The sequence below is a fragment of the Streptomyces sp. NPDC050856 genome (assembly GCF_040653855.1).
Lineage (GTDB): Bacteria > Actinomycetota > Actinomycetes > Streptomycetales > Streptomycetaceae > Streptomyces.
Map to the genome: position 1 here is coordinate 1 of NZ_JBFAGV010000028.1, position 56,184 is coordinate 56,184.

At 74.7% G+C, this 56,184-nt stretch carries 51 protein-coding genes, 2 pseudogenes and 1 riboswitch; of the genes and pseudogenes, 23 read left to right on the forward strand and 30 right to left on the reverse strand.

Translation table 11 applies throughout. The features are described 5' to 3' along the window. Positions 1–109: 109 nt before the first annotated feature. A complete protein-coding gene (locus AB0H53_RS22655) occupies positions 110–1,330 on the reverse strand; it encodes a cytochrome P450 (protein WP_362116160.1) in 1,221 nt (406 codons plus the stop codon). A gap of 244 nt (positions 1,331–1,574) precedes the next feature. Between AB0H53_RS22655 and AB0H53_RS22660 the strand changes: the two genes are divergently transcribed. Beyond that, positions 1,575–2,381: a hypothetical protein gene (locus tag AB0H53_RS22660; RefSeq protein ID WP_362116163.1), complete on the forward strand. Its 807-nt coding sequence runs from the start codon at positions 1,575–1,577 to the stop codon at positions 2,379–2,381. A gap of 106 nt (positions 2,382–2,487) precedes the next feature. Here AB0H53_RS22660 and AB0H53_RS22665 read toward each other — a convergent pair whose 3' ends face one another. The 5 genes from AB0H53_RS22665 to AB0H53_RS22685 form a co-directional block, all read right to left on the reverse strand. Next, positions 2,488–2,934: a hypothetical protein gene (locus AB0H53_RS22665; protein WP_362116386.1), complete on the reverse strand. Its 447-nt coding sequence runs from the start codon at positions 2,932–2,934 to the stop codon at positions 2,488–2,490. Positions 2,935–3,053: 119 nt separating this feature from the next. Beyond that, entirely contained in the window at positions 3,054–4,502 is a 1,449-nt protein-coding gene (locus AB0H53_RS22670) for a penicillin-binding transpeptidase domain-containing protein (protein ID WP_362116166.1), read from the reverse strand. Positions 4,503–4,567: 65 nt separating this feature from the next. Then, positions 4,568–5,257, reverse strand: a complete 690-nt coding sequence (locus AB0H53_RS22675; RefSeq protein WP_362116169.1) for a response regulator transcription factor — start codon at positions 5,255–5,257, stop codon at positions 4,568–4,570. After that, complete coding sequence (locus AB0H53_RS22680; RefSeq protein ID WP_362116172.1) at positions 5,254–6,504, reverse strand: histidine kinase; 1,251 nt, start codon at positions 6,502–6,504, stop codon at positions 5,254–5,256. The genes AB0H53_RS22675 and AB0H53_RS22680 overlap by 4 nt, the downstream gene beginning before the upstream one ends. Further along, positions 6,501–7,487 carry a hypothetical protein gene (locus AB0H53_RS22685; RefSeq protein ID WP_362116175.1) on the reverse strand — a complete coding sequence of 329 codons (987 nt, stop codon included), beginning with the start codon at positions 7,485–7,487 and terminating at the stop codon, positions 6,501–6,503. The genes AB0H53_RS22680 and AB0H53_RS22685 overlap by 4 nt, the downstream gene beginning before the upstream one ends. A 200-nt stretch (positions 7,488–7,687) precedes the next feature. Between AB0H53_RS22685 and AB0H53_RS22690 the strand changes: the two genes are divergently transcribed. The 3 genes from AB0H53_RS22690 (at position 7,688) to AB0H53_RS22700 (ending at position 11,593) form a co-directional block, all read left to right on the forward strand. Continuing rightward, positions 7,688–9,217, forward strand: a complete 1,530-nt coding sequence (locus AB0H53_RS22690; protein WP_362116389.1) for an aldehyde dehydrogenase (NADP(+)) — start codon at positions 7,688–7,690, stop codon at positions 9,215–9,217. Between the two features lie 257 nt (positions 9,218–9,474). Further along, a complete protein-coding gene (locus AB0H53_RS22695) occupies positions 9,475–10,389 on the forward strand; it encodes a serine hydrolase (protein ID WP_362116178.1) in 915 nt (304 codons plus the stop codon). 139 nt (positions 10,390–10,528) lie between these two features. Continuing rightward, positions 10,529–11,593 carry an aminotransferase class V-fold PLP-dependent enzyme gene (locus tag AB0H53_RS22700; RefSeq protein ID WP_362116181.1) on the forward strand — a complete coding sequence of 355 codons (1,065 nt, stop codon included), beginning with the start codon at positions 10,529–10,531 and terminating at the stop codon, positions 11,591–11,593. Between the two features lie 185 nt (positions 11,594–11,778). Here the strand turns inward: AB0H53_RS22700 and AB0H53_RS22705 are convergent. From AB0H53_RS22705 to ectA, 4 genes and pseudogenes are all read right to left on the reverse strand, one after another. Further along, a pseudogene (locus AB0H53_RS22705) lies at positions 11,779–12,104 on the reverse strand (ectoine hydroxylase); the annotation flags it as partial. 3 nt (positions 12,105–12,107) lie between these two features. Next, entirely contained in the window at positions 12,108–12,506 is a 399-nt protein-coding gene (locus tag AB0H53_RS22710; RefSeq protein ID WP_362116184.1) for an ectoine synthase, read from the reverse strand. 29 nt (positions 12,507–12,535) lie between these two features. After that, positions 12,536–13,804, reverse strand: a complete 1,269-nt coding sequence (ectB, locus tag AB0H53_RS22715; RefSeq protein WP_362116187.1) for a diaminobutyrate--2-oxoglutarate transaminase — start codon at positions 13,802–13,804, stop codon at positions 12,536–12,538. Between the two features lie 49 nt (positions 13,805–13,853). Next, a complete protein-coding gene (ectA, locus tag AB0H53_RS22720; protein ID WP_362116190.1) occupies positions 13,854–14,402 on the reverse strand; it encodes a diaminobutyrate acetyltransferase in 549 nt (182 codons plus the stop codon). A gap of 651 nt (positions 14,403–15,053) precedes the next feature. Here ectA and AB0H53_RS22725 point away from each other — a divergent pair. Next, a complete protein-coding gene (locus AB0H53_RS22725; RefSeq protein WP_362116193.1) occupies positions 15,054–15,986 on the forward strand; it encodes a LysR family transcriptional regulator in 933 nt (310 codons plus the stop codon). A gap of 403 nt (positions 15,987–16,389) precedes the next feature. Here the strand turns inward: AB0H53_RS22725 and AB0H53_RS22730 are convergent, their stop codons facing one another. Then, entirely contained in the window at positions 16,390–17,490 is a 1,101-nt protein-coding gene (locus tag AB0H53_RS22730) for an aminotransferase class V-fold PLP-dependent enzyme (protein WP_362116196.1), read from the reverse strand. Between the two features lie 79 nt (positions 17,491–17,569). Here AB0H53_RS22730 and AB0H53_RS22735 point away from each other — a divergent pair, with 79 nt between their 5' ends. Continuing rightward, on the forward strand, positions 17,570–18,661 hold the full coding sequence (locus AB0H53_RS22735) for an amidohydrolase family protein (protein WP_362116199.1): 1,092 nt from the start codon (positions 17,570–17,572) through the stop codon (positions 18,659–18,661). Here the strand turns inward: AB0H53_RS22735 and AB0H53_RS22740 are convergent. Further along, positions 18,651–19,217 (reverse strand): GNAT family N-acetyltransferase, encoded by a 567-nt coding sequence (locus AB0H53_RS22740; RefSeq protein WP_362116202.1) that lies wholly within the window; start codon positions 19,215–19,217, stop codon positions 18,651–18,653. The genes AB0H53_RS22735 and AB0H53_RS22740 overlap by 11 nt on opposite strands. Continuing rightward, positions 19,204–21,258 (reverse strand): penicillin acylase family protein, encoded by a 2,055-nt coding sequence (locus AB0H53_RS22745; protein WP_362116205.1) that lies wholly within the window; start codon positions 21,256–21,258, stop codon positions 19,204–19,206. The genes AB0H53_RS22740 and AB0H53_RS22745 overlap by 14 nt, the downstream gene beginning before the upstream one ends. Before the next feature lie 268 nt (positions 21,259–21,526). On the opposite strand from AB0H53_RS22745, the gene AB0H53_RS22750 reads away from it, so the two are divergent. Next, positions 21,527–22,423, forward strand: a complete 897-nt coding sequence (locus AB0H53_RS22750; RefSeq protein WP_362116208.1) for an SCO1860 family LAETG-anchored protein — start codon at positions 21,527–21,529, stop codon at positions 22,421–22,423. A 65-nt stretch (positions 22,424–22,488) separates the two neighbouring features. Further along, positions 22,489–22,758: a DUF1876 domain-containing protein gene (locus AB0H53_RS22755; RefSeq protein ID WP_362116211.1), complete on the forward strand. Its 270-nt coding sequence runs from the start codon at positions 22,489–22,491 to the stop codon at positions 22,756–22,758. A gap of 218 nt (positions 22,759–22,976) precedes the next feature. Here the strand turns inward: AB0H53_RS22755 and cobC are convergent. The 8 genes and pseudogenes from cobC to AB0H53_RS22795 form a co-directional block, all read right to left on the reverse strand. Then, positions 22,977–24,567: pseudogene (gene cobC / locus AB0H53_RS22760) on the reverse strand (Rv2231c family pyridoxal phosphate-dependent protein CobC). After that, positions 24,564–25,904 carry a cobyrinate a,c-diamide synthase gene (locus AB0H53_RS22765; protein WP_362116214.1) on the reverse strand — a complete coding sequence of 447 codons (1,341 nt, stop codon included), beginning with the start codon at positions 25,902–25,904 and terminating at the stop codon, positions 24,564–24,566. The pseudogene cobC and the gene AB0H53_RS22765 overlap by 4 nt, the downstream one beginning before the upstream one ends. Further along, on the reverse strand, positions 25,898–26,497 hold the full coding sequence (cobO, locus tag AB0H53_RS22770; protein ID WP_362116217.1) for a cob(I)yrinic acid a,c-diamide adenosyltransferase: 600 nt from the start codon (positions 26,495–26,497) through the stop codon (positions 25,898–25,900). Before cobO ends, AB0H53_RS22765 begins: the two co-directional genes overlap by 7 nt. Next, positions 26,497–28,602, reverse strand: a complete 2,106-nt coding sequence (locus AB0H53_RS22775; RefSeq protein ID WP_362116220.1) for a putative cobaltochelatase — start codon at positions 28,600–28,602, stop codon at positions 26,497–26,499. Before AB0H53_RS22775 ends, cobO begins: the two co-directional genes overlap by 1 nt. An 86-nt stretch (positions 28,603–28,688) precedes the next feature. Then, entirely contained in the window at positions 28,689–30,194 is a 1,506-nt protein-coding gene (locus AB0H53_RS22780; RefSeq protein WP_362116223.1) for a cobyric acid synthase, read from the reverse strand. Further along, positions 30,191–31,150 (reverse strand): cobalamin biosynthesis protein, encoded by a 960-nt coding sequence (locus AB0H53_RS22785; RefSeq protein WP_362116226.1) that lies wholly within the window; start codon positions 31,148–31,150, stop codon positions 30,191–30,193. Before AB0H53_RS22785 ends, AB0H53_RS22780 begins: the two co-directional genes overlap by 4 nt. Before the next feature lie 148 nt (positions 31,151–31,298). Continuing rightward, positions 31,299–31,375: riboswitch (cobalamin riboswitch) on the reverse strand. A gap of 187 nt (positions 31,376–31,562) precedes the next feature. Next, on the reverse strand, positions 31,563–31,784 hold the full coding sequence (locus tag AB0H53_RS22790; protein WP_362116229.1) for a hypothetical protein: 222 nt from the start codon (positions 31,782–31,784) through the stop codon (positions 31,563–31,565). Positions 31,785–31,805: 21 nt separating this feature from the next. After that, positions 31,806–33,071 carry an inorganic phosphate transporter gene (locus AB0H53_RS22795; RefSeq protein WP_362116232.1) on the reverse strand — a complete coding sequence of 422 codons (1,266 nt, stop codon included), beginning with the start codon at positions 33,069–33,071 and terminating at the stop codon, positions 31,806–31,808. 412 nt (positions 33,072–33,483) lie between these two features. Here AB0H53_RS22795 and AB0H53_RS22800 point away from each other — a divergent pair, with 412 nt between their 5' ends. The 3 genes from AB0H53_RS22800 to AB0H53_RS22810 all read left to right on the forward strand — a co-directional run bounded on the left by AB0H53_RS22800 (position 33,484) and on the right by AB0H53_RS22810 (position 36,841). Next, positions 33,484–34,134: a class II aldolase/adducin family protein gene (locus AB0H53_RS22800; RefSeq protein ID WP_362116235.1), complete on the forward strand. Its 651-nt coding sequence runs from the start codon at positions 33,484–33,486 to the stop codon at positions 34,132–34,134. 76 nt (positions 34,135–34,210) lie between these two features. Further along, the gene (locus AB0H53_RS22805; RefSeq protein ID WP_362116238.1) at positions 34,211–35,338 is read left to right on the forward strand and encodes a prolyl oligopeptidase family serine peptidase; all 1,128 of its coding nucleotides are present in this window, start codon (positions 34,211–34,213) and stop codon (positions 35,336–35,338) included. 177 nt (positions 35,339–35,515) lie between these two features. Continuing rightward, positions 35,516–36,841 (forward strand): hypothetical protein, encoded by a 1,326-nt coding sequence (locus tag AB0H53_RS22810; protein ID WP_362116241.1) that lies wholly within the window; start codon positions 35,516–35,518, stop codon positions 36,839–36,841. Positions 36,842–36,946: 105 nt separating this feature from the next. Here AB0H53_RS22810 and AB0H53_RS22815 read toward each other — a convergent pair whose 3' ends face one another. Continuing rightward, a complete protein-coding gene (locus AB0H53_RS22815) occupies positions 36,947–37,348 on the reverse strand; it encodes a VOC family protein (RefSeq protein WP_362116244.1) in 402 nt (133 codons plus the stop codon). Between the two features lie 262 nt (positions 37,349–37,610). Between AB0H53_RS22815 and AB0H53_RS22820 the strand changes: the two genes are divergently transcribed. From AB0H53_RS22820 to AB0H53_RS22830, 3 genes are all read left to right on the forward strand, one after another. Further along, the gene (locus tag AB0H53_RS22820) at positions 37,611–39,209 is read left to right on the forward strand and encodes an ABC-F family ATP-binding cassette domain-containing protein (RefSeq protein WP_362116247.1); all 1,599 of its coding nucleotides are present in this window, start codon (positions 37,611–37,613) and stop codon (positions 39,207–39,209) included. A gap of 286 nt (positions 39,210–39,495) precedes the next feature. After that, a complete protein-coding gene (locus AB0H53_RS22825; protein ID WP_362116250.1) occupies positions 39,496–39,717 on the forward strand; it encodes a helix-turn-helix domain-containing protein in 222 nt (73 codons plus the stop codon). 142 nt (positions 39,718–39,859) lie between these two features. After that, complete coding sequence (locus tag AB0H53_RS22830; RefSeq protein WP_362116253.1) at positions 39,860–40,660, forward strand: enoyl-CoA hydratase/isomerase family protein; 801 nt, start codon at positions 39,860–39,862, stop codon at positions 40,658–40,660. Here the strand turns inward: AB0H53_RS22830 and AB0H53_RS22835 are convergent. Then, entirely contained in the window at positions 40,657–41,415 is a 759-nt protein-coding gene (locus AB0H53_RS22835; RefSeq protein WP_362116256.1) for a hypothetical protein, read from the reverse strand. The two genes, AB0H53_RS22830 and AB0H53_RS22835, sit on opposite strands and share 4 nt — an antisense overlap. Positions 41,416–41,508: 93 nt before the next feature. Between AB0H53_RS22835 and AB0H53_RS22840 the strand changes: the two genes are divergently transcribed. The 5 genes from AB0H53_RS22840 to amaP are packed head-to-tail and all read left to right on the forward strand — an operon-like array spanning position 41,509 to position 43,763. Continuing rightward, positions 41,509–42,003, forward strand: coding sequence for an Asp23/Gls24 family envelope stress response protein (locus tag AB0H53_RS22840; protein ID WP_362116259.1), 495 nt, complete (start codon positions 41,509–41,511; stop codon positions 42,001–42,003). Positions 42,004–42,025: 22 nt separating this feature from the next. After that, positions 42,026–42,217 (forward strand): hypothetical protein, encoded by a 192-nt coding sequence (locus AB0H53_RS22845; RefSeq protein WP_362116262.1) that lies wholly within the window; start codon positions 42,026–42,028, stop codon positions 42,215–42,217. A gap of 5 nt (positions 42,218–42,222) precedes the next feature. After that, the gene (locus AB0H53_RS22850) at positions 42,223–42,597 is read left to right on the forward strand and encodes a hypothetical protein (protein ID WP_362116265.1); all 375 of its coding nucleotides are present in this window, start codon (positions 42,223–42,225) and stop codon (positions 42,595–42,597) included. Continuing rightward, on the forward strand, positions 42,594–43,178 hold the full coding sequence (locus tag AB0H53_RS22855; RefSeq protein WP_362116268.1) for a DUF6286 domain-containing protein: 585 nt from the start codon (positions 42,594–42,596) through the stop codon (positions 43,176–43,178). The genes AB0H53_RS22850 and AB0H53_RS22855 overlap by 4 nt, the downstream gene beginning before the upstream one ends. Positions 43,179–43,184: 6 nt before the next feature. Beyond that, a complete protein-coding gene (amaP, locus tag AB0H53_RS22860; protein WP_362116271.1) occupies positions 43,185–43,763 on the forward strand; it encodes an alkaline shock response membrane anchor protein AmaP in 579 nt (192 codons plus the stop codon). A 65-nt stretch (positions 43,764–43,828) separates the two neighbouring features. On the opposite strand, the gene AB0H53_RS22865 is transcribed toward amaP, so the two are convergent. The 5 genes from AB0H53_RS22865 to AB0H53_RS22885 all read right to left on the reverse strand — a co-directional run bounded on the left by AB0H53_RS22865 (position 43,829) and on the right by AB0H53_RS22885 (position 48,683). Beyond that, the gene (locus AB0H53_RS22865; RefSeq protein WP_362116274.1) at positions 43,829–44,584 is read right to left on the reverse strand and encodes an SDR family oxidoreductase; all 756 of its coding nucleotides are present in this window, start codon (positions 44,582–44,584) and stop codon (positions 43,829–43,831) included. A gap of 4 nt (positions 44,585–44,588) precedes the next feature. Then, on the reverse strand, positions 44,589–46,373 hold the full coding sequence (locus AB0H53_RS22870) for a glycoside hydrolase family 15 protein (RefSeq protein ID WP_362116277.1): 1,785 nt from the start codon (positions 46,371–46,373) through the stop codon (positions 44,589–44,591). A gap of 30 nt (positions 46,374–46,403) precedes the next feature. Continuing rightward, positions 46,404–47,201, reverse strand: a complete 798-nt coding sequence (locus AB0H53_RS22875; RefSeq protein ID WP_362116280.1) for an SURF1 family protein — start codon at positions 47,199–47,201, stop codon at positions 46,404–46,406. Positions 47,202–47,362: 161 nt separating this feature from the next. Continuing rightward, positions 47,363–47,599, reverse strand: a complete 237-nt coding sequence (locus AB0H53_RS22880) for a hypothetical protein (RefSeq protein ID WP_362116283.1) — start codon at positions 47,597–47,599, stop codon at positions 47,363–47,365. A gap of 64 nt (positions 47,600–47,663) precedes the next feature. After that, the gene (locus tag AB0H53_RS22885; RefSeq protein ID WP_362116286.1) at positions 47,664–48,683 is read right to left on the reverse strand and encodes a DEDDh family exonuclease; all 1,020 of its coding nucleotides are present in this window, start codon (positions 48,681–48,683) and stop codon (positions 47,664–47,666) included. Positions 48,684–49,213: 530 nt separating this feature from the next. Between AB0H53_RS22885 and AB0H53_RS22890 the strand changes: the two genes are divergently transcribed. Continuing rightward, positions 49,214–50,125 carry a sterol desaturase family protein gene (locus AB0H53_RS22890; protein ID WP_362116289.1) on the forward strand — a complete coding sequence of 304 codons (912 nt, stop codon included), beginning with the start codon at positions 49,214–49,216 and terminating at the stop codon, positions 50,123–50,125. Next, positions 50,122–50,817, forward strand: a complete 696-nt coding sequence (locus AB0H53_RS22895) for a lysoplasmalogenase (protein WP_362116292.1) — start codon at positions 50,122–50,124, stop codon at positions 50,815–50,817. The genes AB0H53_RS22890 and AB0H53_RS22895 overlap by 4 nt, the downstream gene beginning before the upstream one ends. Here AB0H53_RS22895 and AB0H53_RS22900 read toward each other — a convergent pair. Both AB0H53_RS22900 and AB0H53_RS22905 read right to left on the reverse strand, forming a co-directional pair. After that, entirely contained in the window at positions 50,807–52,228 is a 1,422-nt protein-coding gene (locus AB0H53_RS22900) for a CoA transferase (RefSeq protein WP_362116294.1), read from the reverse strand. The genes AB0H53_RS22895 and AB0H53_RS22900 overlap by 11 nt on opposite strands. A gap of 136 nt (positions 52,229–52,364) precedes the next feature. Then, complete coding sequence (locus tag AB0H53_RS22905) at positions 52,365–53,900, reverse strand: S8 family serine peptidase (protein ID WP_362116296.1); 1,536 nt, start codon at positions 53,898–53,900, stop codon at positions 52,365–52,367. A gap of 238 nt (positions 53,901–54,138) precedes the next feature. Between AB0H53_RS22905 and AB0H53_RS22910 the strand changes: the two genes are divergently transcribed. Beyond that, positions 54,139–54,534 carry a DUF485 domain-containing protein gene (locus AB0H53_RS22910; RefSeq protein ID WP_362116298.1) on the forward strand — a complete coding sequence of 132 codons (396 nt, stop codon included), beginning with the start codon at positions 54,139–54,141 and terminating at the stop codon, positions 54,532–54,534. Beyond that, complete coding sequence (locus AB0H53_RS22915; protein ID WP_362116300.1) at positions 54,531–56,168, forward strand: cation acetate symporter; 1,638 nt, start codon at positions 54,531–54,533, stop codon at positions 56,166–56,168. Before AB0H53_RS22910 ends, AB0H53_RS22915 begins: the two co-directional genes overlap by 4 nt. Positions 56,169–56,184 lie beyond the last annotated feature (16 nt).

A 56,184-nucleotide genomic window follows, 5' to 3' on the forward strand; every position in this document is an offset into this window, starting at 1 on the left:
GGGCCTGTGGGGCTGCCCCTGGGGGGGGGTGCGCCCCCCCCCCCGCCGGGGCCCCTGTTGGCCGGCCCCCCCCGGGGGGGGGCCCCCCCCCCCCCCCGCGCCTCACCCCTCACCAGGCGACCGGCAGGCTCTGCGGACCCCGGATGAGCCCCTTGCGCTGCCACACCATCTCCTCCTCCGGCACCGCGAGGCGCAGCTCGGGGAAGCGGCCCAGGAGGCTGGCGAGCATCACCTCCGACTCCATCCGGGCCAGGGAGGCGCCGATGCAGTGGTGCACCCCGTGGCCGAAGGCCATGTGCGCGATGCCCGTGCGGTCGAAGTCGACGGTGTCCGGGTTGTCGAACATCCGCGGGTCCCAGTTGGCCGTGAGGTACGAGGCGTACACCACCTCGCCGGCCCGGATCAGCACCCCGCCCACCTCGACGTCCTCCACCGCGACGCGCGGCAGCCCGACGCCGTTGCGGTGCGGGATGAAGCGCAGCAGCTCGTCGACCGCCTGCGGGAGCAGGTCGGGTTCGGCCCGCAGCCGGGCCAGGTGACCGGGGCGGGTGAGCAGCGCGTAGACCATGTTCGCGCTGTTGTTGCGGACCGCGTGGGCGCCGCTCACCTGGATGGCGGTGGTGACCGAGACCGCCTCCTCCTGGTTCATCTCGCCCCGGCTCATCGCGTCGGCGAGCACGGTCGCCAGGTCCTCGCGGGGCTCGCGCCGGCGCCGCTCCAGCAGGTCGATGATGTACGCCGTCAGCTGCGCCTTGATCTCCCGGCTGCGCTCCGGGCCGGGACCGGCCGACAGGACCATGTCGGGCCACGCGGCCAGCTTGGGCCGGTCCTCCTCGGGTACGCCGATCAGGTCGCTCACCACCGCCAGCGGGAACGGCCCGTGGAACAGGGCCATGAGGTCCGCCGGGGGCCCGTGCCGCTCCACCTCGTCGAGCAGCCGGTCCGCGGTCGCCTGGGCCATGGGCCGCAGCCGCTTCATGTTCTGGGCGGTGAAGACCTTGGCGACGATCTTGCGCAGGCGGGTGTGGTGCGGTGGGTCGGTGTAGTTGAGGCCCGCGTGCGAGGCGACGGTGTGACCGGTCATCCTGGTCGCCGTCGTCTCCCGGTGGACCAGCGCGCTGCGGCTGAAGCGGACGTCCGACGTCACCATTCTGACGTGGTCGTACCGGGTCACCAGCCAGGCGTCCCCGTCCCCGTGGGGCAGCCGGATGCGCGCCACCGGCTCGTCCCGCAGCAGCTCGGCGAGGAGCGGGTCGAACTCCAGGCCGCGCAGGTCCTCGAGCGCCCAGAAGCGCGCGGACGGCGTCTGGGCCGTCGATGTGTCCGTCATCCCATTGGCCTCTTCTCTCATGGTGGACAGCCACGGCCATGTGTTCCCTGCGCCCCCGGCCCGTGACGCCACCCCTCGCCAAAGCGCCCCAAACGGGCGAAACAGTGAAAAATCCCCCCACCCGGCCGGTTGAAAAGCATACTTAGCGGGTCGGGCGGGTGACGATGTGTCAGAAGCCAGTGGGGGCGTCCGCCCATCGGGCAAGCAAGAGCATCGTCGGTAGGAGCTCTCACAGGAGACCCAGATGCGCGCAACTTCCCGTATGACCCGTGCCGCCGCGCACGGTCTGTTCGCCACGTCGATCATCGCCACCTCGCTGACGGCCGTCGCCGGTCACGCCGTGGCCCTGGAGCGAAGCGCGATGCCCAGCCACCAGTGCACGGTCAACGGCGTCGCCGTCGCCCCCGGTGAGCACGTGCGCGGCACCAGCCGCAACGACACGATCGAGTGCGAGAACGACATCGAGAACGTCACCGTCTGGGGCGGCGGAGGCAACGACAACATCCGTGTGAAGGGCCTCATCGTCGACTCCCAGGTGCTCGGTGGTGACGGCAAGGACACCATCCAGACCAGCCACCTGTTCCCGCGCCGGGGGTCGGCCTCCGTCCGGGGCAACGCCGGGGACGACGTCCTCATCGTCGCCACCGTGCGCGGCACGAGCGACAACGGCGCCACCGTGTACGGCGACATGGGCGACGACCGGATCACCGTCGGCAGCATCCACGGCACCCCGGGGGAGCACGCCAGGGGCGGCGGTCAGGTGTTCGGCAACGACGGGGTGGACCGTATCCGTACCGGGACCGTCGACTTCGGCGGCCGGGTGCTCGGCGGCTCGGAGAACGACCTCATCGAGGCCAAGGCCGTCGGGCCGGAGGCCGGTGGCGAGATCCAGGGCGGTCCGGGCCGCGACGTCCTCAGGGGCACGGACAACACCGTGCTGTCGGCCGGACCCGGCTGGGGCGTGGTCGACGGCGGCCTGGACATCGACGAGTGCAAGGTGGTGCACGCCTCGCCCGAGCGCGCCCGGAGCACCATCGCCAGCTGCGAATGAGCCGGTCCCCGGCTCGCGGGCGCCCGGACCGGGCCCCGGCGGCCGGGAGCCGGTTTCCGGCGGGCGGCCGTGCGGTCGCCCACCGGGCCGTGTGCGGCGGGACGCGTCAGGCCGACGCGTCCCGCCGCGCCGTTTCCGGCCGCCCGGAGCCGGGCCGTGCCGGGTGCGCCGCGGCCCGGTGGGGCCGGCTCCGCTCCCACCACAGCGCCGCCCCCGTCGCCACCGCGCCCAGGCCCTCCCACACGCCCACGCCGAGGAAGCCGGCCGGGGCACGGCCGGTGAGGACGGCACCGGTGAACACCGCGCAGGTCAGCAGGCGGAAGGGGACGGTCCAGCGGAAGAAGGCCCGCCAGTCCGCCAGGGCCGCCAACAGGTAGTAGACACCCATGTTGACCGCCGCCATGGAGGAGGCGGTCAGGAACACCGGAGTGTGGTCGCCCGCCACCCGGCGGGCGTCCGGTACGGGCTCCAGACCCATGACCACGAGCAGGGCCTCCGGCGAGACCAGGCCCACCACGCCGAGCGCGGTGGCGAGTACGCCGAACACCGCCATGGTCCAGCCGGAGAGGGAACGGGGGCGGATCGGCCGCACGGCAGTCCTCCGCGTAGCAGGGGCAGGGGCAGGGAACGATCCTGCATACCGTGCCGCCCCTCCCGCCCGGCCACCGGGTCCTACGTCAGCGCAGCGGCCATCATCTTCCGGGCGACCGGCGCCGCCAGGCCGTTGCCGCTCACCTCGGCGCGCGCCGCCTCCGAGTCCTCCACGAACACGGCCACGGCCACCTCCTCGCCGGTCGAGGTGTCCTTGGCGTAGGACGTGAACCAGGCGTACGGCTTTTCGCTGTTGCCCACGCCCCGCTGCGCCGTACCGGTCTTGCCGCCCACCTCGGCGCCGTCGACCCTGGCGTTGGTGCCGGTGCCCTTCTCCACCACCGTGACCATCGCGCTGCGCAGCTGCTCGGCGGTGGACGAGGACACCACCCGGCGGGAACCCGGCTCCTCGTACGTCTCCAGCGGGTCGCCGTCGGCGTCCACGACCTGGGCGACCATATGGGGGGACACCATGACCCCGTCATGGGCGATGGCGGCCGACACCATGGCCATCTGCAGCGGTGTGGCGGTCACATCGAACTGCCCGATGCCCGACAGGCCGGTCTGCGCCTTGTCCATCTTCGTCGGGTAGACGCTCGCGTAGGCCCGTACCGGCACGTCCAGCCGGTCGTCGTTGAAGCCGAACTTCTCCGCCATCGCCCTGACCTTGTCCTGGCCCAGGTCGACGGCCAGCTTCCCGAAGACGTTGTTGCAGGAGTACCGCAGCGCGGTGCGCAGAGAGGCGTTCTCGCAGGGAGCCGCGGCGTTCTCGTTCCTCAGGGGGGTGACCGTGCCGGGCAGGGTGTACGGATCGGGGCTGCGGGTCTGCTCGTCGACCGAGCCGTACAGCCCGTTCTCCAGGGCAGCCGCCGCGACGACCAGCTTGAACGTCGAGCCGGGGGCCACCGGCTGCCGGATCGCCCGGTTCGTCAGGGGCTTGTCCTCGTCGGCGCTGAGCTTCCGCCACGCCGCGCCGTCACCCGTCCCGGCGATCACCGAGGGATCGTAGGAGGGGGTGCTGACCATCCCCAGGATCCGGCCGCTGCCCGGGTCGATCGCGACGGCCGCCCCCTTCTTGCCGCCCAGTGCCCCGAACCCGGCCTTCTGCACCGCCGGGTCGATCGTCGTCAGGACGTCACCCGGCTCGGTCCGCTTGCCGGTGAGGGCGTCCGCCGGGTTCCTCAGCCGGGGGTCGGTGCCGTCGAGCACCCCGGAGTGGACACCCTCCAGCTGGGTGGCCCCGTAAGCCTGGGAACGGAAGCCGGTCACCGCCGCGTACAGCTCCCCCTGGGGGTACGTGCGCTTGTACCGCAGGTCGCCCCCGGTCGTCGGCTTCGACCCGGTGACCGGCGAACCGGCCACGACGATGTCACCGAGCGGGCCGGCGTACCGCTCCATGACGTTCCGCCGGTTGTGCTTGTCGTCCGCGAGGGCCCGGGCCTCGTACACCTGCAGCCAAGTGGCCCGCACCAGCAGCGCGAGCACCAGCAGGAAGGTGAAGACCGCCGCTCTTCTGATCGTCGTGTTCATCCCGTACCCAGGACGAGCGGGACACCCGGAGCCGTTCCCGGTGCGACCGGTTTCTCAGGGAACGTTCATCCCGGCGGCGGCGCCCACCGGGACGGGTCCGGGGTGATGAAGCCGGACTCGTACGCCGCGATCACCGCCTGGGTGCGGTCCCGGGCGCCCGTCTTCGCCAGCACCGCCGCCACATGGGTCTTGGCCGTCGCCGCGCCGACCCGCAGCCGTGCGGCGATCTCCGCGTTCGTCAGGCCGGTCGCCATCAGCCGCAGCACCTCGGCCTCCCGCTCGGTCAGCCGCGCCACCCACGGCGCCCGCGCCCCGGGCCCCGGGGGCCCGTACGCCGCGGCCAGGCCGCGCAGGGCCGCCGGGAACAACAGCGAGTCGCTGCGCGCGACCAGCCGTACCGCGTCCACCAGGTCCTCCGCCGCCGCGCGCTTCAGCAGGAAGCCGGCGGCGCCCGCGCGCAGCGCGTCGTACACATGGCTGTCGTTCTCGAAGGTCGTCACCACCACGATCCGCGGCGGCCGCTCCACCGACGCGAGGACCCGCTCGGTGGCGCGGATGCCGTCGATCCCGGGCATCCGCACATCCATGAGCACCACGTCGGGTCGCAGCTCGCGCACCACGGACACCGCCTCCGCGCCGTCCGACGCCTCACCGACCACCTCCAGGTCCGGCTCGGCGTCCAGGATCACCCGCAGCGCGGTGCGCACCATCCGCTCGTCGTCGGCGACCACCAGCCGCACCGGCGCGCTCCTCATCGGGCACCGCCCGCCAGCGGCAGACGGGCGGTCAGCCGCCAGACCCCGTCCACCGGGCCGGCCTCGGCCGTGCCGCCCAGCAGCCGGGCCCGTTCGGCGACGCCGCGCAGGCCGCGGCCACCACCGGGCCGGGCCACCGGCGGCCCGGCGGGCAGCGGGTTCTCCATGGTGATCTCCCATTCGCCCCCGTGCCGGGCGATGCGCACCGACAGCGGCGATTCCCCGGCGTGCCGGGCGGCGTTGGTCAGCCCTTCCTGGACGATCCGGTACGCCTCCCGCGACACCGGTCGCGGTATGCCGGCGAGTCCGCCGTCCGGCACGCTCAGCGACACCGCCAGGCCGGTGCCGGACAGCAGGCCGTCCAGCGCCTCCAGCCCCGGGCCCGGCAGTTCCGCGCCGTCCTCGCCAGCGCGCAACAGGCCCAGCACCGAGTCGAGTTCACCCACCGAGCGGCGGGTGGCCTCCTCGATCGCCGCCAGCGCCTCCCGGACGAACTCCACGTCGCTGTCCAGCACCCTGCGGGCCGCGCCCGCCTGGAGCGTCACGGCGCTCAGCGCGTGACCGACCGAGTCGTGCAGCTCCCGGGCCAGGCGGTTGCGGACGGCCAGGTCGGCGGCCCGCCGCTCGGCCGCGGCCAGCCGGTCCGCCGGTGTCGGCCCGAGCAGCACCGGCGCCCGCCGGGCCAGCAGCGCCCCCGCCCCGGCCGCCGCCGCGGCGAGGGCGAGCAGGCACAGCAGGCCGGCCGGCGGCCCGGCGTACGCCACCCACGGCCGGTCCAGCGGCGGGTACGCGCGGAGCAGCGCCTCGCGCACCGCCGCCGAGAACGGCAGCACCATCAGCGCGAGCGCGAACGGCGGCAGGGCGAGGCTCGCCCCGCTGACCAGCCCGCCCAGCCCCACGTGCAGGGTGAACCAGCCGGCGGTCCGCACCCTGGCCGCCCGCGACCGGGCCGGGCCGTCGGCGAGCCGCCGCGCCGGCACCCCGCACAGCGTCCGGGCGGCCGCCACCGACATCGGCCGGGCCGCCGGGAACAGCGCGCTGACGGCGGCGAGCGGCAGGGCGGCCCCGTACGCCCCGAACGTCACGGCCGGCGAGGCGGCGAACACGCTCCCGCGCGCGCCCGCCAGCGGCCCGACGAACAGGCCGGCCAGCAGCCAGTACGGCATCAGCAGCGCGCCGCCCAGGACCAGGTGCACCCACCGCAACCGGGCCCGGCGGCCCAGCAGCGTGCCGAGGACCGTCCTCACGCCCGGCTCACGCCGGTTCCGGCCGGGCTGGTCCCGCCCGCGCCGCTTCCCCGCCCCTCGTACGCCGGTTCCGCCGCGCGCCGCCGCAGAAAGGCAGCCACGCAGCACGCCAGCAGCGCCCCCGCGATCATCTCGCCAGCGTAGGCCAGGGTCATCGGCTCCGTCGCCCCCTGGGCGACGCCGTCCCGGGGCAGCAGGGACGTGAGAGTCAGCCAGCCACCCCAGCAGGCCACCGCGCCCGACCCGACCCAGGCGAGGGCCAGCGGCAGCCGCACCGGCGCCGTCCGGTCCCGGCGCAGCACCAGTGTCAGCACCCCCGCCACGGCGGCGGCGGCGAAGAGCACCTGCACCGACTCCAGGACGGGGAAGCCGCCGGTGCGCCGCCCGCTCGCCGGATCTGCGGCGAGCCGGCCGGCCAGCCGCGCCAAGTGCGCCGCCACGGGCCCCGCCAGCAGCACCGACGCGGTCACCGCGACGATCCGCGTCCCCCCACCCACCCGGGCTCCGCCCGCCCACAGGTGACCCCAGCGGTCCCTGGCGTACAGCACGAACAGCGCCCCCAGGGCCAGCCCCTGGACGAGGAAACCGCTGTAGACCACCCCGAAGACCCACCCGTCCAGGAAGGGCTCACCTCGTCCCCCACCGAGGAACCCGGCCGCCAGCTGGGCCGGGAAACCGGCCACGACGGGGGCCAGCAGGCCGGTCGCCACCCACATCGGGAAGGCGAGCGGCCACGCCCCGAACCGCAGGCCCCAGCGCTGCGTCAGCAGCAGGGCCAGCACCACGACACAGGCGTCCATCAGCAGGGTCAGACCATTGGCGGCGGCGATCACGCCCCGGTGCTCCAGCAGCACGCTGCCGTCCGGGATGCCGATCCGGCTGCCGGCCAGCCAGGCGGTCTTGAGCGAGAGGTAGGGGACGCAGGCGACGAGCACAAGGGCGCGCAGCGCGCCGCGCGTGGCGCCCAGCGGTGTCGGGTTCATGCCCCCACGCTGCCGCCCGTGCCGGCCGGGCGCCTCCCTCCGGCTGACGAACCGCCTCCGCCGCTCGGCGGAGACCCGTCCCCCGGTGGTCTTGTGACCCGGCCCCGGCCGTCCATAGAGTTCCCGGCGTGCCCGTCGCCGGGAACGCCGCGCCCACCGAGCGGCCGGGACGGCGCCGGCGGACCGGGGAGGACATCGTGGTGGCAGCGGGGCGGGTCTGGAGCGTCGACCCCCGGACCGGGGAGCGGCGCGAGCCGGTGGCGAGCGAGGCCACGGCCGAGGACGTGGACAGCGCGGTGCGGGCCGCGCACGCCGCCCGCGGCGCGCTGGCCGACCGCGCGGTCCGCGCCGCCTTCCTGCGCACCGCGGCCGAGTTCCTGGACGGCGCCGGGGACCGGCTCGTCGGGACGGCGGACGCCGAGACCGCCCTCGGCGCGGGCCGTCTCACCGGTGAACTGGCCCGCACCTGCCACCAGTTGCGGTCCTTCGCCGACACCGTCGACGAGGGCGCCTTCCTCGACGTGATCATCGACCACCCCGACGACACGGCCACCCCGCCCGTCCCGGACCTGCGCCGCTACAAGATCCCGCTCGGCGTCGTCGCCGTCTACGCCGCCTCCAACTTCCCCCTCGCCTTCTCGGTGCCCGGCGGCGACACCGCCAGCGCGCTCGCCGCCGGCTGCCCGGTCGTCGTCAAGGCCCATCCCGACCACCCCGCCACCTCCGAACTGGCCGCCGGGGTGCTGCGCCGGGCCGCCGCCGCGCACGGCCTGCCCGAAGCGGTGGTGGGCCTGGTGCACGGCTTCTCGGCGGGTGTGGAGCTGGTCCGCCACCCGCTGGTGGCCGCGGCCGGGTTCACCGGCTCGGTGCGGGGCGGCCGGGCGCTCTTCGACGCGGCTGCCGCCCGCCCGGTCCCCATCCCCTTCCACGGCGAACTCGGCTCCCTCAACCCGGTCCTGGTCACCGAGGCGGCCGCGGTGGAACGCGCCGGGCGGATCGGCGCCGGACTCGCCGGCTCCATGACGCTGGGCGTCGGCCAGTTCTGCGTCAAGCCGGGCCTGGTGCTCGTGCCCGCCGGGGCGGCCGGTGACGAGCTCGTCGCCGCGCTCGCCGGGGCACTGGAGGCCACCGGTCCCGGGCACCTCCTGGACCACCGGATGCGGGACGCCTTCCTCGCGGGCACCGCCGAGCGCGCGGCGCTGCCGGACGTCGACGCCCCGGTCGCCCCGGGCCCGGCGGGCGAACACGCCGTGCGGGCCGGCTTCCTGACCGTCCCGGCCACCCGGCTGATCGCCGGAGGCGGGTACGAACCGCTCCTGGAGGAGTGCTTCGGCCCGGTCACCGTGGTGGCCCGCTACGAGGGGCCGGACGAGGCCACCGCCGTACTGCGCCGGCTGCCCGGGAACCTGACGGCCACCGTCCACCTGTCCTCCGGCGAGGCGCGGGGGGCGGGCGACGGGGCGGCGGTCCTCGCCGAGCTGACCGCCCTGGCGGGGCGGGTACTGGTCGACGGCTGGCCCACCGGAGTCGCCGTCGCGCCCGCCCAGCACCACGGCGGCCCCTACCCGGCCACCACCTCCACCTCCACCTCGGTCGGCACCACCGCCGTCGAGCGCTGGCTGCGCCCGGTCGCCTACCAGTCGGTGCCCGAGGCCCTGCTCCCGCCGGAGCTGCGCGACGGCAACCCGCTGGGCCTGCCGCGCCGGGTGGACGGGCGCCCGGAACACTGACCCGGCCGGTCACGGTCCCGGGCCGGTCACGGACCCGGGCCGGCCACGGGTCCGGCGGGCCGGTTCCGTCCGCCCCGCAACCGCCGGACGGCTTCCGGGCGTCGTCGTCGGCGTGATCGGAGTGCCGCCGATTTCCGACGCGAGTCGTACATCCATGCGGCCCTCTCATGAGTCTCGTATCGGGGTGCTCTTCCATGGCACCCCGATCCAACGCATCGCGAACTCGGAGCGTTTTCTTGATATCCACCCACACAGGCGTGCGCAGAGCGGCCACGGTCGTACTCACCAGCGGACTCCTGCTCACCGCGTCGCCCCTCGCCGCCCCCGCACAGGCGGCCGTGCCGATCCCGTCCATCAGCGCCAAGGGCGGCTTCATGGTGGACCAGGCGACGGGCAAGGCGATCTACGGCAAGGCGAACGACACCCGCCGCCAGATGGCCAGCACCACGAAGATCACCACCGCCATCGTGGTCCTCACCACCCCGGGTGTCGACCTCAACCGCAAGGTCACCATCAAGCAGGAGTACCGCGACTACGTCGTCCGCAACGGCGGCAGCACCGCCGACCTGCGCACCGGCGACAAGCTGACCGTCCGCCAGCTGCTGTCCGGCCTGATGCTGCCCTCCGGCTGCGACGCGGCCTACGCCCTCGCCGACACCTTCGGCACCGGCACCACGACCGCCGCCCGTACCGCGTCGTTCATCGGCAAGATGAACGCCAAGGCCACCCAGCTCGGGCTGAAGAACACGAAGTACGACTCGTTCGACGGCATCTCGGCGGCGGGGAACAACTACACCTCCCCGGCCGACCTGGCGAAGATGGCCCGGCACGCCTTCAGCAGCGCCGTCTTCCGCGACGTCGTCAAGGTGACGTCGTACCAGGCCGCCGCCACCACCAGCACGGGCGCCACCCGCACGTACACCTGGTACAACACCAACAAGCTGCTCGGCTCCTACAGCGGCGCCAACGGCATCAAGACCGGCACCGGTACGACCGCCGGTCCGTGCCTCGTCTTCGCGGCCACCCGTGGCACCACGACGTACGTCGGTGTCGTGCTGAACGCGCCCGACCGCTTCAACGACGCGGCCAAGCTGCTCGACTTCGGCTTCGGATCGACCACGGCTCGCACCATGGAGCTGCGCTCGCTGCCCACCGGCGCCCAGCGCGACTGACGCACCACCGGCCCCGCGCCACAGGAGGGCCCGTCCGGCACCGCCGGACGGGCCTTCCGGTTTCCTGGCGGGAATGCCGGAAGGTGCCGCGCGACCATGCCCGATTGACGCGTGCTCGGGCGCGGCGGAGGGTGGGGCCATGGAGACTTCCCTCGCCGGGGCCGAGTTCGCGCCTGCGCAGACGTACCTGAACACCGCCACCTGTGGGCTGCTGCCGCGCCGGGCCGTCACCGCCGTCAAGGAGCTGGCCGAGTGGAACGCCCAGGGCCGTCCCGGCGGGGTCGGGAGCCTGGAGGTGGTGGCCGCCGCACGCGCCCGGTACGCGCGGATCGCCGGGGTGGGACCGGACCGGGTGGCCGTCGGCGGGTCGGTCGCGGTCCATGCCGGGCTGATCGCGGGCTCGCTGCCGGCCGGTGCCGAAGTGCTGCTCGCCGAGGGCGACTTCAGCTCGCTGCTCACACCCTTCGCGGCCCGCGGCCACCTCACGACGCGGTACGCCCCGCTGGAGGAGCTGGCCGGGGCGGTGCGGCCCGGCACCGCGCTGGTCGCCGTCTCCGCCGTGCAGTCCGCGGACGGCCGGGTCGCCGACCTGGCGGCGGTACGGGAGGCGGCGGCCGGGCACGGCGCCCGGCTCCTGGTGGACACCACCCAGGCGGTGGGCTGGCTGCCGCTGGACGCGGGGGGGTACGACTACACGGTGGCGGGCGGCTACAAGTACCTGTGCTCGCCGCGCGGGACGTCCTTCCTCACGGTCACCGAGGAGGCCCAGGAGTCACTGCCGCCGCTGCACGCGGGCTGGATCGCGGCCGAGGACCTGAACGGCGCCCCCTACGGGGCCGTGCGCTCCTTCGCCGCCGCCGCGCGCCGCTACGACGAGCCGCCCGCCTTCCTCGCCTACCACGGTGCCGAGCGCTCGCTGGCGGTGATCGAGGAGGTCGGCGTCGAGGCGATCCACGCCCACGACACGGCGCTCGCCGCCCGCTTCCGGGCCGGGGTGGCCGCCCTGGGCCACGAGCCGGTGCCGGGCGACTCGGCCGTGGTCGCGGTGCCGGGGCTCGGCGGGCGGGAGGGGGAGTTGCTGGAGGCGGGCGTCGTCACCGCCGCCCGGGCGGGCAATCTCCGGGTCGCCTTCCACCTCTACAACTCGGTGGCCGACGTGGACCGGGCGCTGGACGTGCTCTCCTCGGGCCCCGCCGGCCGCTGAGACCGGCCGGCCGGAACGCCGAGGCGGCCCGCCACCTCCCGGCACAGGTCCGCCTCGACCTGGCCCAGCAGCCGGGCCGGCGCGGTCCGGGACCCCGTGGACGCGGTGGGGTGAAGTCCCGCGCCCCGATGAACTCCGGCCGCCGCGCCGGCGCCGCGAACGGCTCCACCGCCGCGTTCTCCGTTCGCGAAGACCTCGCTGATCCGGTGGACCTCGAACACCGACCGTACGGCCTGGGACTTCGGCTCGATGATCGGGCGCTCGTCGGCCCGGACCGCCGGGTCGGCGATCAGCCGCTCCAGCTCGGCGCGGTGGACGGCCACCTCGTCGTCGGCGAGGAGGTCCCCGTCGGTGAGGACGCCGTCCCGCTCGTACGACTCCAGGGCGGGGGACACCGGTCCCCGGACGACCGGGTCCGGCGGGGCGTCAGCACTTCCGACGCGCCGCGCGTCGGGTACAGGTCCCGGTGGGCCGGGGCCGCGGCCGGGTGGGCGGCCCCGGTCACGGCCATGCCTCAGTCCTCCTCCGTCAGCAGCGGGTAGACACCGTTCTCGTCGTGGTCCTCCCGTCCGGTGACCGGCGGGTTGAAGACGCACACACAGCGGAAGTCGGTCCTGGGGCGCAGGGTGTGCCGCTCATGGCCGTCGAGCAGGTACATCGTGCCGGGCTCGATCCAGTGGGTCTCACCGGTCCCGTGGTCGGTCAGCTCGGCCTCGCCCGCCACGCACAGCACGGCCTCGATGTGGTTCGCGTACCACATCGACGTCTCCGTCCCGGCGTACAGCACGGTCTCGTGCAGCGAGAAGCCGACCTTCTCCTTGGCGAGCACGATGCGCTTGCTCTCCCAGGTGCCCGAAGCGGCCCTCACATGGCGGTCGGTGTTCTCGATGTCCTTCAGCGATCGGACGATCATGCGGTGGCGTTCCTTTCCTGCCAGGGGTCTCAGGCGGTCTCGGCGACGGCGCGGGCCAGTGTGCGCAGCCCCTCGTCCAGTTCGTCGGGGGTGACGGTCAGCGGCGGCAGCAGCTTGACCACCTCGCTCCGCGGACCGGACGTCTCCAGCAGCAGCCCGAGTTCGAAGGCGCGGCGGCAGATCTCGGTGGCGCGGGCCTTGTCGGCGAACTGCAGGCCCCAGACCAGGCCGCGGCCCCGGTAGTGGGCTCCGTGGGCGGAGTTCTCGTCGCAGATGGCCAGCAGGGCCTGCTCGACCTGCTCACCGCGGACGATGGTCTGCTTCTCCATCTGGCCGTCGGCCCAGTAGGTGTCCAGCGCGGCGGCGGCGGTGACGAAGGCGGGGTTGTTGCCCCGGAAGGTGCCGTTGTGCTCGCCCGGCTCCCACACGTCCAGCTCCGGCTTGAACAGGCACAGCGACATCGGCAGTCCGTAGCCGCTGATCGACTTGGACAGGGTGACGATGTCCGGGGTGACGCCCGCCTCCTCGAAGGAGAAGAAGGCACCGGTGCGCCCGCAGCCCATCTGGATGTCGTCCACGATCAGCAGCATGTCGCGGCGGTGGCACAGGTCGGCCAGCGCCCGCAGCCACTCCGGGCGGGCCACGTTGATACCGCCCTCGCCCTGGACCGTCTCGACGATCACCGCGGCCGGCTTGTTCAGCCCCGAGCCCTGGTCCTCCAGCAGCCGCTCGAACCACAGGAAGTCCGGAACCCGGCCGTCGAGGTAGTTGTCGAACGGCATCGGCGTGCCGTGCACCAGGGGGACGCCCGCGCCCGCGCGCTTGAAGGCGTTGCCGGTGACCGCCAGCGAACCCAACGACATGCCGTGGAAGGCGTTGGTGAACGACACGATCGACTCGCGCCCCTTCACCTTGCGGGCCAGTTTCAGCGCCGACTCCACCGCGTTGGTGCCGGTCGGGCCGGGGAACATCACCTTGTAGGGCAGGTCGCGCGGCCGCAGCACCACGTTCTGGAACGTCTCCAGGAACGCCCGCTTGGCGGTGGTGGCCATGTCCAGGCCATGGGTGATCCCGTCGCGCTCGATGTAGTCGATCAGCGCCCGTTTCAGCACCGGGTTGTTGTGGCCGTAGTTCAGCGAACCGGCACCGGCGAAGAAGTCCAGATAGGAGTGACCGTCCTCGTCGGTCAGGCGGGCGCCCTGGGCGCGGTCGAAGACGGCGGGCCAGCCACGGCAGTAGCTGCGCACCTCCGACTCCAGGGTCTCGAAGACGCTCAGGGCGGGCGGGGTGATGGTCACGGCGGGTCTCCTCGTCGGGCGAGTGGGGGTGAAGGACGTGCGGCGCGGATCAGGCGGCGATCGGGCCGATGCGGTACAGCACCTCCGGCTGGTGCGTCCCCTCCGGGAAGAGGTCCCCGTCGAAGAGGACCTCCCGCTCCAGGGCCGCGCCGCGGCGCTCCGCGTACGAGGTGAACAGCCGGTCGGAGGCGGTGTTGTCCGGAGTGACGGTCGTCTCGACGGTGTGGACGCCCTGGCCGCGCACGCGTGCGGTCAGCGCGTCCAGCAGCACTCCGGCCAGCCCGCGGCCGCGGTGGGCCCGGTCGACGGCGACCTGCCAGACCACGAGGGTCTCCGGGCGCTGCGGGCGGACGTATCCGGTGACGAAGGCGATCGGCTCACCGTCGGCGCCGCGCGCCACCAGGGAGGTGGCGGCGAAGTCCCGGCACCACAGCAGGTAGCTGTACGAGGAGTTGAGGTCGAGGACCTCGGAGTCACGGGCGATACGCCAGATCGCGGCTCCGTCCTCCACTCGTGGGGTGTCGATACCGATGGCCTGCGGGGCCGCTCGGTGGAATTCGTTTCGGGCACCTGCGAGGTCTGGGTGTGCGGCGGTCATGCGGACTGAATTTACCCAGCAATTTCTGAAATTGCATCGGGGGAAGGGGTTGGGTGAGCGCCGTCGATGTGTTATTTGCGCGGGCGTGTGCTGCCGCCCGGGCGGCAGGGAGTGGAGGGTATTGCCCGTATATACGCCCCTATATCGGGTGCCATGTGGAGTCGATCACACCTGTGATGAGCGCTGCGGGGCGCGGCTGAATTCCGCGTCGCGGCCCCATCGGGCCCTGGTGTTTGGGGAGCGGGAAACGGGGCAGGAGAATGCGGGAAGCCATCCTCGGGACAATTCTTTAGTTATTCGGGGCGCCATACGGAATTCCTGTTCCTGGGGAAGCGGCGGGCCATGCGCGGCCGACGGGCGAACCGCCCGGGGGCCGGGCCTGGCCGCGCTGCCGCCGCGCGTTGCCCGCCGGGCGCCGTCACCGGCGGCCGGGCCCTCGGCCGGGCCCGTGCCGACCGCGGCCGGGCCGTCCTCGCCGCGCCCGCCCCCTGCCACCGGATGAGTCGTTCCGGCCTTCCCTCCGTATGTGTGTGTCCCGCCGGGTTTCGGCGGTGTGCGCCCGCCGGGAACAACTACAGCGCGGGAAGAAGTCGTCACCACGGAGCGGTTGACCAGCACAGTGATCATCAACGGTGATGGATGGGGGCCAGGGTGGAGCTGCGTCAGCTGGAGTGTTTCGTCGCCGTCGCCGAGGAGCTCGGATTCGACCGGGCCGCCGAGCGGCTGCGCCTCACCCGGGCCTCGGTCGGCCGGCGGATCGCCGGCCTGGAGGGGGAGTTGGGGCTGCGGCTCTTCGAGCGTTCCGTCCGCCACGTGCGGCTCACCGCCGCCGGTGAGCGGCTGCTGCCCGAGGCGCGCGCCGCGCTCGCCGCCGCCGGGCGGGTCCGGCGGACCGCCGCCGGCATCGCCGCCGGCACCGAGGGCCTGATCCGGCTCGGGACCACCCGGGCGTTCGCCGACCGCGTGTACCGGGCCCTCGGCACCCTCGCCGCCGGCCGCCCCGGGCTGCGCGTGCGCCTGGAGCGGGCACCGCAGGAGGCCCGGCTGGCGGCCGTCCGGTCCGGCACCTTCGACGCCGCCCTGGTGCGCGCCCTGGACCGGGCCGACGGTGTGGCCCTGCACCCGCTGTGGTCCGATCCGCTGATCGCCGCACTGCCCGCGTCCCACGCGCCCGCCCTGGGCCTCGCCGGCGACGAACCGCCGACGCTGGACCTGCTGGCCCGCCTGCCGCTCCGGCTGGCACCGCGCGCCGCCAACCCGGCCCTCCACGACCTGGTCACCGCCGCGGTCCCGGAGTGGACGCCGGGGCCGCCGTTCACCACGCTCCGGGACACGCTCACCGAGCTGGCGGCCGCCGCGGAGCCGTCCTGGACGGTGTTCCACCCGGTGGGCGGCCTCCCGCCGGTCGACCGGGTCGTCTTCCGCGTACTGCCGGGCGTGACCGTCCCCGTCTCCCTGGCCACCCCGCCGGCCCCGCTGAGCGCGCCGGTCCAGGCCCTGTTCGACGCCCTGTCCACCACCCGGGCGGTGACCCGGCCGGCCCCGGTCCGGCCCGCGGGCCCGGTCGCCGTGGGACCGCGCTGAGCGCCGGCGTAGCCGGTCACCGGCCGGTGGGCCCGGTCACGGCACCACCGGGCGACGTCCGAGCGGGTACGCGGCCCCCGGCGGCCCGCGCGCCACCGGGTGGCCGGTGTCCGTGGCGGGCGCCCGGCCCGGTCACCGGCCGGTGGGCCCGGTCACCGGGCGGGACCGGTCACCCGGTGGGCCCGGCCCCGGTCAGCACCGCTCCGTCCACCCGCCCACCCGGCGGGCTCCCCGTGGCCCAGGGGGCGTCCCACCGATCTCGCCGGGCCCGCGTCACCTGGTCCCGCGCCTCGCCGCGCTGTTGCCGTCGGTCGCCCATGCTCCGCGGTGCCTCCCTCCTCCGCCGTGCGATCCACGCCACCGGACGCCGCTCCCCGATCCGGCCCGATCGACGAGACACCCCCTAGTGCCACGCCTCCGTCGCCGCCCGGCGGGCGCCCTCCAGGTCGACCGCCGCGCCCGTCTCGCCCAGGGCGGCGCCCAGCGCGGCCAGACACGAGTGGACCGCGCCCAAGGTGGCGTCCACGCCGTAGTGGTTCACCCGGACCATCTCCCGGGCCAGCGCCCCACCGCCCGCGATCAGCGGCAGCGACGGGTCGGCCGCCAGCGCCCGGGCCACCAGCTCGGCGGCGTCCACCCCGGCCGGGACGCGCAGCGTCGTCGCCACCGGGGCGGCGTCCCCGGCCTCGTACACATACGGCTCCAGGCCGCCGCCCAGCGCCGAAGCGCCCGCCCGGGTGGCCGCGGCGGCCGAGGCGTGCCGGGCCATCAGCGCGTCCAGGCCCTCCGCCTCGATCCGCTCCAGGCAGGCCTCCAGCGCCAGCATCTCCAGCTGCGCGGGCGCGTGCAGCAGCGCCTTGCGCCCGCCGTCGATCCAGCGCTCCTTCCAGTCCAGCAGCGACAGGTAGGAACGGCGGGGCGCGCGCGGGTTGGCCGCGAACCGCTCCCACGCCCGTTCGCTCACCGACACCGCCGAGACCCCGGCGGGGCCGCCCATCGCCTTCTGCGCGCCGATCACACACAGGTCCACGCCCCAGGCGTCCGGCAGCAGCGGCTCGGCGCCCACCGACGCCACGGCGTCCAGCATGAACAGCGCGCCGTGCGCACGTACCACCTCGCCGATCTCCGCGACCGGGTTGGTGTTGCCGGTCGCCGCCTCGGCGTGCACCAGGGAGACGAAGTCGATCTCCGGGTGACGCTCCAGCGCGCCGGCGATCTGCCCGGCGGTGACGGCCGTGTGGAAGGGCACCTCGAGGTCCACGACGTGTGCGCCGCAGTCCCGCAGCCAGCCGCCGAAGGTGTGCCCGTACGGCCCGGTGATCACGTTCAGCGCGGTCGAACCGGGTCGCGCGCCGCCGCGGACGCAGCCCTCCAGAGGCAGCAGCGCCTCGCCCTGCGTGATCACCACGTCCTGCTCGGTGGACAGCAGCGCGGCCACCCGCCGCTCGATGGCCGCGAAGTGCGCGGCGGTCAGCGGGGCCAGGTCGAGGAGGGGGTGTGTCACGGCGGGCTCTCTTCTGGTCTGTTCATATTCCGTACGGACTGCTCCGCCGAGGGTACCGACGCCCTCGTACAGTGCTGGAATGAGCGATCACGTGGTGCTGCATGTGAAGGGGCGGGTGCTCGTCGGCCCGGAGGACGTCCGGGACGAGCTGTGGGTCGTGGACGGGCGGATCAGCCACGACCGGCCGGCGCGTGCCCAGGACGTCAGGACGGTACGGGGCTGGGCACTGCCCGGTCTGGTCGACGCGCACTGCCATGTCGGTCTCGACAAGCACGGCGCCGTCGACGCGGCCACCAGCGAGAAGCAGGCCCTCACCGACCGGGACGCGGGCACGCTGCTGATCCGTGACGCGGGCTCGGCGGCCGACACCCGGTGGATCGACGACCGCGAGGACCTGCCCAAGATCATCCGGGCGGGCCGGCACATCGCCCGCACCCGGCGCTACATCCGCAACTACGCCCACGAGATCGAGCCGGCCGACCTGGTCGCGTACGTCGGCCGGGAGGCGCGGCGCGGCGACGGCTGGGTCAAGCTGGTCGGTGACTGGATCGACCGCGAGGCCGGCGATCTGACGGCCTGCTGGCCGCGGGCCGAGGTGGAGGCCGCCATAGCCGAGGCGCACCGGCTGGGCGCGCGGGTGACCGCGCACTGCTTCGCCGAGGAGTCGCTGCGCGACCTGGTCGAGGCGGGTATCGACTGCGTCGAGCACGCGACCGGTCTGACCGAGGACACGATCCCGTTGTTCGCCGACCGGGGGGTGGCGATCGTGCCGACGCTGGTCAACATCGGGACGTTCCCCGGGCTGGCGGCCGGGGGAGAGGGCAAGTTCCCGCGCTGGGCCGCGCACATGCGCCGGCTGCACGCGCGCCGCTACGACACCGTCCGGGCCGCCTACGACGCGGGCATCCCCGTCTACGTCGGTACCGACGCGGGCGGCTCCCTGGCGCACGGCCTGGTCGCCGCCGAGGTCGCCGAGCTCGTCAAGGCCGGCATCCCGCCGCTGCGGGCCCTGTCTGCCACGTCGTGGGGCGCGCGCCAGTGGCTGGGGCGCCCGGCCCTGGAGGAGGGCGCCCCGGCCGACATCGTCGTCTACGACGAGGACCCGCGCGCCGACGTCCGGGTACTGGCGGCACCCCGGCGGGTGATCCTCAACGGCCGTGTCATCGGCTGAGGAACAGCAACCGGGCGCGCTTCTCGGCGAGGTGGACCTCCGGCAGCACGATCTCCGGCAGGACCACCTCGGGTCCCGGCTCGAAACCGGCGCGCACCAGCAGCGCGATCGCCTTGTCGTTCGCGGCGTCCGGCTCGGCCACGATCCGCCGGTGGTCCTGGAGGGCGAACGCCGTGAGCCCCTTCACCAGGCGCGCCGAGAACCCGCGCTCGGGCGCGCCGGCCGGGGCGATCAGCAGGTGGACGCCGATGTCGCCGGGCTGGGCGTCGTAGCACTCGCTGACCCGGTCGGCCCCCGGCTCGTAGGTCTGGAAGAGCGCGACCGGCTCGCCGTCCCGGTACGCCAGGAACGCGTGGTGCGTGGTGAGCGAGTCGAGGTGGGCGTAGACCTCGCGGACGTCGTCCACGGTCGTCTCGCGCATGCCCCAGAAGCGCGCCCGCTCCTCGCTGACCCAGGAGTGCAGCAGCGCGGCGTCGCGGGCGGGGTCGACCCGGGCGAGGCGCAGGGTGCCGAACCCGTCGACGGCCTGCTCGTACACGGCTTCAGTGGTGGTCACGGGACTCCTCGGTGAGTTGCTTCCAGTCGGTGACGACGGGGACGAGCCCGCCCCGCGCCCAGAGGGGGAGCTGGTCGCGTTCGTGCGGGTCGCCGGGGATGCCGGAGGCGCCGAGCGGGACCACCCACAGGCTGTCCTCGCGCCGGGCCAGGTCCCACACGTAGCGGGCGGCCGGGCCGCGGGCGCTGCGGTCGGTGACGCCGGGGACGCTGGACGTGGACAGTACGCAGTCGTGGTCGCCGTCCAGGCCGGGCCAGGCGGCGTCGTCGTCCGCCGGCAGCGCCGCCCAGGGGGCGAGGCGGTGGGTGGCGCCCCAGGACCGGGGGGCGCCGGCCGCGGCCACTTCCTCCAGGGCGGCGCGCACCGTCGCCGCCCGGTCGGCCGGCGGCACGGGCCCGCCGGTCAGCAGGGACTCCAGGGCGTAGGCGATGCGCGGGGCCAGGGCCAGCCAGGGCTGGAACAGGGCGGGGTAGGCGGGCGGCTGGGCCAGCACGCGCAGGGCCGGGTGACCGGCGAGGCGGCGCACGACCGCTCCCCGTACGGCGGCGAACGCCGCCGCGTCCGCGCTGCCGGCCGCCATGTGCCGGTCCCAGCGCAGCAGCCGGTCACGCAGTTCCCGGGCCCCGGCGGTGAGGTCGGGTGCCTCGGCCACCAGGGCCAGCAGGGGCCGGGCGGAGGCGAGCAGGGTGTCGGTGTGGACGGCCGCCATGTCCGCGGCGGTCCACCGCTTCGGCTCGGCCAGCAGTCCGGCGATCCGGACCGCGCGGTGCGGTGGCGCGAACTCGACGCCGAGGGGCGCGGCCGGTCCGCGCTGGTTCGCCATGACCGCGACGCCGTCGACCGGCCGCCTGGGCAGCGGGTCGTGGTGGCCCCGCCACTCGTGGCCGGGCTCCCAGGCGGGCACGACCCGCAGCTGGTTGTCGCGGTGGCGCACCGGCACGTACCCGGCCACCCGGTGCAGGGTGCCGCCGCGGGTGTCGGCGGCCTGGACGACGTTGACGGGCTCCACCCAGTGGTCGAAGGCCCGGTCCACGTCGGCCACGGTCCGGGCGGCGAGGAGGGCGGGCAGGGCGGTGAAGCCGAGCTCGCCGGTGACGCGGGGCGGGTAGCGCAGGCTGACGGGACCTTCCGCGCCCTCCGGGACGATCACCGGGCCGCGTTCGGTCTCGATCACCTCGACGGTGACCGGGCCGGCGTCCTTGACCTCGAGGGTCTCGGTGTGGGCGGGTGCGGGCCGCCAGCCCTCGGGACCGAGGGCCTCCACCGCGCCGTCGGCGGTGCGCCGCAGCCGCTCGCGGTAGAGGTCCTGGTAGTCGGCCATGGCGTTGGTGATGGCCCAGGCGACGCCGCCGGTGTGCCCGAAGTGCGCCAGGCCGGGCACGCCGGGCACGGCCAGCCCCACCACGTCGTACTCGGGGCAGGCCAGCCGGATCTGCTGGTACACCCCGGGTGCCTCGATGAACCGGTGCGGGTCGCCCGCCACGATGGCCGCGCCGCTGGCGGTGCGCTCACCGGTGACCAGCCAGCCGTTGCTGCCGGAGGTGGCGGGGCCGTCCGTGGCGAACAGCTCGACGGACTCCTCGCCGAGCCGGCGGGCGACCTCGTCGCGCCACAGCTTGGTCGGGAAGCCCGCGAAGAGGATGTGGGTCGACAGCCAGACGCCCAGGGGTGTCCAGGGCTCCCAGTGCCCGGGAGCGAGCGCGGTGGCGGCGAACTCGGGCGTCCGGCCCGCCCCTTCCGGGAGCCCGGCGTTGACGCCGTCCACGTACGCCGTGACCCAGGTACGGGTCGGGGCGTCCAGCGCGTCGAAGCAGCGCCGCGCGGTGTCGGCCAGGCGGGCGCGGCGGGCGAAGAGGTCCCACTCGACGGCGTCGGCGCCGAGGAAGGCGGCCGTGGTGCCCTGGACGCGGTGCCGCTCGACCTCCAGTTGCCACGCCCGGTCCAGGGCGGTGGTGCGGCCCTGGGCGAAGGCGAGTGCGTGCGCGTCGGCGGCGCGGAGATGCGGGATGCCCCAGGTGTCCCGGTAGACCTCGATGCTCACTCTTGTCCCGATCTCTTTAGGTTAGGCTGCCCTAACTTAAGCCACGGCTGTCCGAGAATCAATCCCGGGGGTCCGGGTGAAGCCCGGGAACGCGCGTGCCTGTTGATTCGAAAGCGCGCACCAAAACTCCCCGTTGGGGTGAACTCCCCTCGCCGGGCTGACGATTCACTCCCGCCGCGCGAGGATTCCGGTGTTCCAGGCCGCCGCCGCACACGTGTCCCCGTGGGCGGTTTCGGCGGCCCCTGTCTCCCGTGGGGGTTCCACCACCGTGAACAGCAACACCTTCCGCATGCCCGTATGCCGCCGCGCCGCCGCCGCCGCCATGGCCGTCGCGGCCCTCACCGCCGGCCCCGCGGCGCCGGCCGCGCACGCCACCGACGGTGCGGGCGGGGGACGCGCGGGCGCGGCCGTCCTCCGTACCGGCCTGGACGTCTCCCTGCTCGACAAGGGCGTACGCGTACCGCTCCGGACCGCGCTCAACGAGGTGCGGGCCCCGGCGAGCGCGGAGAGGACCGCGCTGACCGTGACACTGGACGGGGCCGAACGGGGCAAGCCGGTCAGCGTCCTGCGCGCGGACGTGGCCACCGCGAAGGCCACCGCGGACGAGCGGGCCGCGGAGGGGCACACCAACCTCGTCAACGCCCGGGTGCACGTACCCGGGCTGCCGCTGCTGTCCCTGATCGAGGTCGAGAAGGTCACCTCCCGGGCGGTCTGCGAGGCGGGCAAGCGGCCGGTCGCCACCTCCCGGCTGCTCGGCCGGGTCACCGTCCTCGGCAAGCGGGTGACGCCGGCGGCGAGCGGCACGACCAGGGTCGACGTGCCGGGGGTGGGCGAGGTGAGGCTCGACCTGTCGAAGACGCACACCACCTCCCGCACCGCCGCCGCCACCGCGCTCGCCCTGCGGGTGTCGGTGAACCCGCTGAAACTGAACGTCGCGGAGGTCACGGGCACGGTGACCCTCGCCGAGGCGACCTGCCGGACGCCCCTCGCCCCGCTGCCCCGGCCCGACGTCAAGCCCCAGACGGGCGACCGGCCGGAGACCCCCGACCTCGCCGAGACGGGCGGCAGCCCGACCACCCCGTACGTCGCGGGCGGCGCCGCGGCTCTGCTCGCCGCGGGCGCGGGAGCCCTGGTCCTGGCCCGGCGGGGCGGCGGCAGGCGCTGACCTGCGGGTGCCCGTCCACGGGTGCACGCTGGAGGAGTACGCGTGAGGCGCAGGAGGTGACTTCGATGCAGACGATCGTCGGCTGGCACGTCGAGATCGAGTTCGCCGAGGAGGCGGGCAGGACGAGAGCGGCCTGCATGGTGCGGTTGCCGGACGGCACCGAGATGCGCGCCCACGGTCACGCCAAGCGCCACCCCGACGACACCGAACAGCAGCGGGTGGGCGAGGAGATCGCCGCGGCCCGCGCGCTCAACGAACTGTCCCGGAACCTGATGAGGAAGGCGGGAGGCGAGATCGAGGAGGTGACGCACATCCCGCCGCACCTGGCGATGTGACCACCGGGGGGGCGGGCGGCCCACCGCCGCCGGCGCCCCGCCCCGCCGGCGTGACGGGCGGCCGTGTCGGGCGGCCCGCGCACGGGCCGACGGCTCCGCCGGTCCCGCCCGCCCGGCCCTGCCGTCCGTGCGACCGCGGCACCGCGCCGCGCACCCGGGCCGGGGGCCCGAGCCCGGCCCCGCGCCCCGCCGGCCCAGCCCCGGCCCCGGCGCCGGCCTCAGCCGTCGCCGCCCGCGCTCCCGGCCATCACCAGCGCCTGGTCCAGGGCCTGGAGGAAACGGTTCGTCGTCGTACGGTCGCGGACCGCCAGGCGCAGCCACTGCGGGCCCAGGCCCGGGAAGGTGTCCCCGCGCCGGGCCGCGAAACCCAGCGACCGCAGCCGCTCGCGCACCACGTCCGCGCGGTCCATCCGTACCAGCACGAACGGCCCCTCGGCCGCCGTGACCGCCCGTACCTCGTCGAACTCCGCCAGCCCCGCCAGCAGATGGGACCGCTCCGTCGCGATCCGGTGCGCCGCGTGCTCCGCCTCCGCCAGCGCGGCGCGGGACATGCACGCCTCGGCCGCCACCAGCGCCGGGGAGGAGACCGGCCACAGTGGCTGGGCCCGCTCCAGGGCCCCCACCGTCTCCCGGTCGGCCAGCAGGTAACCGACCCGCAGCCCCGCCAGCCCCCACGTCTTGGTCAGGCTGCGCAGCACCACCAGCCCCGGCACGTCGCGCCGGCCGGCCAGCGACTCGCGCTCGCCCGGCACCGCGTCCATGAAGGCCTCGTCCACCACCAGGGTCCGCCCCGGCCGGGCCAGCCGCGCCAGGGTCTCGGCCGGGTGCAGCACGGACGTGGGATTCGTCGGGTTGCCCACCATCACCAGGTCGGCGTCCTCCGGCACCGCGCGGACCGCCGCCCCGTCCAGGCGGAATCCGTCCTCCTCGCGCAGCAGGACCCGCCGCACCCGGTGACCGGCGTCCCGCAGGGCCGCCTCGGGCTCGGTGAACTGCGGGTGCACCACCACCGGCCGCCGCACCGGCAGCGCCCGCGCCAGCAGGACGAACGCCTCGGCCGCCCCGGCGGTCAGCAGCACCCGCTCGGCGGGCAGACCGTGCCGTTCGGCGACCGCGGCCCGTGCCGCCCGCCCGTCCGGGTAGGCGGCCAGGCCGGTGAGCGAGGCCGCTATGCGCTCGCGCAGCCAGTCGGGTGGGGTGTGGGAACGGACATTGACCGCGAGATCGGTCAGCTTCTCGTCCCGGACTTCCGCGTCACCGTGGTGCCGCAGGTCTTGGGTGTCGGTGTGGGGATGCATGGCCGCCATGGTGTGGGTGTGGGGAGTGGGGGATGGACGGAAGACCGGCGGGACCGGTGGCTTCCGGTAGCGCTCCATGACCAGGATCTAACACGTCCGGTGTCTCCCCAGCGGTGTACCCGTGCCCCCCGTTCAACAACCGCCTGCGCGCCACGGCACACGTCGCCCGCGCCGACTTGGCCTTCGGCACGACCAGTTCGCCCCCGCCGGCCAGCGCCGCCGCCTCCGCCACCGACGGCGTTCCCGTGGCGGCGAGCGCCGCCCCCGACGGGCGCGCCACGGCGATCCGCGCCAACTCGCCGGGCGGGTAGGCCCGCAGGGGCACCCCGAGCCGGGCCGCGGCGGCCACGATGCCCGGCTCGTCCGCCTTCATCGCCACGGTCGCCAGCTCGACCACCCCGTCCGCCGGCAGTCCGGCGCCCCGCAGGGTCCGCTCGATCAGCCCGAGCACCTCGCCGGTGGACACGCCCCGCCCGGCCCCCACCCCGACGACCAGCGCACCCCGGGTCACCGCGCGCAGAACTCCACGAACCGCCGGGCCGTCGCGGGCGCCGCCGCCCAGTGCGTGTGCACGTAGCTCGCGTGCACACCGCCCTGGACGAAGCCCTCGACGCGCCGCCGCAGCTGCCGCAGCCCCCACGCCGGCGCCGGCCCGGCACCCGGCTCCAGCACCGTGCGGTGGAACTCGTGCCCGCGCATCCGCGTCCCGGCCGCCGCCAGCGGGCTGTCGCTCACCGCGACGGCGTCCCGGTAGCCCAGCGTGAGCCGCTCCGACATCCGCGCCTCGGCGTCCAGCACCCCGCACATCGGCTCGCCGTCCAGGGACCGGGCCAGGTACAGCAGTCCCGCGCACTCGGCGGCGACCGGCGCGCCGGACGCCGCCAACTCCGCGACCGCCTCGCGCAGCGCCGCGTTGGCGGACAGCTCGGACCCGTACATCTCCGGGAAGCCGCCGCCGATGACCAGCCCGCGCGCGCCGTCCGGGAGTTCCTCGTCCCGCAGCGGGTCGAAGGCCACGACCTCGGCCCCCGCCGCGGCCAGCAGTTCGGCGTGCTCGGCGTAGGAGAAGGTGAAGGCGGCCCCGCCCGCGACGGCGACGACCGGACGCGGCCCGGCCACCGGCTCGACAGCCGGCTGCCAGGCCGCGCCGGGCAGCGGCGGGGCCGACCGGGCCAGCGCCAGCAACGCGTCCAGGTCGCAGCCCGAGCGGACCTGCTCCGCCTGCGCCGCGACCGCGTCCACCGCCTGCGCCTGCCGCTCCGCCACCGGGACCAGGCCCAGGTGCCGCGACGGCGTCGACACGGCCGGCGCCCGCCGCAGCACGCCGAGGACGGGCACGCCCGACTCCCCGAGCGCCTCACGCAGCAGGTGCTCGTGCCGGTCGGTGGCGACCTTGTTGAGGATCACCCCGCCGATCCGCACCTGCGGGTCCCACGACGCGAACCCGTGCACCAGCGCCGCCACCGAACGCGACTGCGACGAGGCGTCCACCACCAGCACCACCGGCGCCTTCAGCAACTTGGCCACCTGCGCCGTGGACGCCAGCTCCCCCTGGTCGGCGGCACCGTCGTACAGGCCCATCACCCCCTCCACGACGGCCAGGTCGCAGCCGCGCGAGCCGTGCGCGAAGAGCGGCGCGATCAGCTCCGTGCCGCACATGTAGGCGTCGAGGTTGCGGCCCGGCCGGCCGGTGGCCAGCGCGTGGTAGCCGGGGTCGATGTAGTCGGGCCCGACCTTGTGCGGGGACACCGCGAGACCACGGCCGGCGAACGCGGCCATCAGACCGGTCGCCACCGTGGTCTTGCCCGCGCCGGAGGAGGGCGCGGCGATGACGAGACGTGCTACCACTCGATGCCCCGCTGGCCCTTCTGACCGGCGTCCATCGGGTGCTTGACCTTGGACATGTCGGTGACCAGATCGGCGAACCCGCACAGCTCGGCGGGCGCGTTGCGGCCGGTGATGACCACGTGCTGCTGGCCGGGCCGGTTCCGCAGCACCTCGACCACCTCGGCGGTGTCCACCCAGCCCCAGTGCAGGGGGTAGGCGAACTCGTCGAGCACGTAGAACCGGTACGTCTCCTCGGCCAGGCAGCGCTTGATGTGCTCCCAGCCCTCCCGGGCCTTCTCCTCGTTGGACACCTCGGAGTCGCGCTGGATCCAGGACCACCCCTCGCCCATCTTGTGCCAGTCGACGGTGCCGCCCTCGCCGGACGCCCCGAGGACCTTCAGCGCGTTCTCCTCGCCGACCTTCCACTTCGCCGACTTGACGAACTGGAAGACCCCGACCGGCCAGCCCTGGTTCCAGGCGCGCAGCGCCATCCCGAAGGCGGCCGTCGACTTCCCCTTCCCGACCCCCGTGTGCACCATCACCAGCGGACGGTTGCGGCGCTGGCGAGTGGTGAGACCGTCCTGCGGTACGACGGTCGGCTGTCCCTGCGGCATCAAGCGGCCCTTCTGTGTGCCCGGTGGGTCTGAACGTCCTTGACGAGCCCGGCGATGGAGTCCGCGCGCAGCTCGTCCAGGGTGACGGCGGTGCCGCCGAGATCGCGGGCCAGCTCGGCGGCCAGCCCCAGCCGTACCGGCCCGGCCTCGCAGTCGACCACCACACTGGCGGTGCCCTCCGCGGCGTGCAGCCGGGCCGCCCGCGCGGCCAGCGCCAGGGGTTCGGGGCCGCCGGTGGCCCGGCCGTCGGTGACGACGACCAGCAGCGCGCGCCGTGAGGGGTCGCGCAGCCGCTCCACGCGCAGTACGTCATGGGCCTTCAGCAGCCCGGCCGACAGCGGGGTGCGCCCGCCGGTCGGGAGCTGCTCCAGGCGGGCCGCCGCCGCGTCCACCGAGGACGTGGGCGGCAGCGCCACCTCCGCCGACGAGCCCCGGAACGTGACCAGTCCGACCTTGTCCCGCCGCTGGTAGGCGTCCAGCAGCAGCGACAGCACGGCGCCCTTGACGGCGCCCATGCGCTGCCGGGCCGCCATCGAACCCGACGCGTCCACCGCGAACAGCACCAGGTTGCCCTCCCGCCCCTCGCGGGTCGCCTGGCGCAGGTCGTCGCGCCGCACCACCAGCCCGGGGCCGGACCGGCCGCGCGCCCGCTGGTGCGGGGCCGCGGCCTGCACGGTGGCGGCCAGGTGCAGCTTGGTCAGCGCGCCCCGCGGCCGGCGCGCCCCGGTCGTCCTGCCGTGCTCGGTGCGGGCGCGGGAGCGGCGCCCGGCCGCGCCCTCGCCGAGCCCCGGCACGCTGAGCGCCTTGGTACGGAACGGCTCGGCGGCCCTGACGGCGGCCTGCTCGGGGGCAGCGCCCGCGCCCGGCGCGCGGGCGCCCTCCGGCGCGTCCTCCCGGCCCCCCTCCGGATCGGTCCGCGAGGACTCGGCGGACGCGTCCGGTGCCCCGCCCTGCGGCGGCACCCCGCCGCCACCGTCCGGGCCACCGCCTCCGGGTCCGCCGTCGGGCCCGCCGCCGTCCGGGCCCGGGTCCGGGTCCGGGTCCTGGTCCGGGTCGGGGTCGGGCTCGGGCTCGGGCTCCGGGGAGTCGTCGTCGCCCGCGAACTCCTCCAGGGTCCGGTCCAGTTTGTCCTCGTCCAGCCCCGGCGCGTCGAACGGCGAGCGGCGCCGGCGGTGCGGCAGCGCGAGCAGCGCCGCCTGCCGTACGTCGTCCGAGGTGACCTCGGTGCGCCCGGCCCAGGCGGCCAGCGCCGTCGCCGTGCGGGCCATCACGATGTCGGCGCGCATGCCGTCCACCTCGAACGCGGCGCATGTCGCGGCGATCTGCCGCAGCGCCGCGTCCCCCAGCGTCACCTGGGGGAGCAGCGCGCGGGCGGTCACGATCCGCTCCCGCAGCGCGGTCTCGTCGTCGGCCCAGCGCGCCGCGAAGGCGGCGGGATCGTCGTCGTGGGCCAGCCGGCGCCGCACCACCTCGACCCGCTGCTCGGGCTCGCGGGAGGCGGCGACCTCGACGGTGAGCCCGAACCGGTCCAGCAACTGCGGCCGCAGCTCGCCCTCTTCCGGGTTCATGGTGCCCACCAGCAGGAACCGCGCGGCGTGCCGTACGGAGACGCCCTCGCGCTCCACGTACGAGGCGCCCATCGCGGCGGCGTCCAGCAGCAGGTCGATCAGGTGGTCGTGGAGGAGGTTGACCTCGTCCACGTACAGGATCCCCCGGTGCGCCGCGGCGAGCAGCCCCGGCTCGAACGCCTTGACGCCCTCGGCCAGCGCCCGCTCGATGTCCAGCGCGCCGACGAGCCGGTCCTCGGAGGCGCCGACCGGCAGCTCCACCATGCGGGCCGGACGGGAGGTGGCGGCGCCGGTCCCGTGCGGGCCGTCGGGGCACTGCGGGTCCGGCGCCGCGGGGTCGCAACTGAAGCGGCAGCCCGCCACGACCGGTACCTCGGGCAGCAGGTCCGCCAGGGCGCGCACCGCCGTGCTCTTGGCGGTGCCCTTCTCGCCCCGGACGAGGACGCCGCCGACCGCCGGACTGACGGCGTTGAGCAGCAGCGCCAGCCGAAGGTCGTCCATGCCGACGACGGCGGTGAACGGATACCGGGTGCTCATGTGCTGATCGCTCCTTGGCGTTCGGGTCGGACGGGCGGCGGACTCGGTGGCCGCGTGCGGCGCGGCGGTGGGCCGGGGCGCCGTGGTCATGGCGCTCCCGGGGGGACGAACGGCAGCCCGGCCGGCGGCCCGGACTCGATCAGCTTCCAGAGCGCGTCCGTGTCCGCGTGCTCCTCGATCAGGTCGCCCAGCCGGTCGAGCTGTTCCTCGCGCAGCGCGCCGAACGAGGTGCCGGGCGCCGGGACGAACCGCCGTCCGGCGGCCCCGGCCACCGCCCGCAGGAACGCCCGCCGGAAGCCGTCGCTCTCCAGCGACCCGTGCCAGTGCGTGCCCCACACCGCCCCGACCCGGCAACCGTCCAGGAAGGGCTCCCCACCGCGCACCTCGGCGACGCCGTGGTGGATCTCGTACCCCTCGACGGGTTCCCCCAGGGCCCGGCCGGCCGGGCGGGCGAGCGTCTTGTCGGGGGCGAAGCGCACCCGTACCGGCAGCAGCCCCAGGCCCGCCACCCGGCCGGCCCGGGACTCCACCTCGTCGTCGATCCACTCGCCGAGCACCTGGAAGCCGCCGCAGACGCCCAGCACCGGCCGGCCCTCGGCGGCACGCCGCACCAGCGCGTCGGCGAGGCCCCGCTCGCGCAGCCACGCCAGCGCCCTGACGGTGCCGCGGGTGCCCGGCACCACGACCAGGTCGGCGTCCACGAGCTCCTCGGGCCGGTCCACGAACCGCACCACGACGCCCGGTTCGGCGGCCAGCGCGTCCACGTCGGTGAAGTTCGACATCAGCGGGACGGCGCAGACGGCGACGCGCAGCACGTCCTCGCCGACCGGTGGCGCGACGACGGACTCACGCACCGTGCCGCGCATGGACACCCGCAGCCCGTCCTCCTCGTCGATGCCCAGCCCGTGCGCGTACGGCAGGACGCCCAGCGTCCGCCGGCCGGTCAGGCCGTGGAGCATGTCCAGACCCGGCTCCAGCAGTGTCACATCGCCCCGGAACTTGTTGACCAGGTAGCCGGCGACCAGCGCCTGGTCCTCGGGGGCCAGCAGCGCCGTGGTGCCGAAGAACTGCGCGAACACCCCGCCCCGGTCGATGTCACCCACCACCACGACCGGGAGGCGCGCGGCGCGGGCGATGCCCATGTTGACGATGTCGGTGCGCCGCAGGTTGATCTCGGCGGGGCTGCCGGCGCCCTCACAGATCACCACGTCGTGTGTCGCGCGCAGCTCCTCCAGGCACTCCACGACCGTGCCGAACAGCGCCTGCTGCCGGCCGCCGTGGTAGCCCCGGGCGCTGAGCTCGCCGACCGGCCTGCCCATCAGCACCACCTGGCTGGAGCGGTCACCGCCGGGCTTGAGCAGCACCGGGTTCATCAGCGCGGTCGGCTCCACCCGGGCGGCCTGCGCCTGCATGGCCTGGGCGCGCCCGATCTCCGCGCCCGCACGGGTCACGAAGGAGTTGAGGGACATGTTCTGCCCCTTGAACGGGGCGACCTTCACGCCCTGGCGCACCAGCCACCGGCAGATGCCGGCCGTCACGACGCTCTTGCCCGCGTCGGACGTGGTGCCCGCGACCAGCAGTCCGCCTCTCACATTCCCCTCCGGTTCCGGGCCCGCCGGGCCCCGGCGGCCAGCCGGCCGCCGGCGCAGACCACCAGCGCCAGGGCGCTCACCCGGCGCGAGAGCCGTACCGCCCGTTCGATGTCGGTCACCTCCACGGCCCGGCCGGCCGCGTTGAGCACCGGACGGTGCTCCACGCGCCCGCCGTACGAGAGGGTGCCTCCCAGCCGTACACCCAGGGCCCCGGCGAACGACGCCTCCACCGGGCCCGCGTTGGGGCTGGGGTGCGCGGCGGCGTCGGCCCGCCAGGCGCGCACCGCCCCGCGCGGATCGCCGCCCGCGACGGCCGCCAGCGCGGCCGTCAGCCGGGCGCCGGGCCAGCCCGCCACGTCGTCCAGCCGGGCCGAGGCCCAGCCGAACCTGCGGTACTTGGGCGACCTGTGGCCCACCATGGCGTCCAGCGTGTTCACCGCCCGGAAGGCGACCAGGCCCGGTACGCCGCCCAGCGCGCCCCACACCAGGGCGCCGACGACCGCGTCGGAGGTGTTCTCGGCGACCGACTCCACCACCGCCCGCGCCATCGCGGGCCCGTCCAGCGACTGCGGGTCGCGCCCGCACAGATGCGGCAGCCGCTCGCGCGCCACCTCCAGGTCCCCGGCCGCCAGCGCCCCGCCGACGGCGCGCGCCTCACGGCCCAGCGTGGTGCCGCCGACGACGGCCCACACGGAGGCGGCGGTCAGAGCGACCGACAGTGCGCTCCGGCGGTCTGCGGCGCGTGCGACCAGCGCGGCGGCACCCGCCGCGCCCCCGGCGCACACGGCCGTATGGACAGCGCCCCAGCCACGGTGGTCGCGCCACAGCGCGCCCTCCACCCGGCCCGCGGCCCGCCCGAAGGCGGCCACGGGGTGGGCGCGGCGCGGGTCACCGACGAGCAGGTCGACGGCGAGGCCGGCGGCGGCGCCGTACGCGAAGACACGTTCCCTGCGCATCGGCTCAGCCCGCCGATACGCGGTGAGAACCCCTGGTACGCGTACGACTGGTACGCACAGCACTCGGTGGAACGGCGAGACGGCAGCCTGACATGGCGCAATGTCCTCACTCAGGGTCCGCGCCCTGGCTCGACGTGACCGGCGGCGAGAGTTCCTGACTCGTCCGGCCCCGGGGGGCCGGACTCACAGTGGCGGGACCGCGCCGGATTCGCACCGGCTTCCTCTCCTGCCGCCGTAAGGGGCCCCGGCAGTCCACCACGGTCCGCGAAGGCCCGTCAACTCACCCTTGACCTGCGGCCTTCGGGGCCCGGCCGGGCGGAGCGGGCACGGCGAGGCCCGGAACGGGTGGTCCGTTCCGGGCCTCGCGCGGGGTGGCGCCGTGCCGCGGACGCGCGGCGGGATGCGGTGGGGGTCAGACGACGATCAGGTATATCCCGTACGTCACGGCCGCCGCGCACAGGGCGAAGCAGGCGTAGGCGCCGGTACGGGCCAGAGCCGCGGAGCCGCCCCCCGCCGCCGCCGACTCCCGCTTGGAGAGGCCGACGATGCCGAGGGTGAACAGGCCCACCAGTGCGACGGTGGCGACGAGGCTCACGCCGAAGACGGTGGCGAGAGCCGCCCAGTCGATCTTCATGCTGTTTCTTCCTTGGAGCGATCAGACCGCGGCGGTGGACGCCGGGTCGGCCGCGGCCGCGGCGGAGGCCGGTGCCGGGATGGTGGTCTTGAACTCGGGCGCCGCGGGAACGGCGGCGGCGACACCGGCCGGGGGCGGGGTGACGGCCGCGATGGCGGCGGTCACGACGCCGGCGGGCTCGTCGGTCCCGTCCTCGGTGACGTTGGTGTGGTCGACCGGCTTGCGGCGCGAGGCGACCCAGATCGCGGCGGAGCCGGCGATCAGCAGGGCGGCGACCACGACGACGCCCCAGGTGCCCTGCTGGGTGAGGAACTCGGCGGCGGCGGCCACCAGGCCGGCGGCCGGCAGGGTCAGGCCCCAGGCGACGAACATCCGGGTGGCGGTCGACCAGCGGACGACGCCGCCCTTGCGGCCGAGGCCCGCGCCCATCACGGCGCCGGAGCAGGACTGGGTGGTGGAGAGCGAGAAGCCCAGGTGCGAGGAGGCCAGGATGACCGTCGCGGCGCTGGTCTGCGCGGCGAAGCCCTGCGGCGGACGCAGGTCGGTCAGGCCCCTGCCCATGGTACGGATGATGCGCCAGCCGCCCAGGTACGTGCCGAGCGCGATGGCCAGGCCGGCGGAGACGACGACCCACATCGGGGGGTTGGAGCCGGGCGCCAGGACACCGCCGGTGACCAGGGCCAGGGTGATGACACCCATGGTCTTCTGCGCGTCGTTGGTGCCGTGCGCCAGCGAGACGAGGCCGGCGGAGGCGATCTGCCCGGCCCGGTAGCCCTTGGCGGTCGCCTTCTCGTCGGTGCGGCTGCCGATCCGGTACGTCAGGCGGGTGGCGAGCGTCGCGGCCACGCCGGCCACGATCGGGGCGGCGATGGCCGGGATCAGCACCTTGGTGACGACGGTGCTGCCGTTGACGGACGACCAGCCGGCCGACATCACCGCCGCGCCGATCAGACCGCCGAAGAGGGCGTGGGAGGAGCTGGACGGCAGGCCGAGCAGCCAGGTCAGCAGGTTCCACAGGATCGCGCCGACCAGCGCCGCGAAGATCACTTCTGTTCGGATGCCCGCTTCGTTGATGATCCCGCCGGAGATCGTCTTGGCGACCTCGACCGACAGGAACGCACCCACCAGGTTGAGCACGGCGGACATGGCCACCGCCGTCTTGGGCTTGAGAGCGCCGGTCGAGATGGTGGTGGCCATCGCGTTGGCGGTGTCATGGAAACCGTTCGTGAAATCGAACACTAGAGCTGTCACGACCACAATGGCGAGCAGCAGCGTGATGTGTTCCATTTACCCAGGCAATCGTTCGACGTCAGTGGCCAGGCGAACGTAGGCAACCTGAGTGAACGGAAGGTGAACTGGGTCGGGCGTTGTGATGACCTCGAACGGGGGCCGTTCCCTCCGCTTCGCCGTGGAATCGCCACCCCGCACGGGATGCGGCCGCTCCGGGCCCCGCGCCACGGCCGGCGGGCGCGGTCCCGGCCGGCCGCCGGGGAGATTCTTGTCACTCGGGATCACTCGGGATACTCGGGATCCCGGGGTCGCTCGGGAGCACCGGGGACTTCCCGGCATGCACTCGGAACCCCCCGGAATCCGCCCGCTCCCCGCCCCCGCCCCGTGCCGCCGTCCGGGCCCTGGTCCGGCGCCCCACCGGGCGGTGGAGCCCCGGCCCGCGGCCGGGCGGGCTGTCATGATCGGGCACATGACACAGGACGCGATCGGGCAGGCCTGGGAGGCCCTGGTGGCCACCGCCCGCAGGACGGTGACGGACGGGCTGGTCGTCGGCACCTCGGGCAACGTCTCCGTACGGGTCGGGGACCTGGTGCTGGTCACCCCCAGCGGCGTGCCCTACGACCGGCTCACCCCCGCCGACGCCACCGTGGTCGACCTGGCCGGGAACCAGGTGCGCGGCGAGCTCATGCCCACCAGCGAACTCCCCATGCACCTGGAGATCTACCGCCACACCCCGGCCGGCGCCGTCGTGCACACCCACGCGGTGCACGCCACCGCCGTCTCCACCCTCGTCACCGAGCTCCCGCCGATCCACTACATGGCCGCCGCCCTGGGCGGCCCGGTCCGGGTCGCGCCCTACGCGCTGTACGGGACCGAGGAGCTGGCCGGGCACATGCTCACCGCCCTGGCGGACCGCACCGCCTGCCTGCTGCGCAACCACGGGACCGTGGCCCACGGGGACAGCCTGGACCAGGCCTACGACCGCACCGCCCAGCTGGAGTGGATGTGCCGGGTCTGGCTCACCGCGAGCTCCGTGCCCGGACACACCCCCGCGCTGCTGCCGCCCGGCGAACTGGACCGGGTGGCCGAGAAGTTCCGCGGCTACGGCCAGCGCCGCTGAACCGCCGGCGCACCGGGCGTCACCCGCCGGCCCCGGCCCACTGGCAGCGGGCGGCGACCGTGCCGACACTGGAACGATGCGCCCGGCTACAGCGACGGCAGCGGCCGTCACCACCCTGATCGGCGCCGGCGCGGCCGCGGTGGCGGCCGGCCGGTACGCCAGCACCGCCGCCCTCGGGGCGGGGCCCGGCGGGTCCCTGCCGGGCGAGCCGCGGCTCACCGTGCACGCCACCGCCCCCGGCCGGGTCGTCCTGACCCGCTGCCTGGCCTCCCTGCGGCCCGGCAGGTACGGCCTCACGGCCGCCGGGGTCCACGCGGTCGTCGGCCCGGTGCTGGAGGACGTGCCGCACTCCGCCGACACCGTGGTGCGCCGCCTGGAACGGGTCGCTCGCGGCAGGCTGGAACCGGGCGTCCGGGTCCGCCTCACCCCCCAGCTCCACACCGGGACCCCCGCCGGCGCGCTGGGCATCGACCACGACGACGTGGAGGTGCCCGGCGAACTGGGCCCGCTGCCCGCCTGGTTCGTCCCCGGGGCCCGCTCCACCTGGGTGATCACCGTGCATGGCCTGGGCACCACCCGGGAGCACCCGCTGAACGTGCTCGGCTTCCTGCACCGCGCTCGGCTGCCGGTGCTCGACCTCGCCTACCGGGGCGACCCCGGCGCCCCCCGCCCCGCCGACGGCCTGGGGCACCTCGGCGACTCGGAGTGGCGCGACCTGGACGCGGCGGTCCGCCACGCGGTGCGCAACGGCGCCGAGAGCGTCATCCTCCACGGCTGGTCCACCGGCGGCGCCATGGCCCTGCACGCCGCCGCCAACTGCGGCCTGCGCGACCGGATCCGCGGCCTCGTCCTGGACTCCCCGGTCCTGGACTGGGAGGCCACCGTGCGCGCCCTGGCCACCGCACGCCGGATCCCCGGCCCGCTGCTGCCGCTCGCCGTCCGGGCCGCCCAGGGCAGGACCGGGGTGCACGGCGACCGGCTCGCCGAGGCCGCCGACCCCGACGGACTGCGCGTGCCGACCCTCCTCTTCCACGGTCCGGACGACCACCTCGCCCCCTGGGCGGCCTCCCGGGAGCTGGCCGCACGCCGCCCCGACCTGGTCACCCTGCACACCGTCCGCGACGCCCCGCACGGCGCCATGTGGAACGCCGGGCCCGACCGCTACGAGGAGATCCTGCGCCGCTTCCTCACCCCTCTCATGTAGCGATCCACCACCTCCCGGGGGCCCCGCGCCGCCCGGCGCATCGCATTCCGTTTGGGCTTTCGGGCCGTCACCGGGAAGACTGCCCCCGTGACGTCTCGAAAGCCTGATGAGCAATTGGCGCGCAACTCCAGACTCCGACTCGTCCGTACGCGGCCCCTGACCACGGCCCGGCGGGCCGTGACGACCCGTCGGACACGGTCGGCGACGAGGCCGCCCGAGGGCACGCCACCGCTGGCCGAGCTGGCCCGCCAGGCGCGATCGGTCCTCGCCGACGCCGTACGCATCGCTCGCTGGGCCGCCGTCGAGCGGGACCGGGGCCAGGACGCCGCCCCCGCCAGGGACCGGGCCGCGGCCGCCCTGGACCTGACGCCGGAGCAGGTGCGGGCCGGCTGGGACCGGGCCCGCCTGGCCGGACTGGTCGAACTGCACGGCGGCACCGCCCGTCCCGGCTGGCGGCTGCGCGCCTGGGACCGCGACGACACCGCCGTCCTGCGCGGCTGGGTCGCGCTCTTCGACGCCTGGTCGCTCGTCCACCCCGCACCCGCGGACGCCGCCGCCGCGTCCGTCGCCGAGGTCGTGGAAGCCGTCCCCCAAGTGCTCTCCCTGCTCCAGCTCTCCGCCGGGCCCGTGCCCGTGCCGGCCCTGCTCGACCTGCTCCAGCAGCGCGTCGCCGAGCTGCGCGAGGAGCGCTGCGAGGTCCCCGCCGAACCGCGTCCGGGCGACGCGGCCCGGCGCGCCGACGCACCCCCGCCCGGGCAGCCGCAGCCCCTGCCGGACCCCGCCTCGCTCGCCCGCCTGCTCGACTGGGCCCTGGAGGGCCTGGCCGCGGTGGGCGCGCTGACCCTGGACGAGGGCCAGGCCACCCTCACCCCGCTCGGCAACTGGGCGGTGTGGGTCAAGCTGGAGCAGATCTGCGTCGCCGCGCAGAGCACCGCAGGCCACATCGAGCAGTCCGCCGAGGACATGCTGAGGGCCTGCGCCCGCCTCACCCCGGGCCCGGCCCGCGCCGAGTACCGCGCCTGGCTCGCCGCCCGCCCCCTGGGCAGCGCCGTCACCGAACTGCTGGCCGTCGCCCGCGGTCAGGACGCCCTGCTGCGCGGCCTGGCCTTCGAGGCCCTGCGCGTGGTCGGCGCCGCGGCCGAGGCCGACGTCCGGGCCGCCGCCGAAGAGGTCACCCTGCGCCCCTACGCGCTGCTCTGGCTCGCCGAGCACGAGGGGGCCGACCCCGACGAAGCCGCCGACGTCCTCACCCGCGAGGAGGCCACCTGGCTCTGGGTGGACACCGCGGCGGCCGTCGCCGACCACGGCGAGAGCAGCCTGCTCGTCCGCCACCTGGAGTCCGCCGTGCAGGGCACCGTGCCCGCGCTGCTCGACGCGGTCCGGGCGGTCGGCCACCCCCGCACCGTCCAGGTCCTGGTCGCGCTGGCCGCCGCCCACCCCGATCCCGCGCTGGCCAAGGCGGTGCGCCGGGCCGCCTTCCAGGTCCACACCGGCGGCGCGTGAGCGGAAGGCGGGCCGAAGGGCCGCGCGGACGCCGTGGGGGAGACCGGCCGTCGGCCCACGCCCCCGGCGCCCCGGAGGTGGACCGGGCCCGGACCGGCGCCCGCCCTACCCCGCGGCGCCGGGGGCGTACGTCCCGAAACTCCAGACGTTGCCCTCGGCGTCCCGCGCCATGTAGTCCCGCGAGCCGTAGTCCTGGTCCGTCGGCGGCATCAGGATCTCCACCCCGTACCGCTCCGCCCGGGCGCAGTGGCCGTCCACGTCCGTCACGACGACGTACACCCCGGCCGGGCCCGCGCCCGTCATGGCCCGGCCGAAGACCCCGCCGTGCCCCTTCGAGCCCAGCATCACCATGCCGTTGCCGAAGGCCAGCTCCGCGTGGAGCACGGTGCCGTCCTCACCCTCGTACACGCTCACCTCGGTGAACCCGAAGGCCTCCTTGAGCGTTCTGATGGCCGCCTTCGGGTCCTCGTACAGGATCGTCGGGTAGATGCTCGGTACGTCCGCCATGCCGCTGGTCCCTTCCGCTCGCCCGCGTCCACCGCACCGGCACGCGGATGTGATCCGGATCTCACCTGGTCCCAGTCTGGCAGCGCCCAGCGGCAAGGGCCGCCCGGCCGCCGGGGGCCGCACCGCCCGCGCCGGGGCCGAAAAGCAGTTGCACCCGCCCGTTAGACTGGCCCCCATGGCCATTCTCCCCGTGCACTAGACCGGCGCCGAAGCCACCGCACCCGCCGTCCTTCCGCCGTCCATACCGCCCTGGAGTCTGTCCGTGATCACCGCTTCCGGCATCGAGCTGCGCGCCGGCGCCCGCGTTCTCATCGAGTCCGCGTCCTTCCGTATCGCCAAGGGCGACCGCATCGGCCTGGTCGGCCGCAACGGCGCCGGCAAGACCACGCTCACCAAGTGCCTCGCGGGCGAGGGGATCCCCGCCGCCGGCACCATCACGCGCTCCGGCGAGGTGGGCTACCTGCCGCAGGACCCCCGCACCGGCGACCTGGACGTGCTCGCCCGCGACCGCATCCTCTCCGCCCGCGGCCTCGACGTGCTGATCCGCAAGATGCGGATGAACGAGGAGCGGATCGCGGTGGGCCAGGGCGCCACCCGCGACAAGGCGCTGCGGCAGTACGAGCGCCAGGAGACCGAGTTCCTGACCAAGGGCGGGTACGCGGCCGAGGCCGAGGCCGCCACCATCGCCGCCGCCCTCGGCCTGCCCGACCGGGTGCTGGGCCAGCCGCTCCACACGCTCTCCGGTGGTCAGCGCCGCCGGGTCGAGCTGGCCCGGATCCTCTTCTCGGACGCCGACACCCTGCTCCTGGACGAGCCGACCAACCACCTCGACGCCGACTCCATCGTCTGGCTGCGCGACTACCTCAAGAGCTACCGCGGCGGCTTCATCGTGATCTCCCACGACGTCGACCTGGTCGAGACGGTCGTCAACAAGGTGTTCTACCTGGACGCCAACCGGTCCCAGATCGACGTCTACAACATGGGCTGGAGGCTCTACCAGCAGCAGCGCGAGGCCGACGAGAAGCGCCGCAAGCGTGAGCGCCAGAACGCCGAGAAGAAGGCCGCCGCGCTCAACTCGCAGGCCGACAAGATGCGCGCCAAGGCCACCAAGACGGTCGCCGCGCAGAACATGGCCAAGCGGGCCGACCGCCTCCTCGCCGGCCTGGAGGCGGTACGCGTCTCCGACAAGGTCGCCAAGCTGCGCTTCCCCGACCCCGCGCCCTGCGGCAGGACCCCGCTGATGGCGGAGGGCCTGTCCAAGTCGTACGGCTCCCTGGAGATCTTCACCGACGTCGACCTGGCCATCGACAAGGGCTCGCGCGTGGTCATCCTCGGCCTCAACGGCGCCGGAAAGACCACCCTGCTGCGCCTGCTGGCCGGGGCCGAGAAGCCGGACACCGGGCAGGTCGTGGCCGGTCACGGCCTCAAGCTGGGCTACTACGCCCAGGAGCACGAGACCCTCGACCCGGACCGCACCGTCCTGGAGAACATGCGGTCGGCCGCCCCGGACCTCGATCTCGTCGAGGTCCGCAAGACGCTCGGCTCGTTCCTCTTCTCCGGCGACGACGTCGACAAGCCGGCGGGGGTGCTCTCCGGTGGGGAGAAGACCCGGCTGGCGCTGGCGACGCTCGTCGTCTCCTCGGCGAACGTCCTGCTCCTGGACGAGCCGACGAACAACCTCGACCCGGCCAGCCGCGAGGAGATCCTCGGCGCGCTGCGCACCTACAAGGGCGCGGTCGTCCTCGTCACCCACGACGAGGGAGCCGTCGAAGCCCTCCAGCCGGAGCGGATCATCCTGCTGCCGGACGGTGTCGAGGACCTGTGGGGCGCCGACTACGCGGACCTCGTCGCTCTCGCCTGACCCGGCCCATCACCTCGGTTGGATCATTCGGCTCATCGGTGATCCTTCATCTGAGTGAGTGCTTCTACTACCCCGGCGTGGCACCCGGTGGCCGGCCGGCCCGTCCCTCCCACCACGCTGACCTGGTACTTCGCCGCCCGGCGCGCGGTCGGGCCGAAGTTTCGCCGCCGTCGGCCGGGCCGCGCCGCCGAAACCTTCTGGCACAGACCTTGTCGAATGGCTGGCCAGGAGGGCGTGGAGGGGTGATCATGAGAGTCCAGAGCGCACTTCCCATGAGGAGGCACGGGTGGCCGAGACTCTGAAGAAGGGCAGCCGGGTGACCGGCGCCGCGCGCGACAAGCTCGCGGCAGACCTGAAGAGAAAGTACGACGCCGGTGCGAGCATCCGGGCGTTGGCCGAGGAGACCGGCCGATCGTATGGATTCGTCCACCGGATGCTGAGCGAGTCCGGCGTCACGTTGCGCGGACGCGGCGGAGCGACCCGGGGCAAGAAGGCCACACCGGCCTGAGGTCCGGGCGCGGCCCGTCCGGCCCACCGGTTCCGGCAGGGCCACCCGGTCGACCGCTTACTCGACCGGGTGGTTACTGTGCAGTCACTTACCACGTACGTACCCACGGCGTGGCCGACTGCACGGACCCGGGAGGCGCCCGATGACCTCGCTCGACTCTGTCCTGGAAGTGTTCGACAAGGACGGTGTACGGCTCACCGTCGAGGACGCCGTTGCCACGGTGACCCTGGCCAATCCGGCCAAGCGCAACGTCCAGTCGCCCGCTCTGTGGCGGGCGCTGGCGGAGGCGGGACGGTCACTGCCGGGCAGCGTGCGGGTCGTGGTGCTGCGTGCCGAGGGCAAGTCCTTCTCGGCCGGGCTTGACCGGCAGGCGTTCACGCCCGAGGGCTTCGACGGCGAGCCGTCCTTCATCGACCTCGCGCGCGGCTCCGACGCGGAGCTGGACGCGGTCATCGCCGAGTACCAGGAGGCGTTCACCTGGTGGCGCCGCAACGACATCGTGTCGATCGCGGCCGTCCAGGGGCACGCGATCGGTGCCGGCTTCCAGCTCGCCCTCGCCTGCGACCTGCGGGTCGTCGCGCAGGACGTGCAGTTCGCCATGCGCGAGACCAGCCTGGGCCTGGTCCCCGACCTGACGGGTACGCACCCGCTGGTCGCCGCCGTCGGGTACGCCCGCGCGCTGGAGATCTGCGCCACCGGCCGGTTCGTCCACGCCGACGAGGCCGGGCGCACCGGACTGGCCAACCTCGTCGTACCCGCGGAGGAGCTCGACGCCACCGTGCGGGACCTGGCCGGCGCCCTGCTGGCGGCTCCGCGTGACGCGGTGGTGGAGACCAAGGCGCTGCTGCGCGGTGCGGGGGAGCGTTCCTACGAGGAGCAGCGCACCGCCGAACGCGCCGCCCAGGCCCGTCGGCTGCGCGACCTGGCGGGCCTCGCCGACTAGCCCTCGCCCGGCATCCCGGCGTCCCGCGCTCCGGCGTGCCGCACCCCGGTGACCAGGATCGTCACCGGGAGGGCGCCTCCCACGGCGGTACGGACCGCCCGCGCCACGTCCAGTGCGCGGCGGTCCGACGCCGTCTCCAGTTCGATCCGTAGGTGGTCGGCGGCCCGGTGGACCGAGGGGCCCAGGACCGTGGTCAGCCGCGCCACCCCCGGTACGGCCGCCGCCACGGCCGCTGGGTCGCCGGCCGGGGCTCCACCGGGCGCTCCGGCAGGGTCCGGGGCCCGCTCCTCCGGGGCGCCTCCCCCGGGTGGCGCAACGGCGCCGGGGGAATCCGGCGCCACGTCGTCCAGCAGCGCCGTCACCCGCAGGTCCACTTCCGTCACCGCCAGCCCGAGCCACCGCTCCGACGCCGTGAACAGCGCGGTTCGCAGCCGTCCGGCCAGCGCCGGCAGCGGTGTGCCGGCCGGTGCCGCCGGCCCCGCGGCGAACTCCGCCTCGATCCGCAGCGGCCCCGGTGGCATGGACCCGGGCGGGGCCGGCAGCACGGGCTCCGACACCGCGTCCGGGTCCGCGAGGCCGATCCGCAGCCGGCCCGGCCGGACACCGGGCACCTCCGCGGCCGCCCGGCGCAGCACCCCGTCCGCCGCCCGCTCCGCCAGCCAGATCCCGTCCGCCGCCTCGCCCAGCACCAGGAGCCGGCCCAGCCCGAGCCGGCTCCGTACCGCCGCAGCCCATCCCTCAGCCGTCGTTGTCATCCCCCCAGCCTGCCGCATTCCCGGCGCGAGTTGGAGGAACCACACTTAATGTGGGCAATGGAGCCAAAACCCGCCCGGAAGGGACGAACGGCGATGAGTGACACCGCGCAGAGCGCACAGGCCTCCCAGCCCAGGGGCACGGCGGCCGACGAGACCAGGAAGACCTCCGTGACCAAGCGGAGCGGCGGTGGCGATCCGGCCTCCCGGGGCCGCACCAGCATCGCCGACGGCGTGGTCGAGAAGATCGCCGGGCTCGCCGCCCGGGACGTCGTCGGCGTCCACGCGATGGGCGGCGGCCTGTCCCGGACCTTCGGCGCCGTGCGCGAACGGGTCCCCGGTGGCAAGCCCAGCGTCACCCGGGGCGTGAAGGTCGAGGTAGGCGAGGTACAGACCGCGCTCGACCTGGAGATCGTGGTCGAGTACGGCGTCTCGATCGAGGAGGTCGCCGGAGCGGTCCGGGAGAACGTCATCTCGGCGGTCGAGCGGATGACCGGCCTGGAGGTCGTCGAGGTCAACATCGCGGTCAGCGATGTGAAGCTGCCCGAGGAAGAGGACGAAGAGGAAGAGCCGGAGTCACGGCTCCAGTAGCGGCTGGCTGAGGGAGCGCACGATGAGCATGGCTGTGGCCGGCCTGTTGGCCGGGATGGCGCTCGGCTTCGCCGGATACTTCGGCGGGTTCGGCGCGTTTTTGCTGGTCGCCGCGCTGGGCGCGGTCGGCTTCGTGGCAGGGCGGTTCCTCGACGGGGACCTGGAACCCGGGGACTTCTTCCGGGGCCGTGAGCGCGACGACCGGCGGCGGTGAGGGAGGTGGCGGCCGCGGACCGGATCGAGGCGGCGCGGCGCGGCGCGACCGTCGTCGCCGACCGGGTCGTGGCGAAGATCGCGGCACAGGCGGCACGGGAGGCGCTCCGCGACGCGCCCGGCGACCGTCCCCCCGGGGCACCGGGAGCCGGCGGACCGCCGCACGCGACGGTCGTGGTGCACCGGGACAGCGCCCGGGTGCGGGTCAGCCTGGAACTGGGCTACCCCGCGGACATCGGCGGGCGGTGCGGCGCGGTGCGCCGGCAGGTGGTACGGCGCGTCTCGTCACTGGTGGGCATGGAGGTGCCTGAGGTGGCCGTCCACGTGGAGCGGCTGCACACGCCGTACGCACGCGACAAGGACCGCGGGAGGGTGCGATGAGCACGTCGGCACCGGCACCGGAGGAGCGGGGCGCCCACCGGGCGGGCCGCTTCTGGTCGGTACGGCGCGCCCCGGCCGTACTGCTCGCCCTGGCGGTCCTCGGCGGTACGGGACTCCTGCTGTACGACATCGCCGCGGTACGGGCCGGACGGCCGGGCATGCGGTGGCGGCGGGTGCTCGCCGAGGGACTGGCCGGGCGGCCGCTGGACGACCTGTGGGTACGGGTCGGGGCCGGCGCCGCGATGGCGCTCGGGCTGTGGCTGCTCGTCCTGGCCCTCACCCCCGGGCTGCGCGCGGTGCTGCCGATGCGGCGCGGTCCGGCACAGGTACGTGCCGGACTCGACCGTGAGGCGGTGGTGCTGGTGCTGCGCGACCGGGCGATGGAGGTGGGGGGCGTGCAGTCCGTACGGGTACGGGCCGGGCGCGGAAAGGCCATGGTGCGGGCCGTCGCGCACTTCCGTGAACTCGACGACGTGCGCGCCGATCTGACGGCGGCGCTGGACGGCGCGGTGCGGGAGCTGGGCCTGGCCCGGCCGCCGGCGCTGTCGGTGTACGTCACCCGCCCGGCCCGGAAGAGGTGACCGCTGATGCTGCGAACCGTCAACCGCGTACTGCTGGGGCTGGCCGGACTCCTGCTGCTCGCCGTCGGCGGCGCGGTCCTCGCGGCCGGCCTGGACCTGGGCGTGCCGTCGTGGTGGCCCTGGCGGGGCCCGGACTCGGTACTGCTCACCGACTCCGGGCGGACCCGGTGGCGTGACGAGGGCTGGTGGTGGCCGGTCGTCATCGCGGCTCTCGCGGTGCTGCTGCTGCTGGCGCTGTGGTGGCTGCTGGCCCAGCCGCGGCGCCGCCGGCTGGCCGAGGTGCTGGTCGACAGCGGCGACGGCGAGGGCGCGACACTGCGCGGCCGGGCGCTGGAGGGCGCCGTGGAGGAGGAGGCGGGAGCGCTGGACGGCGTGACCCGCGCCCGGGTCAGGCTCACCGGCCGCCGGACGGCCCCCAGGGCGCGGGTCGCCATGCTGCTGGAGCCGCACGCCTCACCGCACGAGACCCTCTCGGGGCTCACCGAAGGGGCGCTGGCGCACGCCCGCGAGGCGGCCCGTCTGCCCGCCCTGCCGGCCGAGGCACGCCTGCGCGCCGCCAAGCACCGCGCCCGCCGCGTCTCCTGACCCCGCCCCGGGCGGGCCCACCGGCATTCACGGCATGTTGCCCGCCCGGTCCGGGGCGCCGGCGGTCAGAACCCGTGGCGCGCGCCGCCGTCCACCGGGACCATCACGCCGGTGAGGTAGGAAGCCGCCGGGGAGAGCAGGAACGCCGCCGTGTTGCCGAACTCCTCGGGCGTGCCGTACCGGCGCAGCGGGATGCGTGCCTCGGCGGCCGCGCGGGCGGCACCCGGGTCGCCCGACAGGGCGTCCAGCTCGCGGACGCGGTCGGTGTCGATCCGGGACGGCAGCAGCCCGACCACCCGGATGCCGCGCGGGCCCAGGTCGTCGGCGAGCGACTTGGCGAAACCGGCGAGGCCGGGGCGCAGGCCGTTGGAGATGGCCAGGCCCGGGATCGGCTCGTGGACCGAGCCGGACAGGACGAAACCGATGACCCCGCCCCCGGTCAGTTCGGCCGCCGCCGCGCGGGCCAGCCGCACCGCGCCCAGGAACACCGAGTCGAACGCCGCCCGCCACTGCTCGTCGGTGTTGTCCGCGGCCGAGCCGGGCGCCGGGCCGCCCACGCTGATGAGGATGCCGTCGAAGCGGCCGAAACGGTCCCGGGCGGCCGACACGAGCCGTCCGGCCGCCGCCGGGTCGGCGTTGTCCGCCGCCACGCCCACCGCGCCCGGGCCCAGCGAGGCGGCCGCGTCGGTGACCGTTCCCTCGTCGCGCGAGGAGATCACGACCTTCGCGCCGTCCGCCGCCAGCGCACGCGCGGAGGCGTACCCCAGCCCCCGGGACGCGCCGGTCACCACATACACACGGTCCTTCAGTCCAAGATCCATGGGTCTATCCTGCCGCCTCGTCCCGGGCCAGCGCGAGGGCGGTGCCCACCAGTCCGATATGACTGAACGCCTGCGGGAAGTTGCCCAGTTGGCGCTCCGCCGAGGGGTCGTACTCCTCCGCCAGCAGTCCCACGTCGTTGCGCAGCGACAGCAGCCGTTCGAACAGTTCGCGCGCCTCCTCGGTGCGGCCCGTCATGCGCAGCGCGTCCGCCAGCCAGAAGGAGCAGACCAGGAACGTGCCCTCGCCGCCCGGCACCCCGTCGATGGAGGCCGCGTCCTCGCTGTACCGGCGGATGAAGCCCTGGTGGCCGAGCTCCGCGCGCACCGCCTCCACCGTCCCCAGCACCCGGGGGTCGTCGGGCGGCAGGAAACCGACCCGGGGGATGAGCAGGGTCGCGGCGTCCAGCTCCTTGGAGCCGTACGCCTGGGTGAAGGTGTTCCGTACCGGGTCGTACCCCTTCTCGCACACCTCCCGGTGCACCTCGTCGCGCATCACCCGCCACCGCTCGGGGTCACCGGGCAGCGTCGGGTGCGCCTCCAGGGTGCGCACCGCCCGGTCGGCGGCGACCCAGGCCATCACCTTGGAGTGCACGAAGTGGCGCCGCGGGCCGCGGACCTCCCACAGCCCCTCGTCCGGCTGGCGCCACGCCGACTCCAGGAAGCCCAGCAGGCTGAGCTGGAGGTTCCAGGCGTGCCGCTCGCCGGACAGGCCCGCCTCGCGCGCCAGGTACAGCGCGTCGATGACCTCCCCGTACACGTCGAGCTGGAGCTGGCGCACGGCCGCGTTGCCGATCCTGACCGGGGCCGAGCCCGCGTACCCCTTCAGCCACGGCAGCTTGGTCTCCGGCAGCCGCCGCTCACCGGCCAGTCCGTACATGATCTGGAGGTCCGCCGGGTCGCCGGCCACCGCCCGCAGCAGCCAGCCCCGCCAGGCCGCCGCCTCGTCCAGGTACCCGGCCGACAGCAGCGCGCCCAGGGTGAGGGTGGCGTCGCGCAGCCAGCAGAACCGGTAGTCCCAGTTCCGCACCCCGCCCAGGTCCTCCGGCAGCGAGGTCGTCGGCGCCGCCGCGATCCCGCCCGTCGGCGCGTACGTCAGCGCCTTGAGCGTGATCAGCGAACGCATCACCGCGTCCCGGTAGGGGCCCTCGTAGGTGCACTGGGCCGCCCACGCCTCCCAGTCCTCCAGCGTGTGCTCCAGCGCCTCGTGCGGATCGACGCGCGCCGGGCGCGGCTCGTGCGAGGGGTGCCAGGTCAGGACGAACGCCACCCGCTCGCCCGGCCCGACCGTGAAGGACGAACGGGTGCTGTACTGCTGGCCCCACGTCCTGACCTCGGGCTCGCTGCGCAGCCATATCGAGTCGGGCCCCGCGATCGCCACCCGGTGGCCGTCGGTCCGGCGCACCCACGGCACGACCGATCCGTAGTCGAAGCGCAGCCGCAGCACCGAGGTCATCTCCACGGTGCCGCTGACGCCCTCCACGATCCGTACGACATCGGGGGCCTGGTCGCGCTGCGGCATGAAGTCCAGGACCTTCACGGTCCCGGTGGGGGTCTCCCACACCGACTCCAGCACCAGGGAGTCGCCCACGTAGCGCCGCCGGTCGCACCGCTTCGCGCCCTTCGGGGCGATCCGCCAGTGGCCGTTGTCCTCGTCGCCGAGCAGGGCGGCGAAGCAGGCCGGGGAGTCGAAGCGCGGCAGGCACAGCCAGTCGACGGAGCCGTCCATGCCCACCAGAGCCGCGGTCTGCAGGTCGCCGATCAGGGCGTAGTCCTCGATGCGTTGCGTCACGCTCAGGCGTCTTCCCGCAGGGCAGCGGGGCTAAGCAGTGGAGGGCTGCGGCTCCGCGGCGGCCGGCGCACCGGCGGCGGCGGCCGCCGCGCGGTCGCGCTTCTCGCGCCGTACCAGCACCACCCAGCCGACCGGGACGCCCGCGGCGAACAGCCACCACTGCACCGCGTACGCCATGTGCGCGCCGATGGAGTCGTGGTCGGGCTCGGGGATCAGCTCGGGGGTGTCCCCGCCGGGCCGGGGCCCGGTCTGCTCCAGGTAGCCGCCGAGCACCTGGCGGCCCAGGCGCTGCGCCTGCTGTTCGCTGTTGATCAGCATGACCTGGCGCGGCGGCAGCCCGCTGAGGTCCTTGATGCCGCTGGCGCCGGTCGTCTCGTCGGCCTTGAGGCGGCCGGTGACGGTGACGCGGCCCCGGGGGGCGGGCGGTACCTCGGGGAAGGACATCTGGTCGGCCGCGGCCGGGATCCAGCCCCGGTTGACCAGCACCGCCCGGCCGTCCGCGAGGAGCAGCGGGGTGAGCACGTGCACGCCGACCCGGTCGTCCGCGTTGGTCCTGCGGCGTACGACGACCTCGTGGGCGGTGTCGAACGTGCCGGTGGCGGTGGCCCGGCGCCAGTGGTCGGCGCGCGGGACGGTGTGCCCGGGCGAGGTGAGCTCCGTCACGGGGACGGGCGCTGCCCGGAGGTTGTCCGCGATCAGGGCGTTCTGGGCGACCCGGTGCTGGTGCCGGTGGAACTGCCAGAAGCCCAGCTCGACCATCGTGGGGATGAGCACGAGGACGATGAGGGTGAGGATCACCCACTGCCGGGACAACAGGAAGCGGTACACGGCTTCGACCGTACCTGCTCGGGTCCGGTGCCCGGATGGCGGGTCCCGCGGGTCCTGCCGGTCCGCGGCCGGTCCTGGGCCGGTGCGGGGGGTCGGCCCGGGGCGCCGGGGCCGGTGCGCGGGGCCGGGGCCGTGCGCGCCGGGCCGGGGCGCCCGGCCGGTCACACCTTGTCGACGATGCCCACCTGTCCCTTCTCCGCGCGGGCGCAGTGCCCGCCGCAGAACCACTGGCCCTCGACCTCGACGCCCTGGCCGATGATCTGGACCCGGCAGTGTTCGCAGATGGGCGCCATGCGGTGGATGGCGCAGGCGAAGCAGTCGAAGACGTGCACCGCGCCCTGCGCGTGCACCTCGAACGACATGCCGTAATCGTTTCCGCAGACCTCGCAACGTGCCATGCGCCACAGGGTGCGGCGCGCGGCGGCGGAACGGGCGGCGAAACGCCCGGCGGTCCCGCCGCCGTCACCCGTCTGCTGGCTCCCCCGCCGGTGCCTGTGCCGGCTCGTCCGCCGGGGCCACGCTCCCCAGCAGCTGGGTGAACGCCCCCTCGTCGACGACGGGCGTGCCGAACGACTTGGCCTTGACCGTCTTGGAGGTCACGGCGTCCGGGTCGTTGGTGACGAGCAGGCTGGTCAGCCGCGAGACGCTGGTGGCGACATGCAGGCCCGCCTCGACCGCGCGGTCCTCCAGCAGCTCCCGGTCGATGGAGGTGTCACCCGAAAACGCCACCCGCATGCCCTGCTTGAGCGGTTTGTCGGCTTCGTACCGTCCGGGGTTCGGGTGCGGGCAGGGGGGCCGCTTCCGGGAGGGGCGCCAACTGCCGGAGTGGTACGACGCCTGCCGGCCGATCAGCGGCCCGGCCGCGGGGGCCGGCGCGGACGCCCACTCGGTGAGCGGGCGGCACTCCAGCAGCGGGAGCCGCACGCCCCGCTCGGCCGCCGTGTGCAGGCTCGGCCGGAACGCCTCGGCCAGCACCCGGGCGTCGTCCAGCGCGTTGTGCGCGCGCCGCTGTACGACGCCGAAGTGCGCGGCCAGTGACTCCAGTTTGAGGTTGGGCAACGGCAGGGCGAGCTCCCGGGCGAGGCTGATGGTGCACAGCCGCTGCCGCACCGGAGCGGTCCGCTCGGCGCGCGCGTACTCCCGGGCGATCATCGACCAGTCGAAGACGGCGTTGTGCGCGACGAGTACCCGGCCGTCGAGCCACCGGGAGAACTCGGCGGCGATGTCCGCGAACAGCGGCGCGCCCTCCAGGACATCGCTCGTCAGGCCGTGGATCCACACCGGACCGGGGTCCCGCTCCGGGTTGACCAGGGTGTACCAGTGGTCCTCGACATTGCCCTGGGCGTCGAGCCGGTAGACGGCCGCGGAGACTATCCGGTCGTCGCGGGCGAGGCCGGTGGTCTCCACGTCGACGACCGCGTACCCCGGTGGGTAGGCGGCCGGCCACGTCGCTGCTGTCGTACGGTCGTCGAGCATGGTCATTGAGAATAGAGCCCGTCACCGACAACGTCGCCGCCGGGCGCCCCGCGCGGTCGGGGGGTTGACGCCCCGGGCGCGGACCGCCGCGGGCGGCGGGGCACTTGACGCCCCTTCGGCCCCGGGAGCGCGTTGCCCCGGCCCCCGGGCCGGAACCTCCCCGGCCCGGACGGGTCGAGGAGAGCGGCGCGCGCGGGTGCGCGGCGGGACTCCCGGGTTGACCGGCGCGCCCCATGAGGAGGAACACGGCGGAGCCCTCGGCGCACGCCTCGACCGGCCGCGCGCCGCCGCGGTGCTTCGGCGCCGACGGCGGATCCGGCGCCGGCCCGCCCGGCGGTCCGAGCGACACGGCGGGGGAGCGCCGGCCGTGGCGGTGGCCGCGCGGCCGGTTCTCCCGCTCGGCGCGGCCGGGGCGGGAACGCGCCCCACGCGCGGCGGGTTGGCGGAATTCACCAACAGCAGCTGACAACCCGTCTCGCATACTTGTGGGTAACAACCTATAGCCGCGCCCCGACACCCCGCTCTACGGTGCTCGCATGCCACCGAACCTGCCCGATGTCGTGCTGTGGTCCATACCCGCGTTCGTCCTGCTGACCGCGGTCGAAATGATCAGCTACCGGCTCCGTCCCGACGAGGACGCCGCCGGGTACGAGACCAAGGACGCCGCGACGAGCATCGGAATGGGGCTCGGCAGCCTCGTCTTCGACGCGCTCTGGAAGATCCCGGTCGTCGCCCTCTACACGGCCGTCTACGAGCTCACCCCGCTGCGCGTGCCGGTCCTGTGGTGGACGGTGCCGCTGATGCTGCTCGCCCAGGACTTCTTCTACTACTGGTCCCACCGCGGCCACCACGTCGTCCGCGTCCTGTGGGCCTGCCACGTGGTCCACCACTCCAGCCGCAGGTTCAACTTCACCACCGCGCTGCGCCAGCCGTGGACGTCGCTCACCGTCTGGCCGTTCTACCTCCCGATGATCGCCTGCGGTGTGCACCCGGCGGCGGTGTTCTTCTGCTACTCGGCCAACCTGGTGTACCAGTTCTGGGTCCACACCGAGCGGATCGGGAAACTGCCCCGGCCGATCGAGTACGTCTTCAACACCCCCTCCCACCACCGCGTCCACCACGCCTCCCAAGGCGGCTACCTGGACCGCAACTTCGGCGGCATCCTCATCCTGTGGGACCGGATGTTCGGCTCCTTCACCGCGGAGACCGAGCGGCCGGTGTTCGGGCTCACCAAGAACATCGCCACCTACAACCCGCTGCGCGTCGCCACCCACGAGTACCTGGCCATCGCCCGTGACCTGCGCGCCTCGCACGGCTGGCGGGAGCGCGCCGGCCGGCTGTTCCGCGGGCCGGGCTGGCAGCCCTCGTCCGCCCGGCCGCCCGCCGGGCCGGACAGCGGGACGGCCACCGGAACGGCCACCGAGCCGGTCCCGGAGCGCGCCGCGTGACCGACGCCTCCGGAGCGCGCCGGGCGACCGACGCCTCCGGGGCCCGCCGGGTACTGCTCGCCGCCTTCGTGGTCGCCGTCGCCGTCGACCTCGCCGCCCTGCTCGCCGGCCACCAGACCGGGCACCAGGTCACCAAGCCGCTGCTGATGCCGCTGCTCGCGGCGTACGCGGCGGTGTGCGGCGCGCCCCGGACGCTCGTCGCCGCCCTGCTGTTCGGCTGGGGCGGCGACGTGTTCCTGCTGCTGGACGCGGAGTGGGCCTTCCTCGTCGGCATGGGCTCCTTCGCCGCCGGACACGTCTGCTACCTGTTCCTCTTCGGCCGCGCCCGTACGGCTCCGGCGCTCGGCGCCGCGTACGCCGCCGCCCTCGCCGTCACCGTCGCGCTGCTGTGGCCGGGGCTGCCCGCCGGCCTGCGGGTGCCGGTCGCCGGTTACGCGGCGCTGCTCACCGCCATGGCCTACCGCGCCGGCGGCCGGGGAGCGCGGGCCGGTGCGGGCGGGGCGCTGTTCCTGCTCTCGGACACGCTCATCGCCGCGGGAGTCGCGAACTGGGCGCAGCCGCCCGTCCCGGACTTCTGGATCATGCTCACGTACGCCCTGGCCCAGTACCTGCTCACCGCCGGCGTCCTGCGGGCCGCCGCCCTCCCCGCCGACCGCGCGGGGGTGCCGGGCCCGCCGGGGGTCAGCCGCTGAGCCACACCGGGGCGTCCGCGCCCCACCGGCCCGGCGGGCGGCTCCAGTCGGCCGGGACCTGCCCGTACGAGACCGGGGAGCGCGCGTACCGCAGCCGCCCCGTCGGGGTGTCCCGCTCCACGAGCCAGGGCCCCGGGTCGAAGCCACCGCCGCCGGCCGCGCGGCCGGGGGACCCGCCGCCGGGGTCCGCCCCGTCCGGGGTCGCGGCCAGGCCGTGCACCAGCCAGTGCGCGGTCTGGGTCAGGGCGAGCCGGGCGATCCTGGTCCCGCCGGTCCGCCGCTGCCCGGTCAGTGCCCGCAGCACGGCGGCGGCCAGCAGATAGCCGGTGCCGTGGTCGAGCGCCTGGGCGGGCAGCGCCCCCGGTTCTCCACTGGCGGAGCCCTCCAGCACGGCGATGCCGGTGGCCGCCTGGACCAGGCTGTCGAAGCCGCGCCGTCCGTGCCACGGCCCGTACCCGCCCCACGCCGAAAGTTGGGCGACGACCAGGCCGGGGCGGCGCTCCGCCAGGGACTCGGGCGCGAGCCCGAACCGGTCCAGGGCGCCGGGCCGGTAGCCGGTCACCACGACGTCCGCGCTCGCCAGCAGTTCCTGGAACACCCGGTGGTCCGCGCGGCCCGCCAGGTCCAGGAGCGCCGACCGCTTGCCCGTGCCGGTGTCGTTGTGGGCCTCCTGGCTCTCCGGGAGGTGCGGGGTGTCGATCCGCAGGACGTCCGCGCCGAGCAGCGCCAGCGTGCGGGTGGCGACGGGGCCGGCGAGGACCCGGGTGAGGTCCAGTACCCGCAGGCCGGCGCACGGCAGGGGCGCCTCGCCCAGCGCCCGCGCGGGCGCCCGGTCGACGCGCTCCAGGGTCAGTGGCGGCCGGCGCGCGACGAGGGCGCCCTGCTCGTGCGCCGCCCACTCCAGCGGGCCGCGCACCGCGACGGCCAGCCCGCCCGACGCGTACACGGTGTCCTCCACCTCGACGGCGCGGCGCTCGGCGATCGCTCCGGCGACCGCGTCCACGTCCGCGTCATCGGGCAGGCCGAGCGCGGCCAGCAGCCGCGCCCGGTGGTGCGGGTAGTTGGCGTGGCTGCGCACCCAGCCGTCGGCCGCCCGCCAGAACCGCGACAGCGGCGCGAAGGAGGTCCACGACCGGCCGTCCAGCCGCACCAGCCGGTCGCTGAGGAACGCGGTGGCGACCGCCCCGCCGTCCACCCGCACCCGGGGGACGGGCCGGCCGGCGCGTACGGCGCCGAGTTCGGCGGCGGCCAGGGAGCAGGCGGCGACGGAGGCGCCGGCGAGCTCCATGACGGGCAGCCGGGCCGGCAGGCCGTCGCGGCGGCCGGTGGGGGACACCCGCTCCAGCAGCGCTGCGTCGGCACCCAGTGCCGACCAGATCGGGGACAGTCCCCGCGTGTCGCCCGAGCTCATCTCCCCACTATGGCACTGGGTGCCACCATCGGGAAGGGGCCGGCCGCCCGGGGGAGACCCGGGCCACCGGTCCCGGGCGACCCGGGCCGCCCGGGGCCACCGGCCCCGGGCGCGACCGGCCCCTTCCCGACCGCGGCTACTTGCGCACCGCGTCCAGGGCGTCGGTCATCCCGGCGCCGTAGAAGCCGTTGCCGCGCTTGCCGCCCTCGCACACCGCGTCGGCCTTGCCGTCACCGTTGATGTCGTACGGGTCGGTGCACGCCAGGGCGTCGGCCTGGCGGTACAGCAGCGCCTTCACCGCCGCCGGCGAGGCGTGCGGGCGCGTCGACATGATCAGCGCGGCGACCCCCGCCACGTGCGGCGACGCCATCGACGTCCCCGCCTTGTAGCCGTACTTGCCGCCCGGCACCGTGGACAGGATCAGCCCGTTGGTCGCCGGGGCCTGCGGGGGCTGGTACTTGGTGGAGTCGCCGCCGGGGGCGGTGATGTCCACGACGCCCAGGCCGTAGTTGGAGTACGAGGCCTTGAGGTCCTTGGCGCCCGTCGAGGAGACGGTCACCACGCCGGGCAGCATCGTCGGGATGTCCGGGCACTCCCGGGGGTTGACCACCCGCTCCACCGGAGTGGTGTCGTTCGGGCTGGTCCGGTCGACCACCTCGTCGGCGGCCAGGTCCGTGGAGGCGTTGCCGGCCGCCGCGACATTGACCGAGCCCTTGCGCTCCGCGTAACGGGTGGCGCGGCCCAGCGCCTCCACCAGTGCGCCCTGGTCCGGGTCGTTCTTGCAGTTGTACGCCCAGGGGTCCACGTAGTAGCTGTTGTTCGTCACCTCGACGCCGTGCTCGGCCGCCCAGACGAAGCCGCAGACCACCGCCTCGGTGTAGAAGAAGCCGTCCGTGGTGGACACCTTGATGCCCGACACCTTCACGCCCGGGGCGACACCGGTGATGCCGACGCCGTTCTTGGCGGCGGCTATGGTGCCCGCCACATGCGTGCCGTGGTCGCTCTCGGTGGGGCCCGGACGCCAGGAGCCGTCCGTGGTGTCCGGCTTGCCGCTGACGCAGTTCGCGGACGCCGCCCGGTCGAAGTTCGGGGCCAGGTCCGGGTGGGTGTCGTCGACGCCGGTGTCGATGACCGCGACCGTCACCTTCCGGCTGCCGAGGGTCTTCTGGTGCGCCTTGTCCGCCTTGATGGCGGGCAGGTCCCACTGCAGGGGCTCGAACGGGTCCTGGGCGTCGGACGCCCGGGCCGCCGCCGTCCTCGCCTCCTGGGCGCCCAGGGGCTGTTCGGCACCGACGTCCGTGGTGGTCTGGGCGGCCAGCGGCGCGGTCCTGGTCGCGCCCGCCGACTGCACGCCCCGCACCTCGCGGATGGTCTGGGCGAACCGGGGGTTCTGCGAGTGGACGACGATGACGCCTATCTGGTCGTAGGACACGACCACGGTGCCGCCGGCCTCGGATATGGCCTTCCTCACCGCCTTGGCGGTGGCCCGCCCGCCCTTGACGTTGACCACGTAGGACAGCTTCGGCCCGTCCGTCGCGACGGCGGCCGGGGCGGCGGACGGCGCGGGGGCGGCCGTGGCGGCGCCCACCGGCAGCAGTCCGAGCGAGGCCGTGAGCACCAGACCGGCGGGCAGCGCGAGTACACGCCCGCGGCCGGATCCCAGATGAGCCATGGGTTCTCCACATCATCCGTGACAATCGCCCAGACACGGGACGTGTGTGGGCGAGTACATGACGAGCGAAGTTATCGCCGATCATCGTGGCCCATCAATGACTTGGGGAAAGAAAGACCCGCGGTGAACCGCTTCGCCGCGTCCTCCGTGACGTTGATCAGGGGAGGAGCGCTTCACCGGCTCCCCACTGCGAGGTTTCCCGTCCCTGCCCAGCGCACCCGCGTCGCGAGGAGTTCCCGTGGCTACCGATGCACCGCCACCACCGCCCCAGGGCGGTACGGACACCAGTCCCGCCCAGCCCCCGACGGAGTCGTTCGTCGAGGTGCAGAAGAGTGCGGAGTTCGGCGAACTGCGCCGCACCTACCGCTCCTTCGCCTTTCCGCTGACCGTCGCCTTCATCGCCTGGTACCTGCTGTACGTGCTGCTGTCCAACTACGCGGGCGGCTTCATGGGCACCCGGCTGTTCGGCAACATCAACGTGGCCATGGCCCTCGGCCTGGGCCAGTTCCTGACCACGTTCCTCATCGCCTGGTTCTACTCCCGGTTCGCGGCCGAGCGGCTCGACCCGAAGGCGCGGGCCATCAAGTCCCGCATGGAGTCCCGCATGGAGTCCCGTACGGAGGCCGACGCATGAGTACCGCGCACCCCGCCCCCGCCGCCCTGCTGGCCGCCGCGTCCGACGCCTCCGAACACCGGCCGCTCATCATCACCCTGTTCGCCTGCTTCGTCGTCGCCACCCTGTTCATCACCGTCTGGGCCGGCCGCCAGACCAGGAGCGCGGCCGACTTCTACGCGGGCGGGCGCCAGTTCACCGGTTTCCAGAACGGCCTGGCCATCTCCGGCGACTACATGTCCGCCGCGTCCTTCCTCGGCATCGCCGGGGCCATCGCGCTGTTCGGATACGACGGTTTCCTCTACTCCATCGGCTTCCTGGTCGCCTGGCTGGTCGCGCTGCTGCTGGTCGCCGAACCCCTGCGCAACTCCGGCCGCTTCACCATGGGCGACGTCCTGGCCTACCGGATGCGCCAGCGCCCGGTCCGTACGGCGGCGGGCACCTCCACCATCGTGGTGTCCATCTTCTACCTGCTGGCCCAGATGGCCGGCGCGGGCGTCCTCGTCTCGCTGTTGCTCGGCATCACCTCCGACGGCGGCAAGGTCGCCATCGTGGCCCTCGTCGGCGTACTGATGATCGTGTACGTGACCATCGGCGGGATGAAGGGCACCACCTGGGTCCAGATGGTGAAGGCCGTCCTGCTCATCGCCGGCACCCTGCTCATCACCTTCCTGGTGCTGCTGAGGTTCGGCTTCGACGTCTCCGACCTGCTCGGCAAGGCCGCCGAGAACAGCGGCAAGGGAGCGGCGTTCCTGGAGCCCGGTCTCAAGTACGGCCTCACGCCCACCTCCAAGCTGGACTTCATCTCCCTGGGCGTCGCGCTGGTACTCGGCACCGCCGGCCTGCCGCACATCCTCATCCGCTTCTACACCGTGCCCACCGCCAAGGCCGCCCGTAAGTCGGTCAACTGGGCCATCGGCATCATCGGCGCCTTCTACCTGATGACCATCGCGCTGGGCTTCGGCGCCGCGGCGATCGTCGGCCCGGCCGAGATCACCGCCTCCAACAAGGCGGGCAACACCGCGGCCCCGCTGCTCGCCCTGCACATCGGGGGAGTGGACTCGGCGGGCGGCGCGATCCTGCTGGCGGTGATCTCCGCGGTGGCCTTCGCGACCATCCTCGCGGTCGTCGCCGGCCTCACCCTCGCCTCCTCGTCGTCCTTCGCGCACGACATCTACGCCAATGTCATCCGCAGGGGGCAGGCCACCGAGAAGGAGGAGGTGCGGGCGGCCCGCTGGGCGACCGTCTTCATCGGCTTCGTCTCCATCGCGCTCGGCGCCATGGCCCGCGACCTGAACGTCGCCGGACTGGTGGCCCTGGCCTTCGCCGTCGCCGCCTCCGCCAACCTGCCGACGATCCTCTACAGCCTGTTCTGGAAGAGGTTCACCACCCAGGGCGCCCTGTGGTCCATCTACGGCGGCCTGACCGCGTCGGTGGTGCTGGTGCTCTTCTCGCCGGTCGTCTCCGGAAAGGCGACCTCGATGTTCCCGGACGCCGACTTCGCCTGGTTCCCGCTGGAGAACCCGGGCCTGATCTCCATCCCACTGGGCTTCCTGCTCGGCTGGCTGGGCTCCCTGCTCTCCAAGGAGCGCCCCGACGAAGGCAAGTACGCGGAGCTGGAGGTCAAGTCCCTGACCGGTGTCGGAGCGCACTGAACCGGACACGGTGCGA

Coding starts and splice junctions, on each gene's coding strand:
- AB0H53_RS22655 (WP_362116160.1), bottom strand. CDS start 1,330: ATGACGGACACATCGACGGCCCAGACGCCGTCCGCGCGCTTCTGGGCG.
- AB0H53_RS22660 (WP_362116163.1), top strand. CDS start 1,575: ATGCGCGCAACTTCCCGTATGACCCGTGCCGCCGCGCACGGTCTGTTC.
- AB0H53_RS22665 (WP_362116386.1), bottom strand. CDS start 2,934: ATGGCGGTGTTCGGCGTACTCGCCACCGCGCTCGGCGTGGTGGGCCTG.
- AB0H53_RS22670 (WP_362116166.1), bottom strand. CDS start 4,502: ATGAACACGACGATCAGAAGAGCGGCGGTCTTCACCTTCCTGCTGGTG.
- AB0H53_RS22675 (WP_362116169.1), bottom strand. CDS start 5,257: ATGAGGAGCGCGCCGGTGCGGCTGGTGGTCGCCGACGACGAGCGGATG.
- AB0H53_RS22685 (WP_362116175.1), bottom strand. CDS start 7,487: ATGAACCCGACACCGCTGGGCGCCACGCGCGGCGCGCTGCGCGCCCTT.
- AB0H53_RS22700 (WP_362116181.1), top strand. CDS start 10,529: ATGGAGACTTCCCTCGCCGGGGCCGAGTTCGCGCCTGCGCAGACGTAC.
- AB0H53_RS22710 (WP_362116184.1), bottom strand. CDS start 12,506: ATGATCGTCCGATCGCTGAAGGACATCGAGAACACCGACCGCCATGTG.
- ectA (WP_362116190.1), bottom strand. CDS start 14,402: ATGACCGCCGCACACCCAGACCTCGCAGGTGCCCGAAACGAATTCCAC.
- AB0H53_RS22735 (WP_362116199.1), top strand. CDS start 17,570: ATGAGCGATCACGTGGTGCTGCATGTGAAGGGGCGGGTGCTCGTCGGC.
- AB0H53_RS22755 (WP_362116211.1), top strand. CDS start 22,489: ATGCAGACGATCGTCGGCTGGCACGTCGAGATCGAGTTCGCCGAGGAG.
- cobO (WP_362116217.1), bottom strand. CDS start 26,497: ATGCCGCAGGGACAGCCGACCGTCGTACCGCAGGACGGTCTCACCACT.
- AB0H53_RS22775 (WP_362116220.1), bottom strand. CDS start 28,602: ATGAGCACCCGGTATCCGTTCACCGCCGTCGTCGGCATGGACGACCTT.
- AB0H53_RS22785 (WP_362116226.1), bottom strand. CDS start 31,150: ATGCGCAGGGAACGTGTCTTCGCGTACGGCGCCGCCGCCGGCCTCGCC.
- AB0H53_RS22790 (WP_362116229.1), bottom strand. CDS start 31,784: ATGAAGATCGACTGGGCGGCTCTCGCCACCGTCTTCGGCGTGAGCCTC.
- AB0H53_RS22795 (WP_362116232.1), bottom strand. CDS start 33,071: ATGGAACACATCACGCTGCTGCTCGCCATTGTGGTCGTGACAGCTCTA.
- AB0H53_RS22800 (WP_362116235.1), top strand. CDS start 33,484: ATGACACAGGACGCGATCGGGCAGGCCTGGGAGGCCCTGGTGGCCACC.
- AB0H53_RS22805 (WP_362116238.1), top strand. CDS start 34,211: ATGCGCCCGGCTACAGCGACGGCAGCGGCCGTCACCACCCTGATCGGC.
- AB0H53_RS22815 (WP_362116244.1), bottom strand. CDS start 37,348: ATGGCGGACGTACCGAGCATCTACCCGACGATCCTGTACGAGGACCCG.
- AB0H53_RS22830 (WP_362116253.1), top strand. CDS start 39,860: ATGACCTCGCTCGACTCTGTCCTGGAAGTGTTCGACAAGGACGGTGTA.
- AB0H53_RS22835 (WP_362116256.1), bottom strand. CDS start 41,415: ATGACAACGACGGCTGAGGGATGGGCTGCGGCGGTACGGAGCCGGCTC.
- AB0H53_RS22840 (WP_362116259.1), top strand. CDS start 41,509: ATGAGTGACACCGCGCAGAGCGCACAGGCCTCCCAGCCCAGGGGCACG.
- AB0H53_RS22845 (WP_362116262.1), top strand. CDS start 42,026: ATGAGCATGGCTGTGGCCGGCCTGTTGGCCGGGATGGCGCTCGGCTTC.
- AB0H53_RS22855 (WP_362116268.1), top strand. CDS start 42,594: ATGAGCACGTCGGCACCGGCACCGGAGGAGCGGGGCGCCCACCGGGCG.
- amaP (WP_362116271.1), top strand. CDS start 43,185: ATGCTGCGAACCGTCAACCGCGTACTGCTGGGGCTGGCCGGACTCCTG.
- AB0H53_RS22865 (WP_362116274.1), bottom strand. CDS start 44,584: ATGGATCTTGGACTGAAGGACCGTGTGTATGTGGTGACCGGCGCGTCC.
- AB0H53_RS22880 (WP_362116283.1), bottom strand. CDS start 47,599: ATGGCACGTTGCGAGGTCTGCGGAAACGATTACGGCATGTCGTTCGAG.
- AB0H53_RS22885 (WP_362116286.1), bottom strand. CDS start 48,683: ATGACCATGCTCGACGACCGTACGACAGCAGCGACGTGGCCGGCCGCC.
- AB0H53_RS22890 (WP_362116289.1), top strand. CDS start 49,214: ATGCCACCGAACCTGCCCGATGTCGTGCTGTGGTCCATACCCGCGTTC.
- AB0H53_RS22900 (WP_362116294.1), bottom strand. CDS start 52,228: ATGAGCTCGGGCGACACGCGGGGACTGTCCCCGATCTGGTCGGCACTG.
- AB0H53_RS22905 (WP_362116296.1), bottom strand. CDS start 53,900: ATGGCTCATCTGGGATCCGGCCGCGGGCGTGTACTCGCGCTGCCCGCC.
- AB0H53_RS22915 (WP_362116300.1), top strand. CDS start 54,531: ATGAGTACCGCGCACCCCGCCCCCGCCGCCCTGCTGGCCGCCGCGTCC.